General features: G+C 41.2%; 46 protein-coding genes (1 of these 46 cut by a window edge). 6 read left to right on the top strand and 40 right to left on the bottom strand.

All coding sequences use genetic code 11. The annotated features are described in order from the left end of the window. The 24 genes from VEA_RS08710 to VEA_RS08575 all read right to left on the bottom strand — a co-directional run. Positions 1 to 200 carry the 5' end (the start) of a site-specific integrase gene (locus VEA_RS08710; protein WP_006741492.1) on the bottom strand. It extends 1,006 nt beyond the left edge of the window, so only the first 200 of its 1,206 coding nucleotides appear in the window; it begins with the start codon at positions 198 to 200; its stop codon lies off the left edge, out of view. A 295-nt stretch (positions 201 to 495) separates the two neighbouring features. Further along, positions 496 to 708 carry a DUF3892 domain-containing protein gene (locus VEA_RS08705; protein WP_012841733.1) on the bottom strand — a complete coding sequence of 71 codons (213 nt, stop codon included), beginning with the start codon at positions 706 to 708 and terminating at the stop codon, positions 496 to 498. Positions 709 to 1,394: 686 nt separating this feature from the next. Next, entirely contained in the window at positions 1,395 to 1,850 is a 456-nt protein-coding gene (locus tag VEA_RS08695; protein WP_012841682.1) for a hypothetical protein, read from the bottom strand. Between the two features lie 151 nt (positions 1,851 to 2,001). After that, the gene (locus VEA_RS08685; protein ID WP_041852926.1) at positions 2,002 to 2,484 is read right to left on the bottom strand and encodes a hypothetical protein; all 483 of its coding nucleotides are present in this window, start codon (positions 2,482 to 2,484) and stop codon (positions 2,002 to 2,004) included. Next, positions 2,451 to 2,915, bottom strand: coding sequence for a hypothetical protein (locus VEA_RS08680; protein ID WP_041852925.1), 465 nt, complete (start codon positions 2,913 to 2,915; stop codon positions 2,451 to 2,453). Before VEA_RS08680 ends, VEA_RS08685 begins: the two co-directional genes overlap by 34 nt. Positions 2,916 to 3,559: 644 nt before the next feature. After that, positions 3,560 to 4,009, bottom strand: coding sequence for a hypothetical protein (locus tag VEA_RS08670; protein ID WP_012841729.1), 450 nt, complete (start codon positions 4,007 to 4,009; stop codon positions 3,560 to 3,562). A 147-nt stretch (positions 4,010 to 4,156) separates the two neighbouring features. After that, positions 4,157 to 4,693 (bottom strand): nucleotidyltransferase family protein, encoded by a 537-nt coding sequence (locus VEA_RS08665; protein WP_041852937.1) that lies wholly within the window; start codon positions 4,691 to 4,693, stop codon positions 4,157 to 4,159. 1,313 nt (positions 4,694 to 6,006) lie between these two features. Then, positions 6,007 to 6,633: a hypothetical protein gene (locus VEA_RS08660; RefSeq protein ID WP_041852936.1), complete on the bottom strand. Its 627-nt coding sequence runs from the start codon at positions 6,631 to 6,633 to the stop codon at positions 6,007 to 6,009. A 181-nt stretch (positions 6,634 to 6,814) separates the two neighbouring features. Further along, positions 6,815 to 7,048, bottom strand: a complete 234-nt coding sequence (locus VEA_RS23380) for a hypothetical protein (RefSeq protein ID WP_012841728.1) — start codon at positions 7,046 to 7,048, stop codon at positions 6,815 to 6,817. Positions 7,049 to 8,472: 1,424 nt separating this feature from the next. Continuing rightward, positions 8,473 to 8,751, bottom strand: a complete 279-nt coding sequence (locus tag VEA_RS08650) for a hypothetical protein (RefSeq protein WP_020840791.1) — start codon at positions 8,749 to 8,751, stop codon at positions 8,473 to 8,475. A gap of 517 nt (positions 8,752 to 9,268) precedes the next feature. Then, positions 9,269 to 9,904 carry a hypothetical protein gene (locus VEA_RS08640; protein ID WP_012841724.1) on the bottom strand — a complete coding sequence of 212 codons (636 nt, stop codon included), beginning with the start codon at positions 9,902 to 9,904 and terminating at the stop codon, positions 9,269 to 9,271. A gap of 820 nt (positions 9,905 to 10,724) precedes the next feature. Continuing rightward, positions 10,725 to 11,975 (bottom strand): OmpA family protein, encoded by a 1,251-nt coding sequence (locus VEA_RS08635; protein WP_012841723.1) that lies wholly within the window; start codon positions 11,973 to 11,975, stop codon positions 10,725 to 10,727. A 730-nt stretch (positions 11,976 to 12,705) separates the two neighbouring features. Continuing rightward, on the bottom strand, positions 12,706 to 13,344 hold the full coding sequence (locus VEA_RS08630; protein ID WP_006741486.1) for a class I SAM-dependent methyltransferase: 639 nt from the start codon (positions 13,342 to 13,344) through the stop codon (positions 12,706 to 12,708). A 143-nt stretch (positions 13,345 to 13,487) separates the two neighbouring features. Then, on the bottom strand, positions 13,488 to 14,849 hold the full coding sequence (locus VEA_RS08625; protein WP_006741485.1) for an MATE family Na+-driven efflux transporter: 1,362 nt from the start codon (positions 14,847 to 14,849) through the stop codon (positions 13,488 to 13,490). Between the two features lie 116 nt (positions 14,850 to 14,965). After that, complete coding sequence (locus VEA_RS08620) at positions 14,966 to 15,616, bottom strand: hypothetical protein (RefSeq protein WP_006741484.1); 651 nt, start codon at positions 15,614 to 15,616, stop codon at positions 14,966 to 14,968. Positions 15,617 to 15,766: 150 nt separating this feature from the next. After that, positions 15,767 to 16,237, bottom strand: a complete 471-nt coding sequence (locus VEA_RS08615; RefSeq protein WP_012841718.1) for a GNAT family N-acetyltransferase — start codon at positions 16,235 to 16,237, stop codon at positions 15,767 to 15,769. A gap of 178 nt (positions 16,238 to 16,415) precedes the next feature. Then, positions 16,416 to 16,718, bottom strand: a complete 303-nt coding sequence (locus VEA_RS08610; RefSeq protein WP_012841717.1) for a type II toxin-antitoxin system RelE/ParE family toxin — start codon at positions 16,716 to 16,718, stop codon at positions 16,416 to 16,418. Beyond that, on the bottom strand, positions 16,706 to 16,963 hold the full coding sequence (locus VEA_RS08605) for a type II toxin-antitoxin system Phd/YefM family antitoxin (protein WP_012841716.1): 258 nt from the start codon (positions 16,961 to 16,963) through the stop codon (positions 16,706 to 16,708). The genes VEA_RS08610 and VEA_RS08605 overlap by 13 nt, the downstream gene beginning before the upstream one ends. 478 nt (positions 16,964 to 17,441) lie before the next feature. Further along, positions 17,442 to 17,624, bottom strand: a complete 183-nt coding sequence (locus VEA_RS08600; RefSeq protein ID WP_012841715.1) for a hypothetical protein — start codon at positions 17,622 to 17,624, stop codon at positions 17,442 to 17,444. Positions 17,625 to 17,735: 111 nt separating this feature from the next. After that, a complete protein-coding gene (locus VEA_RS08595; protein WP_012841714.1) occupies positions 17,736 to 18,209 on the bottom strand; it encodes a hypothetical protein in 474 nt (157 codons plus the stop codon). A 134-nt stretch (positions 18,210 to 18,343) separates the two neighbouring features. Beyond that, the gene (locus VEA_RS08590; protein WP_006741482.1) at positions 18,344 to 19,054 is read right to left on the bottom strand and encodes an SEC-C domain-containing protein; all 711 of its coding nucleotides are present in this window, start codon (positions 19,052 to 19,054) and stop codon (positions 18,344 to 18,346) included. Between the two features lie 153 nt (positions 19,055 to 19,207). Then, the gene (locus VEA_RS08585) at positions 19,208 to 19,843 is read right to left on the bottom strand and encodes a LysE family translocator (protein WP_006741481.1); all 636 of its coding nucleotides are present in this window, start codon (positions 19,841 to 19,843) and stop codon (positions 19,208 to 19,210) included. Between the two features lie 175 nt (positions 19,844 to 20,018). After that, positions 20,019 to 20,420: an HIT family protein gene (locus VEA_RS08580; protein ID WP_005433790.1), complete on the bottom strand. Its 402-nt coding sequence runs from the start codon at positions 20,418 to 20,420 to the stop codon at positions 20,019 to 20,021. Between the two features lie 139 nt (positions 20,421 to 20,559). Continuing rightward, positions 20,560 to 20,997 (bottom strand): GNAT family N-acetyltransferase, encoded by a 438-nt coding sequence (locus VEA_RS08575; RefSeq protein ID WP_041852934.1) that lies wholly within the window; start codon positions 20,995 to 20,997, stop codon positions 20,560 to 20,562. 294 nt (positions 20,998 to 21,291) lie between these two features. Between VEA_RS08575 and VEA_RS08570 the strand changes: the two genes are divergently transcribed. The 3 genes from VEA_RS08570 (at position 21,292) to VEA_RS08560 (ending at position 24,404) form a co-directional block, all read left to right on the top strand. After that, on the top strand, positions 21,292 to 22,638 hold the full coding sequence (locus tag VEA_RS08570) for a tyrosine-type recombinase/integrase (protein WP_012841711.1): 1,347 nt from the start codon (positions 21,292 to 21,294) through the stop codon (positions 22,636 to 22,638). Between the two features lie 135 nt (positions 22,639 to 22,773). Continuing rightward, positions 22,774 to 23,616 (top strand): hypothetical protein, encoded by an 843-nt coding sequence (locus VEA_RS08565; protein WP_012841709.1) that lies wholly within the window; start codon positions 22,774 to 22,776, stop codon positions 23,614 to 23,616. Positions 23,617 to 23,630: 14 nt separating this feature from the next. Then, the gene (locus VEA_RS08560) at positions 23,631 to 24,404 is read left to right on the top strand and encodes a hypothetical protein (RefSeq protein ID WP_012841708.1); all 774 of its coding nucleotides are present in this window, start codon (positions 23,631 to 23,633) and stop codon (positions 24,402 to 24,404) included. A 186-nt stretch (positions 24,405 to 24,590) separates the two neighbouring features. Here the strand turns inward: VEA_RS08560 and VEA_RS08555 are convergent, their stop codons facing one another. The 5 genes from VEA_RS08555 to VEA_RS08535 form a co-directional block, all read right to left on the bottom strand. Then, on the bottom strand, positions 24,591 to 25,403 hold the full coding sequence (locus tag VEA_RS08555) for a hypothetical protein (protein WP_006741477.1): 813 nt from the start codon (positions 25,401 to 25,403) through the stop codon (positions 24,591 to 24,593). After that, entirely contained in the window at positions 25,387 to 27,804 is a 2,418-nt protein-coding gene (locus VEA_RS08550) for an ATPase (RefSeq protein WP_154647393.1), read from the bottom strand. The genes VEA_RS08555 and VEA_RS08550 overlap by 17 nt, the downstream gene beginning before the upstream one ends. Before the next feature lie 524 nt (positions 27,805 to 28,328). After that, positions 28,329 to 28,583, bottom strand: a complete 255-nt coding sequence (locus VEA_RS08545) for a helix-turn-helix domain-containing protein (protein WP_041852933.1) — start codon at positions 28,581 to 28,583, stop codon at positions 28,329 to 28,331. Between the two features lie 273 nt (positions 28,584 to 28,856). Further along, positions 28,857 to 29,444 carry a hypothetical protein gene (locus VEA_RS08540; RefSeq protein WP_012841705.1) on the bottom strand — a complete coding sequence of 196 codons (588 nt, stop codon included), beginning with the start codon at positions 29,442 to 29,444 and terminating at the stop codon, positions 28,857 to 28,859. Between the two features lie 154 nt (positions 29,445 to 29,598). Next, positions 29,599 to 29,889: a helix-turn-helix transcriptional regulator gene (locus tag VEA_RS08535; protein ID WP_012841704.1), complete on the bottom strand. Its 291-nt coding sequence runs from the start codon at positions 29,887 to 29,889 to the stop codon at positions 29,599 to 29,601. Positions 29,890 to 30,636: 747 nt separating this feature from the next. Between VEA_RS08535 and VEA_RS08530 the strand changes: the two genes are divergently transcribed. After that, positions 30,637 to 31,386 (top strand): hypothetical protein, encoded by a 750-nt coding sequence (locus VEA_RS08530; RefSeq protein ID WP_012841703.1) that lies wholly within the window; start codon positions 30,637 to 30,639, stop codon positions 31,384 to 31,386. Continuing rightward, positions 31,376 to 32,707, top strand: a complete 1,332-nt coding sequence (locus VEA_RS08525; RefSeq protein WP_006741474.1) for a relaxase/mobilization nuclease domain-containing protein — start codon at positions 31,376 to 31,378, stop codon at positions 32,705 to 32,707. The genes VEA_RS08530 and VEA_RS08525 overlap by 11 nt, the downstream gene beginning before the upstream one ends. 120 nt (positions 32,708 to 32,827) lie before the next feature. Here VEA_RS08525 and VEA_RS08520 read toward each other — a convergent pair whose 3' ends face one another. The 11 genes from VEA_RS08520 to VEA_RS08470 form a co-directional block, all read right to left on the bottom strand. Beyond that, entirely contained in the window at positions 32,828 to 36,277 is a 3,450-nt protein-coding gene (locus VEA_RS08520) for an SNF2-related protein (RefSeq protein WP_006741473.1), read from the bottom strand. Then, positions 36,268 to 37,719 carry an EH signature domain-containing protein gene (locus VEA_RS08515; RefSeq protein WP_006741472.1) on the bottom strand — a complete coding sequence of 484 codons (1,452 nt, stop codon included), beginning with the start codon at positions 37,717 to 37,719 and terminating at the stop codon, positions 36,268 to 36,270. The genes VEA_RS08520 and VEA_RS08515 overlap by 10 nt, the downstream gene beginning before the upstream one ends. Continuing rightward, positions 37,716 to 38,450 (bottom strand): OmpA/MotB family protein, encoded by a 735-nt coding sequence (locus tag VEA_RS08510; protein ID WP_006741471.1) that lies wholly within the window; start codon positions 38,448 to 38,450, stop codon positions 37,716 to 37,718. Before VEA_RS08510 ends, VEA_RS08515 begins: the two co-directional genes overlap by 4 nt. Continuing rightward, positions 38,443 to 40,563 (bottom strand): anti-phage ZorAB system protein ZorA, encoded by a 2,121-nt coding sequence (gene zorA, locus VEA_RS08505; protein WP_006741470.1) that lies wholly within the window; start codon positions 40,561 to 40,563, stop codon positions 38,443 to 38,445. The genes VEA_RS08510 and zorA overlap by 8 nt, the downstream gene beginning before the upstream one ends. Positions 40,564 to 40,618: 55 nt before the next feature. Beyond that, positions 40,619 to 43,690, bottom strand: coding sequence for a type I restriction endonuclease subunit R (locus VEA_RS08500; protein WP_006741469.1), 3,072 nt, complete (start codon positions 43,688 to 43,690; stop codon positions 40,619 to 40,621). 46 nt (positions 43,691 to 43,736) lie between these two features. Beyond that, complete coding sequence (locus VEA_RS08495) at positions 43,737 to 45,731, bottom strand: DUF262 domain-containing protein (RefSeq protein WP_006741468.1); 1,995 nt, start codon at positions 45,729 to 45,731, stop codon at positions 43,737 to 43,739. Continuing rightward, positions 45,721 to 47,136, bottom strand: coding sequence for a DUF262 domain-containing protein (locus VEA_RS08490; RefSeq protein WP_006741467.1), 1,416 nt, complete (start codon positions 47,134 to 47,136; stop codon positions 45,721 to 45,723). Before VEA_RS08490 ends, VEA_RS08495 begins: the two co-directional genes overlap by 11 nt. Next, positions 47,137 to 48,450, bottom strand: a complete 1,314-nt coding sequence (locus tag VEA_RS08485; protein WP_006741466.1) for a restriction endonuclease subunit S — start codon at positions 48,448 to 48,450, stop codon at positions 47,137 to 47,139. It lies immediately after the preceding gene. Continuing rightward, the gene (locus tag VEA_RS08480) at positions 48,447 to 50,831 is read right to left on the bottom strand and encodes a type I restriction-modification system subunit M (protein ID WP_006741465.1); all 2,385 of its coding nucleotides are present in this window, start codon (positions 50,829 to 50,831) and stop codon (positions 48,447 to 48,449) included. The genes VEA_RS08485 and VEA_RS08480 overlap by 4 nt, the downstream gene beginning before the upstream one ends. A 143-nt stretch (positions 50,832 to 50,974) precedes the next feature. After that, a complete protein-coding gene (locus tag VEA_RS08475) occupies positions 50,975 to 53,038 on the bottom strand; it encodes a hypothetical protein (RefSeq protein ID WP_006741464.1) in 2,064 nt (687 codons plus the stop codon). Then, positions 53,020 to 56,592, bottom strand: coding sequence for a hypothetical protein (locus VEA_RS08470; protein ID WP_006741463.1), 3,573 nt, complete (start codon positions 56,590 to 56,592; stop codon positions 53,020 to 53,022). Before VEA_RS08470 ends, VEA_RS08475 begins: the two co-directional genes overlap by 19 nt. Before the next feature lie 117 nt (positions 56,593 to 56,709). Here VEA_RS08470 and VEA_RS08465 point away from each other — a divergent pair, with 117 nt between their 5' ends. Further along, the gene (locus VEA_RS08465; RefSeq protein ID WP_006741462.1) at positions 56,710 to 57,564 is read left to right on the top strand and encodes a helix-turn-helix transcriptional regulator; all 855 of its coding nucleotides are present in this window, start codon (positions 56,710 to 56,712) and stop codon (positions 57,562 to 57,564) included. Positions 57,565 to 57,671: the final 107 nt, after the last annotated feature.

Here is a 57,671-nt window from a genome sequence, read left to right as displayed (position 1 = left end):
TGAGCAGGCGTTAAAGAAGTTGCTGCACCTAAGAGGTAGTTTCTCTGCTTCCCATTCAGGCGATAGTAAAAGTAGTATTTGATGATGCCTTTGGGGGAGATACGAGCGTGAAAACCGCTGATCTCAGTGTCGTTCAAACGCTTGTCATCGACCTTAAAACTCTTGATTGAGGTATTGGTAATCTTTTGCTTGATAGCCATCGTAATTTCATCCGTGTAGCTTTTATGTAGCAAAATGATTGTATAAGGATGGCTAAAAAAGAACAGGGATGAACAAACAAATCATACTTAAATCATTGTTTTACATGGCACTACGAGTCATATTTGTTCATTGTGGTTCACAGAGAAATACTACCAAAACACAGCATTAAGGTGTGAGCAACGCTCACACACAACTTAAACATTGCACCCTAAACGCGAAACCCAACGATGAAATGCAAAATGCCAAGCGTTGGGAACCGCTCTTAAATGCTTTGTTAGCACGCAATTTACACAACTAATCTTTGTTTACGTTGTTTGATTCCTGTTTGTCAGGATTTGAACGAACATAATCTTCACCATTTACATTCACTACGTGATGATCAGGGTGCTTTCCTGCGTTAACCTCATCAACAAGCGTTTCTCGGCTAACTACTCCTCGACCTTGAATTGTATATGAGTCATTTTCACCATGCTCGCCATCGTTATTGCCACGTATATTTTTAGCCATAAATCCCCCAGTGATTACATGTGAACCTAATTTCACAATATTAGAATTGACTAAGTAGAGAATTAATTCAAATTATTGGTGTAGAAGTTTGTGTGCTAACGCCGCGTTAAGTGGTGAACAACGCAACCACTAAACCTAAGCCATTGTACCTTAAACACTTAATTCAACTGGAAGTAAAATCGCCAAGCGTTGTGAATCCGCCTTAAACGCTTTGTTATATTGATGCCGCCAAAACCAATTTATTGATTTAACTGGGATGCGAACAACAGTAGCGAAAAAATAGCAAAGCTGTACCTGAGATCATTTCTTAGTTTTATCAACCTCTTATTATTCAGTTGATCCAGATCTTTACCGAAAAGCATCGGGACAAATAAGAACATACCAAAATGGAACACTACGAACGGTGGAGCCCCTCTAGAACGCCAATGCTCATGCTCCATTTCATTCCATTAATCATAAAAACTCTTGCTGGATTTTATGAGCGGAAACATTGAAACCAACACCGCACAAACCATCAGAGTGTTAAATAACTCACCCATTTTAATCCCTGAACTTGAAAAACAATATAACGCCGCGTTAAGTAGTGAGCAACGCTACCACTGAACCTAAAACATACCACCTTAAACACGAAACCCAACGATAGAATAAAAAATGCCAAGCGTTGGGAATCTGTCTTAAACGCTTTGTTATAGCGCATCTTCCGACGCGCGCATTACCGACAATACTTTCGATAGTACGCTTGGAATACCCGTACCTTTTAAGTAATTAATACTCGTATTTCGACTTGTGGTTTCATCAAACAATTCGTGAAACGAGCTTTGTTTTTCAATGACAACAGCAGGCAACTCATAACCATCTTCGTTGAATTGGTCTGCTGTAATATCAATGATATAGCCATTGCACACCAACCATGCATGGGACTGGTTGAAATTTTCACCTAGCCCACTGCCACAGACATATTCACTGTCTAAGTTGTGGTACTGCAATAAATACAAGCCTAATAAATCTGTGGCATCTCCACAGCAACCATTTGGAAAGCCAGAAGAGTGATAAAAGCTAGTCATGCTATGAAAGTCTGATTTCTCAAAACTAGCCAAAATATCTCTAATTTGATGAATCTCTTTCTTCACTTCTATATTCAAACTAAACTCCAATATTGCCTAGCGCTATAACGCACAATTAAGGTGTGAAGCACGCGACCACTTCACTCAACTTGACCACCGTAAACACAAAACTCAACCCAAACCAAAAATGCCAAGCGTGCTGAATCACTCTTAAATTGTTTGTTAAGCATTATTTTGAGAAGCCATCGTTGAATTGTTGGTGGATCTTTGACAGTTCAATCTCTTCTAGAGGCACATCTGCGCCGGGCATTGCATTACCCTTATAATTTATATTTCCATACGGAAAAACATATGGATTTTCTTCGGTAATTTCAGAAAGATTGATGTCAATTAACAGCTTTGATTTTGGACATCTCGTACTTCGAAAACCATTGCCATTTACATAGGGCATCTTTTTGATTGCTTGAGCCAGTATATTGTTAGAACAACGTAAAAACTCACTATTAACAAATATGTACGACTGGTTTTCTAAAGTTTCTCTGCCAACAAAAGCTATAAAACTGATGTTTTTGTACAGTTCATTGAACTCAAAGACAACAGGGCGATTAAGCCCAAGTTGCTCAATATCATTAAACTGACATTTTCCACTGGATAATAAATCGAGCAGCTCTAATGTAGTTATCGATAACTGGAAAGCTCCAAGGTTATGCATTGTATTCTTGTGATGTTCAGGAACGCGTCCCTATTACAAGCATACTTCTTGTTGATTTTTATTAATTTTCTTTTGACACCCTGAATCAACGGCTTCACTTGCTTACTTAACTCTACAGAGCGAGTTTGCCCGACTGACATTTTAGACTGTATGCGAGCTATTTCTTTATCGAGTTCAATTTCTGTCTTAGTTAACAAACCACCTTTCGGACCGCTAACGTCGACAAACAATATGTCTTCAAGAGAGTCATTTACATCGTCTGAGATTACATAATCAGGAGTATGATAGCTCTCAAGTTGTGACATTTTTCGAAGAGAAAGGTAACGGCTGTTTCCTCCATTTTTTATCTCCTCCTCATAACGTTCTATATCTGAGTCTTTTAATCTAAATTTCTTTAGCAAGTATTCACCTGCAAACTCTTCACTATTCATTGAAACCTCATGTTGAGCAAACACCATAATGCTTAACGCCGCATTAAGGGGTGAACACCACCACCACCTAACCTAAACCATTGTGCCGTAAACACTTAAGCTAATTCAAACCAAAACTGCCAAGCGTTGTGAATCCCTCTTGAATGCTTTGTTAGTTGCCAAACCTAAAGCTTTGATTTGAAGTTAGTTACCGCTTTGCCAACACTTGCTTTACGTATGTTGGGAAACTCAAATCAGGCGTAGTTTCAAAACGTTTGTCACTGAAACCACTTGGAACACGCAACGCCGTAGAAAACGAACTGACAACATCAAAAGACCTTTTGGAGAAACAATGCCACAAAGCTGACTTTCAACAAGTAAATCGGCTTCTGAAACGGCAAACCAAACTAAGAAAAGATCGAAGCTCAATTCCGCGAGCCATGAGCCCGAAGTTCAAAGTGCAGAATCGAGCAAAGCACACGAACGATTAGACCTAAACACTCTGTTTTAGCTGCGATTTTCTCGTTGGCAACTAACGCCCTGTTAAGGTGTGAGCAACGCAATACCGAAGCCTCCGCATACCACTTTAAACACTAAAACCAACGCATAGTAAAAATGCCACGCGTTGCGAATCACTCTTAAACAGTTTGTTATGAGGTGCGCTCTCACTGATGTTCAACTAGTCCCATTTTTTCCGCCGTAGCTAAAACATTAAAAGGGCCACTAATTTCACTAGACAAAACTTCAACTTGACGCAGGTCTAAATGCTGAATTTTTGAATCACTTGGCTTTTCAAAATAGATAAAGCCTTTTAAGATTCCATTTAAAGTGGTGATGTCTGCCTCATCTAATACAGTTTTGAGATTACTAGCTTCGGCTTGAGTGCACTCATAGTCCTTAAGAAAATTAATGTATAGGAAAACTTTTCTCTTATCGTCAATGCTCAAGCTTTCAAACCATTCAGATTTAGGGAAATCTAATACTGTTTGTTTACCAATTTTGTCACATTCTTGCCATTTATCATCCCATATTTTCAAGTAACTCAGCTTATCGACTTTTGCTGAGCAGCCAACTAGAAGCAGAAGTAATAGATAAATTAGTCCTTTTTTCATCATAAATCTCTAAGCTAAATAGCGACGCCTCATAACGCCGCGTTAAGTGGTGAACAACGCGACCACCTAAACTAAACTATTGTGCCGTAAACACTAAAGCCGAATCAAACTGAGAATGCCAAGCGTTGTGAATCCGTCTTAAACGCTTTGTTATGGCGCAACTCTCAACGATGGCCACCGAACTAGCCACCCTTTTGAATTTACGCGATTTTCAAAGGCTTCCCGTTGCCTTTTAGGATTATACGTGACCCAGTAACTATATAGGGATTCAAACCCAAAAGCAGCAACACATTCATATTGGTTTCGCCCAATTTGCCGAATTGCTACCGCTGTTTCTTTTTCAGGCCAGTAACTCATTGCGTCAACTGAACTTTTATAAGGATTGTCACCATTACGCTTGTGCATTATAGCTTGGTTACGTACTTGCCAGTTAAGCTGTGGCATACAGGCTTTTAGTTGTGCTTCATACTCCAAATAGGTATTGGTGTTAGATTCGCTTGGGTCAAAGTAGATTACATCCACATCATTCAAGGGAGTAGATACTTTGAAACCATGCAGTGAGTCCCAAACTAAATTTCGAACGAAACCTGCTGCTATATAGCACTGCGGCAAACCTAACTCTGAAACACAATTGAGTGCCTCAACTCTGATTGGATCTTGTTTAACTAGTTCTACGATCTTATCCATTTTCGCCCTGCGCCATAACGCCCTGTTAAGGTGTGAGCAACGCAATGCCGAAGCTTCCGCATACCACCTTAAACATTTAAACCAACGCATAGTGAAAATGCCACGCGTTGCGAATCACTCTTAAACAGTTTGTTAGTCGCGAGGCACCGAGCGACAATTTTAAGCCGAACTAAACTTTGCGAACAACAAACTTTATGTGCTTTGATGCATTTAAGTCAGGCGCAGTCTCAAAGCAGCTACTCAATGAAACCACTTGGAACATAAAACGTCGTAGAAAACGGATTGACAACACAAAAAAGCGCTTTTGGAAAACCAATCTAACAGTGCGGACTTTCAACAAAGCCACTGAAACCACGTGGAACTTACCACACCAGAGAAGACGACTTTTCAGCGAGTAGATCTGCTTTTGAACCAACAAACTCACCGGGCAGAGTTGCAACCAAGAACAGACGCTCGATCGCCCTGTTCTGTCAGCACCAAAGAACAAAAAACCGCTTGGACACTTACACAACTTTGGACTTAGAACAGCTGAAATTGAGTTTTGACCATCGACGACGCACCTGCGTATCAAACGATCATCAGCCAAATTTTAATCTTAGAAACGTGATTTTGATTGCTAGCTTTTTCCGGCGACTAACGCCGCGTTAAGTGGTGAACAACGCCAACCACCAAACCTAAACCATTGTACCTTAAACACAAAACCTGACTGGAACTGAAACCGCCAAGCGTTGTGAATCCGCCTTAAACGCCTTGTTAGGCGAAGTTTCCCACCAGTGTTTAAGTTGGTTTGAAAGCAGATTACCCGAAACCGCATAAGCAACCAAACACCCACTGATTTTTTGTGATTCAAGAATCACAAATGACACTATGTTTCAGCCAAGGTTCCAACAACCACGAAATGCGAATTTGCAGCGACTAAGTAGCTTTTTAACCTGAGAAACCAACAGCTACAAGCTAATAGCAAAAACGAAAACTACGATTGACTTGCCGTTGCCACTTTTTGAGCTAGTGAAACTCACCACCAACCTGTGCCAAAAGCCAATGAGGCAACCCACGAGCTTTGCATGTTTTACGGCAGAAGAGATTCAAGAATTTGAGCCGACAATGTTGAATTGCCGACATAGAAAACGAATGCTCAAAGAAAACTAAGAAGATGAGAACAAAGAACTTTCCTGCCCGTCGCCTAACGCCCTGTTAAGGTGTGAGCAACGCAATACCGATGCCGCCGCATACCACCTTAAACACTAAAACCAACGCATAGTAAAAATGCCACGCGTTGCGAATCACTCTTAAACAGTTTGTTATAAAGATGACTAAACGCTCTCACGCATAGGTAAATCACGTAGCTCTCTATTAATAATTTTGGTCGATATATAAGGAGCACCTTGGAACAACATGGCGAAACTGACTAATACCGTGAAACAAGAGACGATTAAACTTGGGTAATTTGGCGACGTAACTATTTGAGATATGCTGTAAGCAAACCATATTATCCCTCCAATAAAACCCGGCAAACCTAGCCCCAAATTATAATATGCATATAGTTTATCAAATTTATCGATAGCAATTTGAAAGTTCTCTTTATGAACATCTTTGAGATTGGGAAGTAATCGGCTACAACGAATTATATGCTTAAACGAAACCCGAGTGCCAATGATGTCGCTAAGATCTAACATACCGTTTAAGAGTACACGACTAACTCTCACGCCATGAGTAAGATAAAAAGTTTCTATCTCAACCTCCGAATGCAAATGACGCTTTAGCCTTTCATCTAAACTTTCAATTGATACTGAACGCTCCAATGAATCTAAGCGGCGTTTTCTATGGGTTGAATACGTAGAAAGAATCTTTTCAAAGTTAATGACGATTGATATAGCAATAAACAGAAAAACATAACCATAATCTCCTGCATCAAGGTAAGCCATTATTGTTTCTGTCACTTAACGTATTCCTCTATCTTTATAACGCCGCGTTAAGTGGTGAACAACGCAGACCACCACACTTAAACCATTGTGCCGTAAACACTAAAGCTGAATCAAACCGAAAATGCCAAGCGTTGTGAATCCGTCTTAAACGCTTTGTTAGCCTAAGCAAACTGAAATTCCCCACCATGCTCTTCCATTATAAATGAAAGGTCTGCGCGGCATTTTGAAATATTTCTTGGATGATTCCTTGTACCCCATACCACTGCTGAGACAACTGGTAATCAGAATGTATTGTGTCATCAGAAAAATCGACGCCGCCCAAGTGCGCAGCTCTGGCTAAACCAAAGAGTAAATCAAAAGTAATGGGCTCACCTAAACGATGCGCTAACTTGTTTCTGATACGATTCATTTCGATCAAAAAATCAGCCATTGATTGCCAAATTAAACCGCGATTTAGAGCTAAGCTAACCTTACTAGGAAAACTCATATTGAATGGATTTATCTTCTCACTATCGTCAAGCTTCAGCTCGATTAATTGAACTAATACTGACTCAAGAATAGATGACCTGTTAGATATGCCCCTAACTCAACGTTATTGAATAATCCTAGAATGTGCTCAAGATCTGGTGTTTCTCTATCTTCCCAAATGTTATCTGTCATATAGACTCACTTATTATTGGATTAGGCTAACGCCCTGTTAAGGTGTGAGCAACGCAATACCAAAGCCGCTGCATACCACCTTAAACACTAAACGTAACGCATAGTAAAAATGCCACGCGTTGCGAATCACTCTTAAACAGTTTGTTATGTTTTACCACAAATACATGATTTACTTGAGAAAGAACTGCTATTTCTGACTGGTTTTCTGAGCTAAACCACAAGGCAAGAACCGACTTGCCCCCCAAAGGCGACCAACCCAAAACCAGTAAGTCCACTTCCCTGCCCAATGAGGCAACCCGACCGAGTTACAACAAGCGCCCTTTCTTCCCAACCAAAGCGTAAGACAATGTTCAATTGCCGAGGCAACTGCCAAGCTGAAATGCTAATTGGCTAAGAACCTAAAAAATACTTTAAGCCAGTTAAACCAGAAGCCAACCGCCACGACCTGACAATGAAGCAACCCACGAACATTGGCATGTTTTACGGGCAGAGAGATTCAAGAACTTAGACCGATAATGCGGATTTGCTGAGTCTACTAGGGACGAATTGCCAGAGGGACAAAGAACTAGATCCTAAGACCTTTAAGCCTTTGAAATACAAGTAAACATAACGCCCTGTTAAGGGGTGAGCAACGCTAACTACCCAACCTAAACATTTGCACCGTAAACACTTTTACCAAATTTAGCATTAAACCGCCAAGCGTTGGGAATCCCTCTTGAACAGTTTGTTAGTTGCCAGACCCAAGGCTTTGATTTGAGGTTCATTACCGCTTTGCCAACACGACCTCTACGTATTTTGTAAAACTCAAATCAGGCGCAGTTTCAAAGCGCTTATTGCTGAAACCACTTGGAACATACTACGCGGCAGAAAACGGGCTAAAAACACCAAAAATCACTTTTGGACAGACAAATTCACAGAGCTAACTTGCAACAAGTAAATCGGTTTCTGAAACAGAAAACCCAAGCACGATTTTCACAAACCCAGATGGCTAGAAATTGAAATACGAAAAACCAGCCAAAAACACACGGGCATTAGCCCTAAATATTTTGTTTTAGCTGCGTTTATCTCGTTGGCAACTAACGCCCTGTTAAGGGGTGAGCAACGCAATACCGAAGCTGCCGCAAACCACCTTAATCACTAAAATCAACGCATAGTAAAAATGCCACGCGTTGCGAATCCCTCTTGAACAGTTTGTTAGGCGACATTTCTACGTTTAACTTCTTTCTCATACGAAGACTCGTTGTATAGCCAAATAGCCCAAAATGCGAAAAACATCCCGATCGTGTAAATTGAGTAATTAAGAGCATTATCCGATAAGAAAATCGTAATGCTTGCCGCATCAGAAGATGGATACAGGAAAATAACATTAAAAATCATGTACAAAATGGCTGTGACGAAAGTTGTTCTGAAAAGCCAATTTAAACATCCTTTCTTTCGCGATTTTTGCCAATTATCAAATGCTTTACCATTCATTAACCCCCTCCTTTTCCGTTAACTGAAGCTAGATGCACGCCAAGATACTATCACTACTCTATCGTTTATCTCATGTCGCCTAACGCCGCATTAAGGTGTGAGCAACGCTACCACGAAACTAAACCTTACCACCGTAAACACAAAACCCAACGATGGAATGAAAAATGCCATGCGTTGGGAATCACTCTTAAATGCTTTGTTAGCTTAATATAGACTCAGGAGTGCTTTTTACTTTCCAGGCTTTTTACTCTTGCTTTGTACGCAAAATAAAAACCAACGAAGAAGAATGCATTCGTAGCCACGAGAGCCAATCCCGCAACCTCGGGTAAATTGTAGCCTGTTATCATTGAAAGAATATAGTACTGGGCACATGCAGCCATAACACACAAAGATAATGGACGAAGAAAAGTAGTACTCGGCGATAACTTTTCTTCAGAGAACATATACTGCATCAATAGTACATGCGAGAAATGAATTGTTGCCAATGACAATATCACTATTAGTATTAAAACTAGCATTACAAATCTTCCGGTTGAAGTAGACCTCTGCGAAGAAGCTCCTTCCGCGCATCTTTTGCATTTAAGTGTGTTTGATAAGCAATTACACTGACCATTACGACCAAGATTGCCGATGCTTTGCCTGCAACTTGTTTGGTCACTCCCAGTCTATTTGCAATCTGCGCAACTGGTGAGCTTGTAACTTGCTTTTTCAACTGAGTCGCAACCTCTTTGGAAGCACTTTTTACCCCTTGTTGCGCTGATGAAAGCAAAAATGCTGATATACCTGCTACTGTGAGAGGGAGCGAGAAGTCTATGCCAAGACCTTTCAATATATTAGTCACATCCTTATTGGTATCAAAAAATTCTCTGAGCTCCCGATCAGAAAGTGACCATGAGAACCAGTATGGATTTGCAACCACTTGAGAAACTAAACCATATAGTGAAGCTTTCAACTGGCCATCGTTCAAAGCCAATATTAGCTTCAAAACTTCGGACTGTTTGTTCTTAGGTAACTCTCTATAAAGTACAATTCCTGTAATAATTGTAATTGCATTAGGCTCCTGTCTCATACGAGCTTCGTACTTTTCCATACCAATCAAATGCGTGTAGTACTTAACTGGATCTGCGGCAATTTTTGATTTGTGCACTCTCATAAAGCCTCCAATATAGATTTTGATAATGCTTAATACACTTATTGGAACTTGAGCACAAATATGCTTACTACTTTTTTGTTTAGTTTCACACAACATTGCAATTTATAAATAGCATAATTGCCTGACTACCTTGTTCATGAACTTAAATGTTAAGCTAACGCCCAATTAAGGGGTGAGTAACGCAACACCGATGCCGCCGCAAACCGCCTTAATCTCTTAAATTAACGCATAGTAAAAATGCCACGCGTTACGAATCCCTCTTGAATTGTTTGTTAGCACGCTGCCTTTAAAGCCTTTGGTGCACGCCAAGATATTGAAATATAGCACGAAACTTGTGGCTAAAAACACTGAAGTAAAACGAGCAACTATAAAATCAAAAGCTAACTTCAAGATACGAGTTGGATAGAAGAAAAATATGCAAAACTGCCCTTTTTCACCGTTTTCAAATTAACAAAGGATTCGAGCTTCAGACTTGAACAGCATCTTCAGAGAAACTAGTTTTTGCCGCAAATTTCTCATCGAAAAAGAAACCACACCAGAGAAATCGCCCGAAAGTTAGAAACCGTAAAAGGTAAAATCAAAGCGAAAACAACTCATATAGTGCCACCGGAGCGAACATGAAAGGCACATTTGATCCTGTGTAAAGCTAGGAGAAGCAACCAATAAACACCAAGACTTTTGACCTCTGATGCCAACCCTGTGCTAACGCCCTGTTAAGGTGTGAGCAGCGCAATACCGATGCTTCTGCATACCACCTTAAACACTAAAACCAACGCATGATAAAAATGCCACGCGTTGCGAATCACTCTTGAACAGTTTGTTAGTTTTTGATTGTTCTTAGTTGGAACTCTATTTCAACACGTCGGTCCACAGACAAACACTCCTTTAGCTCCATACTCTCAAGTTCCTTTCCACACTTAGACTTAGGGTTAAGTGCTCCTTTTCCGGTCACTTTAACCAATTTAATTACATGCTCATTAAATAGCGAGGATAGCGAGCCAAAAACACTTTTTGCTCGCCTGAGCGATAACGCATGATTTGTATCAACATCTGAAAGCACCGGCATTCTGTCGGTATATCCTGTAATTGAAGCCGAGGCTATCTCAAGTTTTGAACTTTTCAAATATCCTTGAATTTTATTAGTAAAAACGTCTAATTTTTTGAGCCCTTGGGCACTAGGAGTTGATTCGTATGAGTCAAATAATGTATCTGATTCAAAACTTATACATGCATTGAAGCTAGTATTACCATCTAAGGCTTTTAAGATATTAGTTCCTTGACTCTCTAACTCAAGACTAGCAACGGGCGTAAAACCCTTGTCATCAGGTTTAAGTAGGGCAATTAAACTTTTGTCACCAATTCCATGCCATAATACGCTAACATTATGAATTATTCTTGTGGTGCCTTTGTCCAACTCACAACTGAATAAAGGTACTTCTAAACCTTTTGCGACTCGACTTACAATTTTGTAATTTTTTTCACTTAGAACCAAGGACACATTGTTCTGGTTAATACCAAAAACCCTGAAGCTCGAGTCAACGATTCGTGAAACAGTAGTCGTTCCTATCAATGGAGCTATAAAAAATGCCAGTATGATTATACCCACTCGAGCTTTCTCTCTCTTTTGAATCTCAAGATCACTTAACCCATCTGGCTTAGAGTTCCAAAAAAAGGTTGTTATCAGTAGAATCGAACCACTTACTAACGGCGCTAATACAGACCTAAAATCGTCCGTGGAAAAATAGAATATTGAAAGAAACCCGAGAAAGACCAACCCAATAAAAATCATAAATAATTTTGTAGTTTTAGAGTCATTTTTCCCTAGCTTTTTAGAAAAAGGGTATGCAAAACCATAAAGGCAAAAATAGCCAAGAGCTAGCCAAAAAAGGTAAAAAACACCAAACCCAAGTGCTACAAATATAAATACTAAACTATCACCTAAAGTTAATCCCTTAGGGAAAAAATTTATATTGAATGCACAATATGAAAAAACGACTACAACACCTATGGTTATCACTAGTTTCACAAGTAACGATCCATAGCTATTCAAGCTATCAAACAAATCTTTCAACAATAAACTCCCGGAAATCCATATTACATGTTCAAAAAAACTAACGCCCAATTAAGGGGTGAGTAACGCAACTCCGATGCCACCGCAAACCACCTTAATCACTAAATTTAACGCATAGTAAAAATGCCACGCGTTACGAATCCCTCTTGAATTGTTTGTTAGTACGCTGCCATTAAAGCCTTTGTCACACACCAAGATATTGAAATATAGCACGAAAATTATGGCATAAAACGCTGACGCCAAAGGGACAACAGCCAAACTAGAACTCACTCTCAAAACACAAGTTGGCTAGAACAAAAACTTGCTTAAATGACCTATTTTCACCGTTTTCAAATTAGCAAAGAAGACGGGCTTCAGAACTAAACAACCGCGCCAAAGAAACTCGTTTTTTGACGAAAATTTCTCAACACCAAAGAAGCCGCACCAGAGAAATAGCCCGAAAGTTAGAAACCGTAAACGGTGAAATCAACGCGAACACAACTCATATAGTGCCGCCGGAAAGAACGTGAAAGGCACATTTGACTAGGTGTAAAGCTAGGAAAATAAACCGATAAACCCGAAACTTTTAACCTTTGATGCCCATCCAGTACTAACGCCTTGTTAAGGTGTGAGGCACGCAATACCGAAGCCGCCGCATAACACCTTAACCACTAAAATCAACGCATAGTAAAAATGCCACGCGTGCCGAATCACTCTTGAACAATTTGTTAGCAGTTTTTTCTACACAAAATTATGCTTTTATCGCATACACCGTTATGTGGTTTGAAGTTTCACGCTCATAGACACTGACATGAAGCACTTGGAACCCTGCTTTCTCTAGTTCAACAATTAGATCACTTTCAGAGGTAACATGACGATATGGACTGCCATCTCTATAAGTTTCATAGCTAATTCCATTTTTAGAGCACAAGCTACTGACAAAAAATACCCCGTTTTCAGACAGTGAACGATAAACATGACTCAAAAATATGACTCGATCTGCACCGATAATACAATGCAAGCAATTACCGTCAATGACAACATCATAACGTTCTGGAAGTTCAAGAGACGCTACCGTTAGGTCCGCTAAATAATAATTACCCTCGACTCCTGTTGCTCTGGCTTTTTCCTTTGCCCATTCAATTGCGGTTGGTGAAATATCTATACCTGCCACCTCAAAGCCCAACTTCTGGAAAGCTCTGCAATGATGTCCTTCACCGCAACCTAATTCGAGCAGTTTACCTTGCACGGGTCGTTTAAATAGCTCGAGAAAACGCTCCACTAAAACTGCTTTAGACATTCGCTCGTTTCCACCCCAACCTTCCCAGCCAGCTTCGCGAGCTTCAACATACATGTCTTCATGAACTTGGTAGTTTTGTTTCATATTCATCCTTGACTGCTAACGCCCTGTTAAGGTGTGAGCAACGCAATACCGAAGCTACCGCATACTACCTTAAACACTACACGCAACGCATAGCAAAAATGCCAAGCGTTGCGAATCACTCTTAAACAGATTGTTATGTTTTTCTTGCACTACACTGTGACAAGAACAAAACCGTCATTCTTTCGGTTACGATGTATGTGATATAGCAGCCATGTAATGATGGCATCAACTGTCATCCCTACACCAAACATTAAACTAATAGTTTCAAGGTTAGGGGCAAACATGCCGACTTGATAACACACAAAAGCACTACCATAGAATAAGCTGTTGACTATTAACGATTGATAGAGCATTAGATCTGTACGACCAATACCATAGAAGTAACTATCAATAACGTTATTCAGACTAAATACGATATAAAAAGCTACTAATAACCACACTAGATCAATGATACTACTAGGGTCTGCAATACCAATTACATTAGATATAAATCCACTCCACATTGGTGATGTTATTACCCAGACAAGAACAATTCCAACAGTTAGCCAAAGGTAGCTCTGAACTCTCACTTTTGATAGACCACTATTTGTAGCGGCATCTTGCGTAACCAACTTACCTAAAGCTAATACTGGAAGTAACAACCACCCCCAAATAAATTGGTTTGCTACCCAGTATGTACCTGCCTGCTGAACCTCATTCACTAGTTGTAAAATCATAACAATGAATGCAGTATTACGAACAAGCGACTCTAAACCTGACTTCCACCCTATTTTTACCCACTCTTTAATCCATGCACTCTGTCGCGCATGTTCTTTAGAAGAGCTAGAAAATAAACCAGACTTAACAAAGTATATCGTTGTAACAGCAGCTAAGATTGAATTAACAATAATATTGCTAAATGCTACACCATTGACACCAAAGTTCAGGGAAAATGGTAACTGACTGACTAATAAACTATCGCACAAAATCATTAACAGTACTTGTATAGACAACAACTTATACATCGTTTTTTTCTCATTTTTCAAAACAAGAACCAATGAAAAAAAAGCATATATACTTGAAATAAATATTGCTAATGATTCAAGCCTAATATAAGCAACTGTAGCATCAAACAACTCTTTCTGTTGTTGCATAGCAACAACTAAATTTTCTGTATAAGTGATAACAAAGAGCGTTACAAAAAAATAGCTAGACAGTATGATTTTTAAGGCTTTTTTACCCTTATAGTTAAAATTAGCACAATCCGATAAAGACTTGCCTAATATATATGACAATGGAACTAATAAAGCTTCACTAAGCACTTCATATCCAACATTTAACCATGCAACTTGTGCTGCGATACTAAATGTCCAAGTATTAGGGATGCTCCCTAAAAAGTAGATTCTTGTTGTAGAGTAAATTAATGGCATAAAGCTAGTTAAAGCCAACACAAGCCAAAGTCGGTAATTTATTGATTTTATATCATTTTTGATCACATAAACTTCCTTGTGGTAGAAATCTGCCGAAAACATAACGCCCTGTTAAGGTGTGAGCAACGCAATACCCACGCCTCCGCATACCACCCTAATAACTTAAACTAACGCATGATGAAAATGCCACGCGTTGCGAATCACTCTTAAACAGATTGTTATACAAATTTTTGAAGGGTGTATTGTTCAAAAATGTCAACCAATGAGATTACGGCATTTTTTGCATTTAACGAATGCTCCAATGCATCAATACCCCACAAAGAAGGATACGTTTCGTTACTATAACTAAAGCTTTCAAACTTTAACCCCGCTTTGTTTTCAACAAGATCCAAATTTGCGCCCAAATAAACCAAGTCTCTGTGTTTGATTGTATTCACAAATGCACTTATATACTTATATGACTCCGAACCAACAACACAATCTAGAGCTTCTTTAAGAGTTGGCTCTGTAATTAACGGTCTAACTTTATACAACATACACTCTCCGACCGAAAATCGTTCATGCAATACAACTTTATTTAATAGCTGAGCAAATATGTCGTATAACGAGCGAGCAGCATGAATCGCAGCATGAACATTTGCTTGAATTGCTAGGTTTTGCGCTTTTGATTCCGCTCGAGGAGAAAGCACTAGCATGAGGGCATCTTTATTATTCTTGGGCGTAATTTCCATGAGTAGTTCATAAGCCGTTGATTTATGATACTCGTAGATATCAGAGCCACGACTCAATGACCTCAAATTCGCAACACAACTGTCGACATCAACATCGAACTTTTCGATGTAGCTTCTAAAAGTAGACTCTTTAATCATCGGTTTACTCCATTTGTATAACGCCCAATTAAGGTGTGAGGTACGCAATACCGATGCTTCCGCATACCACCTTAATCACTAAATACAACGCATAGTAAAAGTGCCACGCGTGCCGAATCACTCTTGAACAATTTGTTATGTAGCCGACTTTCAGGTTAGTGCTTTCTGTCCAATTTGGATTTTGGGCTCAATACCAGCTTTGCGATACAAAGCTAGAGCTGATTCATTGAAAGAATATACTTCTAACCACAGCTCTTCTCCGCCGTTAGAAATAGCCCTTTCCTCAAATGCCTCTATTAGCGCCAATCCAACACCCTGACTCCTAAAGCATGAATCCACAACAATCTGTTCAACGCTTGCGATCTTTCGCTGTTTGAGCGTCCAAGACTTACGAACCCATAGCTCACCAAAAACAAAACCTACTAACTGCCCTTTGCTTTCGGCTACCAGAAAAATCGACCTTTCACTTTTGATTATCTTGTGTAGGTCTATTTTTTGTTCAATTTCTTCCGGTGATAAAAAGTCATCAGGTAAATTTGCTTGATGATACTCATTAAGCTGAAACTGTAGTTTCTTGATAACACTGATATCTTCAATGCGAGCTTGCCGAATATTTAACATATATAAATCCTTTTAATTTACCGTCCTCTCGCGGCTACATAACGCCGCGTTAAGTAGTGAGCAACGCCACCACCTTACCTAAGCCATTGTGCCGTACACACTAAAGCCGATTAAAACCAAAACTGCCAAGCGTTGCGAATCTGTCTTAAACGCTTTGTTAGCCGCTCATTCCCAAAAGTTATTGTTTGCTCAACAAGAACTTACGCAAATCTCTCTCTGCTCGCATAACAAACAGAATAAATACCTTGTCACCGTCTTGTTTATAGAAAACGCGGCACGGATTAACGACAACTTCACGATAACTTAAATGTTCTAGTTCGGGCGGAATACGACCTGATTCTGGGAAAGTTTCTAGGCGTTCAACTTTAGAGAAGATCGTTTGTACAAACTGCTTTGCAGCTACGATATTTTCAAGTGCTATGTATTCAGCGATATCATTGAGGTCAGATAGTGCCGGCTCAGTCCAGATTATTTCAGCCATTTTGACATTTTGTCCTTGGCTTCATCATGACTTACCGCTTTACCGTCAGCTAGTGCACGCTCTCCCCGTGCAATACCCTCCAGAATAACCAAACGATTTTGCATAAACTCGTAATCATCAACATCAACTAGATACGCTGATGGCTTACCATGCTCAGTAATTAATACCGGTTCTTTAGTGTCGTGGAGATCAGCGAGGATCTTAGTTGCTTGACGCTTAAGTGATGTAACTAGTTCTACTTTCATGAGGGCTGCTCCAAAGGAATACTAAAGTGATACTATTCTATCACTTTGAGTATAGCAAGCTTCATGACGGCTAACGCCGCGTTAAGTGGTGAACAACGCAAACCACCAAACCTAAACCATTGTACCTTAAACACTAAATTCAATTTAAACTGAAATCGCCAAGCGTTGTGAATCCGTCTTAAACGCTTTGTTAAGCATTTGATCTTTTTGACGATGAACTAACTCTGTATTGATAGTTTAGTATTGGATAAATATAGGGGCCTGAGCTGGTTACCACTGGAATGGTTACAAAAAACTCAATTTCGTTATCTTTAACCAACCCCAAGGTTGATACCATGCGTGAAACAAGCTCACTCCTGCACATTAACCTTATACTTGCACTATCTTCATAGAATTTAATAAAGCCAAGAGGGTATTTTCCTGACAAAGAAAGAATTTCCTCACTGCTCCTTTCCCATACATTGATGCGTAAGTCTTGTTACGGAAAATCAAAACCATCTTCCACTTCACATCTATTAACCTCATAGTAAAGGAATGAAGATAAGGGTTTATCTTCCAGAGCCCCATCTAAGGTCTCATTCATACCTGCAATATAAGGTGTTAACTGCAACCAAAAACATTCGCTATCTTTTAGTTCTTCATATGAAGGAGCTTGATTCATAGTCATTATCCTTTCGTAATGCTTAACGCCGCATTAAGGTGTGAGCAGCGCTTGGCTATACTTGAGCGAAGCGAAACTGCCAAGCGTTGCGAATCACTCTTAAATGCTTTGTTAGCCATTTGACCCAATAACAGCAAGAAGACCTGTGATTGCACCTACTAATCCTGTAATTGCTGATAACCAAACCACCCAATGAGATCTTAAATCTCGTCGTTCTTTGAGCTCTTTACGGATACTACTGCGAACTTTGGCATAACCTTGCGCACTAAGATAGCGATACCCAGTTTGGCTCCCTTCAACCCAGTTTTGCATGTTATCGTGACCATCTTCGTCAAAGTCTGCTTCAGGCACTGGTATTCTCATTTTTCGAGCTTTACTCAAGATTTTTTGGCTTAAGTGGTGTTCTAGTTCTTCTTCCGGCATCCCAACTTCCCAGCGGCATGATTGCATTAAATCGCGCACTTTTTCTGGTTTATCAGCCTTACCAATATGGCCCCGATAATCACGCTCTATGAACGTAATAACCCAATTGAGCTTTGTAGACTTGGGCAAAGGCAATAGACGCAAAATTGTGTATTTGTTCATTTCTCTCCTTTGATGGCTAACGCCCTGTTAAGGGGTGAGCGACGCAATACAGATGCCTCCGCACACCACCTTAATCACTAAAACCAACGCATAGTGAAAATGCCACGCGTTGCGAATCCCTCTTGAACAGTTTGTTATGTGAGTTTACCGCAACAGTATTTATACTTATCACCACTATCACATGGACAAAGTGTATTTCTCGAAGGTTCAATCGATGTGTTTGTATGTAAGTCACCTTTGACGTTCACATCAGATAACAGTACGTCGGAAGTAGAATGAAGCGCATTAATTTTAATCAAATATTCCTCACCCAAAACGAAAGGAATGTAGAACAAGTCTGAATTGATTTTTTCTATATCTGTAATGTACGGTTTTCCATCTATTTCCTTTGCCAAAAACTTTTCTTTTTCATTAAAAATAATTATTGACGAATCAACTAATAAATAATTATCTAGCACAAGCCAAGTATGTAATCCCATTCCTGGTGATGATGCCCCTAATTGGGAAACAATATATTTCTCTGATACGTTATACATTGGTTCGCCATGAAAAACATAGTCACCAGTAACTAATATAGACTTTATACCGTTCTTCTTTAATTCAACTTGCAATTCATAGGATAACCTTGTGCAATCTAACCTTGTAATCTCACGACTAACGCCATCTTGATCTCTTTTTTTAATAATTTTAGTGAAGATATCTTCAATTAAAGAAATTGTTCCTTGAATCTTGTCTAAAGGTACATCTTTGAACTCAAACTCTGGTCCAAACGATGGATTTAAATTTAAACCAAGAGTTCTCAAAAGTGACTCGTTCCATAGTCTCCAATATTCTTCTGTATTCATTATATTTTCCTTAACTCTGACCCCACCAACTCACATAACGCCGCGTTAAGGGGTGCAGGCACGCAATACAAAAGCTTCTGCAATGCACCTTAAACACAAAACTCAACGCATATTAAAAATGTCACGCGTGCCAAATCCCTCTTGAACGCTTTGTTAGGGCTTGAAACTCTCAGCAACAAACTTACTACCCATTGACCCCATTAATACACCTGAACCTTTGTTGATGTAGGATTTAAATCGTAAATAACTGGCTTGAGCCTTTGGACTTGATAGCAAAATAGAAACTAGGAAGTACCAAGAAAAATTTAAGACAAACACACCAACAACTAATATTGATGTTGTATGAACAGGAACTTTCACGGGTAACATGGCTGCAAACACACTGCTAAATACAATTGCAGTCTTTGGATTACTTAACTGTGTCGCCAAGCCAAGGACTACCGCCTTAAAATGAGCTGGTTTGCTAGTTAGCTCTGCGTCAGCAGAAACAACTTTGCTTTTGCTCGCACGCCACATTTTCACCCCCAGATAACATAGATATAGACCACCAAGAATTTTGAATGCTACGTAAAACTCAGGCACAGCGTCAAAAAGTGCAATGAGCCCCATTGAGGCAATAAATGCAAATGTACTTGCCCCCAAACCTAAACCTATAGAAATACACATGGCTTCAGATCTAGATTTTGATATGGCTGTTTGCGCAACCAAGATAAATGAAGGGCCTGGTGTCATCGCGCCAATGAGTAACAGCGTAGCGATTGGCAGTAGAAATAAGTATTGCTCCAACATTTATAATCATCCTTGTACTAACTTGCGTGATTGAGCCCTAACGCCTTGTTAAGGTGTGAGGCACGCAATACCGAAGCTTCTGCATACCACCTTAACCGCTAAAACCAACGCATAGTAAAAATGCCACGCGTGCCGAATCACTCTTGAACAATTTGTTAGCATACTTTTTTAACGCTCATAGATCTTTAAGTGATTCTCTAAGTTTATCCATAGTTTGAATCCCAAGTTCACTACTAATCCAACCATACTGGTCGCCATGGAACCGAGGGAAAATATGCAAATGGTAATGGTCGAGCTCGTTGAAATGAGGTGCCTCTCCGTTGTTTTGCATAAAGCCGATACCATCGGGATTGAACTTAGCTTCTATACGCTTATATAAATCTCTTGCGACGTCGGTGATCTCTAAAAACACAGACTCGGGCAAGTCGATGAAAGTGCGGTATTGAGTCTTGGGACAAATTAAAATATGTCCAAAGTTGATTGGATCATGGTCTGCAAAAGCTATAACTTGGTCAGATTCGTACACGATGACCGAGTCAATTTCACGATTAACAATTTGTTCGACTATCGTAGTCATCTAAACTCCTATCAAAGTATGCTAACGCCCTGTTAAGGTGTGAGCAACGCCATGCCGATGCCACCGCATACCACCTTAAACACTAAACGCAACGCATAGTAAAAATGCCAAGCGTTGCGAATCACTCTTAAACAGATTGTTAGGCTTGTAGCTCCAACAACTGCTCAGCCCCAGAGCTTTTCACGACTTCAAAGCCCAATTTCAAATACAGTTGCTTAGCTGGATTCGTTTCAATCACGCTTAATCCAACCTTAGATTTCGTTGTTTCCGCTTTAGCAATTAGGTCAAGAATTAGCTTACTGCCTATTTTCAAACCTTGAAACTCTGGAGAGATCTGAATTTGAACCAAATACCAATAGTTAAGTTCTTCGGTGTATGTAGCTTTGAACAACCCAATAGGCTTGCCATCCGATTCAACGATTTGCGCATGAGAAAACTCAAAGCGTATTCGCTTTTCATATTCTTCAGTACTTGTTGGCATGCCGACTTCTTCTAGATACTGCCTCATCGTTTTATCACGTAATGACAGCAAGAAAGGAATATCTGTCTCACTCGCCCGTCTAAGGGAAATATCCATGTTTCCTCCAAAAAGCCTAACGCCGCATTAAGGTGTGAGCGGCGCTTGGCTATACTTGAGCGAAGCGAAACTGCCAAGCGTTGCGAATCACTCTTAAGAATTCCCAGACACTAATCACTAGGACTCACCACTTCTCAAAAGGCAGCCTAACCGTTTGATTTAAAATAACATAACACTCTTTCACAGTCACCTTTTCTCACTACATCTCACAGCTCTAGCCCCCCCTTGCGTACCCCAAAATCGATTGATAAGTTGAAGGGGAACAAACAAATAAATAAACAGGAGGATAGCAGCATGGCTATCAATAAATTAACAAATACACAAATCAAGAATGCAGCGAAAAGTGACAAAGAATATTCACTATCAGATGGTGGAAATCTCTACCTAAGAATACGTAAAAACGGCTCTAAAAACTGGTTATTTATCTACACAGACTTTAGCACTAAAAAGCGTAAAAAAATGGGGCTTGGCTCATACCCTAATATGACGCTGGACGAAGTACGCAAGGTCGCTAAAGAGCTTCGTAAGCAAATGACGAAAGGCATTGACCCAAAGCTGTTTCGTGAAAAGCAGAAGTTAGACCGTTTGGTTGAAAGCCAACTGACCTTTAAAGCGATAGCAGAAAAGATGCTTCTGAAAGAAGAAATTCAAGAGACCACTAACCGAGAAAAGCTGATTGTCGAAGAACGTGAGAGGGCTAGAATTAAAGGCACGGTATTCGGGCAAGATGAAATCGACCGCATCACCAACAAAGTGCGCTCGTCACATCGCAAGCGTCTTTTCTTAAAACGTAACCTATACCCTAAACTAGGCAACCTCCCCCTAACCTATATCACTGCCGCTGGAGTCATTTCGGTCATCGAACCTATGCAGGCTAAAGGACAATTAGAAAATGTAAAACGTGCATGTTGTATTGCCAATCAAGTGATGAAATTCGCGGTAAACTCAAACATCATTAAATCTAATTGCTTAGCCGACATTAAAGACAACTTTGCCAAATCAAAAGTCACTCACATGCTCAAAGTACCGCCAAACGAACTTGGTGAAGTGATGGCTATCATGTCAAACAACCAAATGAAACCCGTCACCCGTTGCGCGTTCGAAATGCAAATGCACACGATGGCTCGCGCAGATGAACTCGCTGCCATGCGCTGGTGTGATATCAACGTTAAGAATAAACTTTGGACAATCCCAGCGTTCTACACCAAAGGCAAACGTGAACATTTAGTGCCGCTGAATGACTACACGTTAGGGATATTAGAGTTCATTCGACCAATATCAGGAGAGCACATCCACGTATTTCCATCTGACAAGCCTAATACCAAATTCCCGCACATAAGTCCTTACGCCGTGAATTCATCACTCAACCTCACTAGTTTGAAAGGCAGGCTCGTCAGTCATGGGTTTAGGGGCATTGCTAGCACGTATCTCAATGAACACAAACAATTCCGTGAAGATGCCATTGAAATGTGTCTTGCTCATTTAGATAAGAACACCACTCGAGCTTCATACAACAGTGCGTTGTATCTCGATGAACGATACGAAATTCTTCAATTCTGGAGCGATTATATTGTGGAATCGACAGGCAACTACTATTCGATTGCAGGACAATATCAAGCGGAGAATAAACAGAGCGCATAACCAGCGCTTCAGTATGCATTACCACTGAGCCTGAATGGCTTAACGCCACTTAACTCACCGTCACTTATGACACCCTCAACCAGTTTAGGGTGCAGCTTTCTGCATCCTAAATTCAGCCAAGAAGGAATCACGCCTATGCCAAATTCGAACTTACATCAAGCTCACTTAAGCCAATTTGAGGTAAAACCCATCAGCGAACATCCTCGCTTTGGTGAAATGCAAGCACTGCGCCGTATACGTCGAAAAGGCCGCCCAACCGTCACTCATCAAACTGAAAACATCGGAATAAAGCAACACCGTCAGCTTCGCGCCCATCATATCTCCACCAATCAGCATGGCATTTATCAAGTCAAAATCACACCGCCATTATCCTTAAGAATCTCAGGCCACACTAAGTCTCATTATTTTGTGGCACTGAAAACAGATGAACTACAACATGCAATAAGCAGAGCGAAAGCAGTGCGCTTACAAGCTAAGTGCTTTTTCAAAAACAACCCCCATGACCTTCCCGATTCTCCGTCATTGAGTCAGCAATTATTAGTGCAAATCCATTTAATGGCTAAACATTTTCCTGTGGTTCGTGCTTACAAACACAAACCGACAAAAGACGATTTCCCAACCTTGCCCCCTCTAGACTTGAGCAATGCAGAAGAGGAACTCCGTTTTCCATACTTCAACTGGTTAAGTGAATTAATGGAAGAGCGTGCTCATTCAGGAATGCCTCGATTCAGACTCAATCAGATTGCAGATTACCTTCATCAGTTTTTACGCATCGTTGACGACAAGCACTCCAGCAGCAATGAAAGGTTATACATACAGACGCGAGACATTCGTCAATATCGTGAGTCACTCCGACAATCTAACGTATGCCACAAAGAGCAAAAACAACGTATTGACGCCATTCGTTTTTACTTCCGCTGGCTGACCTATCGAGGCTACTACACTGCCCCAAGACTGACATGTACCCTTTTCTCTTAATTAGGAGTTTAACCATGATGATGACTAACCCAATACGCCTCAGCGTAATTTCTGCACTCGATGACGGCTTGGCTTACTCCCACTCAGACTACTTTGCCCCGCTTGTGATACAAGGCATCAGTGCCGTGGACATCGGTCTCATTGAACTGGTCACCACGATTCTGCGCAGTGAACCGTATCTCAATGAAGCCGACCTGCTCGAGCGTGGGGTGAGCCAAAAACAAATCCAACGGACGTTGGGTGGTTTTGACAACTTCAAGCAACTGTTGAAGATTGATGATTATTGTTTTAGCGATTTACTACGAGATAACAATTGGGATATTAGCCACGGCATTACGCTCTCGTACTTCCAATACCAGAAATTTTATCAAGATATACGCAGAGACTACATTCAAGGCCATATTGCTGACATGCATCCAAACTTATCGGTATTACTCAATGATGATTACTCAATTCACTCCGTTCCTATCACCCGAAGCCATTACGCCACCGTTCCCGCTACAGACGCCGAAGCAGCGGCGGTGAGTTTTGCTTTGCTGTTCCGAGACTACGAATTCATTGAGTATGACGAATCGAAATCACTCCTGACCTTACAAGCGCATCGCCGCGATAAAGCCTCAGTCATTGAAGTACGTTGCCTGGCTTCTCAGTTTTGCCAGAACACCGCCGCTGGGATATGCGTCGTGGATGATGCGCAAGCAATGACCAAACCCAGAAATCAGAGAAAAATTCTTGATTTTAAAACTCTGATTGAGAGAAACACACGTAACACCACAATACCAACTTAGGTGCCTTGAACGCCTCAAACATCTTATTCAAATTAGAGATACAGCTTTCTTGCAAGAAAGCTGTTTAACTCTCTTTTGGACAGAACCTTGTTAGAGTAATAACTTAAGTTAGTAAAATACGGATAAGATAAGGTATGGTAAAACTCCAGTCTAGTGGCCAAACTTAGTTGTACATCAGGTCAGCGTTTAGCGTACCCTTTCGATCCAGTTTACGCGATAGTATCGGCCATTCTTTGTCATTGAGCTTAGGTCATACTTTTTGACCCATTCAACCTTCCCATCCCAGTCATTCCACCATGTTTTACCAATGGGGCAAATGTTTTTTCCTAGACCTTTTACCGCTGTATTGACCATCAATATTTCAGGTTGGGCTTCAGTAACTTTTTTAGGCTTGGTATTGAGTATTCCAACCACATGACTTGGGTAAAATTGATAGATACCCTCATGTTCAGCAAACGTTATGCTAGTGATGAGCATAGGAGGTCGATAGGTAAACAAATCGAAGTTAACAATACATTTTGTTAAGTCGGTACTTGAGCACCCCCTCATTCCGAAGTGTCTGTCGGTGAAGTCACTAAACCTTTTCGGTGATAGGTCGTACTTGAACATGTCATAAGTAGTATGAGTACCCCTTAAACGAAAATCACCGTTAGTTATCTCCTTCACTGCCTTTTCCCATTCACGACGAGTACTATCTCTTTTACTGCCTCCTTTAATACGTTCAATGATACTTCTGATATCAGATTCTAACTGGCTCATTTCAGCAGTCACTTGTTTATCTAGTTTAGAGCTATCAAATCTAAAAGGTAGCAATTGCTTATTTCTGAACCCAGCATCTATAAGCGCAATAGCTAAAATATGTGATTGGCAAGAGCTCCTATTCATTTGGCCTTTAAAAACACCTGGTTTTCTTAAGCCAAGATTGCCAATGGTACCCTCTCCCGGCAAAACCGAGAGAGGGTACCACAACAATAAAATGGCACTAGTAACCTTGAACATACAACTTGAAATCTGCGTCAAAGGAGAAGAGGGGGTATAGTGGCTCAACCATATATTCACTCTTCTTAGATAAAGTGTTGGCTCGAGGTTGCTTTTCAGAGCGAGTGGTCTTGTTGGTATTCAAGCTCGAGTATAAATCGTATGGGGTGATAACGGCTGTCCAGTCAATGGGCTTTTTATCTAATAAAGTCATCGACCCATTAGCTGATAATTGAGTGAACAAAGAGTCAGAGATGGTCTTTAGTTCGGAATTAACTATTGTGAGGCGCAGATATTCATTCTTTTGTTCTGGAGATAGCAACTTATTATTAGACAGGAGATTTTCAATCTCTTTTAGGTCGTAGTTTTTTTTCTGTTCTTGCAGTAATGAATTCTGATTGTCTGGCTCTGAACTACCTGTTTTTGAATATGCTCCAACGGCCTCTTTGACCATTGTATCCATTGCTTCCTTGTTCTTTTTAATCTCAGCTACTGCGTTTTCAGCATAACCTTTTAGGCGATTACGTTGCGCCTCGGGGTCAAACATATAGACAAAGCGTAATCGTTCACCATCGTGAACGATGCGGTCATATATCGAGTCTAAATCTTGACATTGCTCATTATTCCATCCAAAGTAATCGCAATCTATGTTAGCTTTAATGTACTGAATTTCCTGCTCTCTAAGTTCAACATCTATTGCCCCAGTTTCCGAACGGTGTTTCATACGACTAGCAATAAAATACTCAAATCGTGCGGAAGGAATGTTCTTTTCGACGCCTTTTGTATCTAATAACGCTATTTGCCTAGCGATAGCCTTTTCTTGTTCCTTGTGTTGCTTACACGGTGCGGTACTCTCATTATCTTTACATAATTGAGTGATGTACTTGTAACCGCAAAGGTTTTTGTCTTTGTATTTTACTCCGAGAACACTACAGGTCTTTAATACTCTATAAGTACGTGAAACAATGTTGGGGTAGTCTGTTTTTAGCTCCTCTAGTTTTTGTTGTAGCGTGTTCTTCAATTCAGCGTCTTTAGGCAGGAGATAAAGCTGTGCTACTTTTGGAAGTGGCATTAAAGCTAAGTAGAAGTAGTCATTATATTTGCCATCAAATTTTGCTATGCAATTGGAATCTTTCGATCCTAGGTTGGTATTTTCACAAAGTTCAATTTCTTTATTAGTAGTAAGGATGTCTCGTTTGACGGCCTTCAGTAGCTCTTCATATCTTTCTCTTTTATTTTTACCTGCTTCGTAATAGGTTTTTAAATTCGATTGTTTTTCACAGGCAGCTGCCGCACCAGGCTTACAGCTCTTAGTTGCATCACTTTCGTCCACCAGTGTGAAACCAAGCATATGTTCGAGCATGGCAGCGATAGACTCTAATCGGTCTCTATACACGTATAGCCTCTCTGCCATTGGAGTCTTAAGTTGAAGACCGGTGGGGAAATTGGGGAGGTTGCTATATGAGGTCAACTGAACTCTAAAAGGGAAGCTCTTATTTTGCTCCGACGAGTCGCCTAGAAGTTGAATGGCCTGTGCAACGTCATCAATTCTTGAGGGTATATAAAGACCTCTGTGAGCAGAGTGATAGTATTCATACTTGGATGACTTGTTAGAGTTTAATGCACTATTTAAGGAGCTAGAGCTCGTTTCTGCTTCACCTCCGCTTCCAAGATAGCTCATACTGCCACCGATGGTTTTACTCGATTTCACTTTTTCAAATGCAGAGTGATTAAAATTGTTCGAAACCACATACATTTCTGCACCACGCTCTATCGCTGAAACATACGCATCACCACAATACTGCCAAAAGGCTTTTTTTGAGGCTTCCGTAATCGTTTTCTCTTTGCCCTGGCCCTCGTACTCTAACAAGCCTAACGCGAAAGGGGATAAGGCGACTGTATTCACTCTAGTATCAGGATTCATCAATGGCGCAACAAATTCGACACCATCTACAACCTCGGCCTTTACCAAACGAGTATCGAAGCTACTTTCGACTTTTGATTTTTTGACTAAGTTAGATTTATATGAGGCACTAGCGCCAAAACCACTATAGCTTGCCTTGGCGCTCGCACTGATAGAAGTTTCCAACTCGCGCTTAAGCTCTTCACTAGAAAATATCTTACTAGCGGTCACAGTTGCCATTTGCCCACCAACGTTCTGTTTTGTAAACTCAATACATGTGCCGAATGACTTTACACTCCGGCCTAACTCCCAGCCTTGACCTAAAGTTACTCCTTCTGCGGGGTAGTCAACGACAAACTTACTAGCTGACCTTATTTTGCCATCAAGCGATTTATATGGAGACTCTATTGCTAGCGTTCCTGAGTAGAGGTTGTGCGAAGCTGATCTAAGCTCATTTTGATTTGCTTCAACAGAGTAAAACAGGCGATCATTCTCGGCATCGCCATTTGCTTTAGCCATGAGACTGAAAAAAATTCCCAGAATGAGTGTGGAACACGCAGTTAGATAAGTAAATTTACAGAGCATAGTTTTTCCCCATGAGACTGTACGGTTCGACTTTTCCACTAGCCCAGTACTACAGTGGGACAAACTACGGTGGTAGTTATTTGAAGATTAATCGTCAGTATAGACTATGCCGATATGTATGTAGTGAATTAGCAAATTTGACCACGTAGTTAGAGCTTTAGGCATAAGGAGGGTAAAAACTGTAGTAGTATTAGAAAAGGTGGGGGAAAGAGAAAGATCCGCTACGTACTCCATTAGATTTTTAAACTCACTTTGGGGCAAAGACGTGCTAGCGAAGATCGTGCTGCCATTGTGATCACCAAGCGATTCTGTCGTATCGTAACTGAGAAGGATTTCTTCCTAGTTGCCAGTACGGAATGGGGAAAAAATAAGCTGGTCGCCCATTCATCGATTTGCTAACTCGATGATGATTGTGAGAGAACAACTTAATTATAAAGTTGCCTTTGTTGTACAGCGTTTTACCAATCATCTGGCTCACGAAGCTTTGCTTCTTGTCGGCTTAAAGCTTTATCTTGAATATGTAGCTCTAGGTCGAGAGATGACAGAAGGCGCATTAGACTTTCGATGCTAGAAGAAGCTGGATCGCGTTCAAGCTTTGATACTGTTGTCTGTTTTAACCCAACAATGTCGCCGACTTTAGTCTGGTTGCGTCCTTGAGTTCTGCGTACATCACGTAGGTATATTCCCAGTTGCTTAGGACTTGTTATAAGCATGTCTGCCCCCAATGTAAATTTATCCTCTATAGGGGATATTAGCACTTTATCCCCTTTAGGGGTTAGAGGTAATAGTAGTAGCGTTTGTTTTGATGGAGAGATTAATTGGGATGCGTCAAATATTCCTAGGTCCAAAGCGTCATTCGATTTGCTGTCAATTTGTGCTTTTAAACTCTCTCGTCGATGCGTGGACAGCGATGCCAAAAACCGCTATACGATGCACTTGTTGCTCTCAAACCTCTGCCAAACAACATCACATAGTGTACCGATGGCTTAAAACGTCGCTTCAAATGGCAATAATCCCGCTAACTGATGCGCATAGTTTTCCCAAAACTGACACTGCTCTCTCGTCATAAATTCATGGTGTGGCGCTACCTTAGACTGAATAACTCTCCCATCGCAAATTCGCATCCGACCACAGGCACAACTGAAATGCTCGTCATAAAAACGAACGTCAAACGTTAACCCTGGGTTTTGGTCTGACAAAGCAAAAACTATCTCCTTAGGATACGTATTTAGGGTGGTGAATATGATTGGCTCTAAATGCGGAGTTCCTTCATCGCATGCTTCTTGAAACCGAAGCAAATTAATGTAGTCCTCCATATCTACGGGAAAGTCATCTTTCCATGGATTAAAGCATCGATAAGGCACACCGCATTCAAATACATCGCAGGCCCCCCAATGGCGCATCATCCACGGCTCTTTTATAAAGTAATCCGTGGCGTTTCGTATCGCCGCTGGCATCGGGACAATGTTGTTGAAGTCAATTTGACCAAAGTGGTCAACAATATTAAGGTACAGTGCTTTGCACTTCTCTGAATCGCCACTTATGGTCAATTCGCTAGTAATTCGATAAGTCATATATTAATTCCTATTTTTATTATTGTTTTTAATCAGGTATAGATAAGACACCTATCATTAGAGAGGCGGAGAAACGCATGCACTCTCTTGACATGAATAGACGTACAATATACTGAATTAAGCTCTGCGCTTTAGCGCAGAACTCGATGGCCTGTTACTGAAAGTTCATATATTGCAGGAGCGGATTCGCTTGTTTGAGCGTCTGACGCTGAGCAAGCAGCTCAGCGACCACCCGTTTTTTATCTTCTCCTATTGCACAGGCAATAAGAAACGCATCGACTTCATGCGACATGAAGCCCACGGCTTTTGGACCCAGTTGTACAGCGGGCGGAAATGTGCCATCATTAATTCGGCGATGTAAGGTAGCTTGAGATAAACCAACGCGTTTTAATACGTCAGCTTTCTTTTCTATTTTCAGTTGATTAATTGGGTGTATAAGCGTCATGAGACGCCTCCGTTTATTTTTATTATTATGACTCAATGAGCCGTTAAAAACATAATATTCGAGTTTTAAAGTGAAAAGCAATCACTTTTTCGTATTTATTTAACCAAAAGCAAATATACCTACCTTATATATTTCACGGAAAACAAAATATATAAGCCTCATATATTAAATATCATATCGACATAACCTGTCACAGTAATCAAGAACAGATAAGCATTAACATAACCTCTCTATTAATTAATTTCATTCAATAATCACACCTCTCGTTTATTTTTACGCCCCATAAAACTCAGCTTAATCTATGTAATATCCGCCCCGACAACTACTTACTCAGTTCCAGTGAGACGACCTGAAAGCGACTGAAAGCACCAGAGACACAACGATAGTGCGGCGCAAATGCTTTGTCGCAAACGGCATTTGCGGTGTCGTAACGCGCACTTTCCCTGTCGCACTCGACAAATTCCTTGTCATATTACGCAGTAAATACAGGATTATTCAAACCGTCATATAATCTCCAATTAACTTAAATTAAAATAAACACTTCCAATCTCGTTAATTATATCGTTATAATAAAAATACTCAGAACAAAAACAGTAACAAGCTGATATCGTACGTTCTTATTTGTTCCAAATAAAAACACACGAAAGCATGCCTCACTGCGCGAGGTTGCGCTAACAGCCTTCGGCGTTATCGCTTGAAAACACAAAACACTCTAAATAATTAAAATAATAAATAGAGAATTAAAAAATGGACATTAATATAAATACAGTCGCAGCAACTGTCATTCGCTGCACATCTAGAAAACATAAACAAATACTGTCGGCATTCATTGAAAGTCACAGCTACTCAGCAGAGGAGTTGACTACACTACTCGCAGGACTGTTACCCTCGCCGATTGAATCTGGGGTAGCCATCGCTTCACACCAAACCTTTATTTCAGAGCTTTCTCACGCTTTATATCTCCACCAACATCCCAATGACGCCGATAAAAATGAACTGATGAATGCACGCAAGTTAATTCGTATCGTTCAGGCGAATTTTATAAAACGACGAAAAAGTGACAAAGAGCTGTATTGCAAAGCAGTGAAAACCAATCTCACTGAAAGCGAATACCAGCAGTTACTTGAGGTCATGCACAGCTATAATTATAAATCAGTGAGTCGGTTCCTGAGAGAGGTCATAACCCAAAAACTCACAGTCAAACCTCAACGCAGTGATGAAATCACAGAGTACTTTAAGCAAACAAAGCGCATCGCCACAGTGATGGAGTCACTCATTGACGAAGGTAACCCTGCGTACGACCACGAAATAGCCTGTCAACTGGGTGATGCTCTGTATGAACTAAAACAGAATTTACAACTCACCCGAAATCTAGCTATCGACGCTCATAATTCTCAAACCGCCGAGCTGTTGGCCATGCAATTTTTAGACAGCCGTACATTGCGTGAGCTTTACCGCAGCAAGCTAGAAGTGGAGAACACCAGTAATGATATTTGAGGAATTACAATGTAAGAATGATAAACAGACGGTGCATGATGCCACGCAGTTAGTTCGATATAGTGCCAAGAAAAGTGACGATGTCACACTGCTGATCGAGTATTCTTCTAGTCACTCCAAGGGTGACGAACTCGGGGGAACATCGCAGTTTATCTGCGCCAATGAAATCGCTTCAGTTCCCCTGAATGCAAGAAACCAAGATGCCCGAGACATTGATTGGAGCCGTGCGATTGCTGAACTGCAAAGCGCTCACCTAGCTAACCCTAATACGAAACAACCCTTCCGCCATTTTGTTGTCTCCCTCGCAGAGGGGGAACAGTTACCCCTAACCCAATGGCGAAACACGATCAAAAAGCTGATGAATCATTTAGGGTATGAGCATGCTCGTTATATCGCTTTTAAACACTCAGACACAGACAATGAGCATGTTCACATTATCGTTTCAACAACCAATTTGCTGACAGGTAAAGTCATTTCGAACTGGCAATCACACCTCAAAGCGCAAGAAATTATGAGGGAGCAAGAAGTTACGCTAGGGTTACAAACCGTGCAAAGCTCAGGGAAGCTGCACTCAAGTTACGACTCTGATGTACAAGGCGAAAAAGAGAAAACGGTGATTCGTATGATGAGAAGAAAAGTGGATGCGGCGATTCGTACTCTCCCTTCTGCTTGTTCGTTGGCTCAGTTTGAAATGGTATTGCTCAAACAAGGCATTGAAATTGAGCTAATTTCTGACGACACAAATACTCGATTCAAAGGCATCGCTTATCGATTCCATCAGTATCGTTTTACAGGCTCGTCTCTACGCAGTGGCAATAAATATACACTAGGTAAGCTAATCAAAAATGGTGTGGTGTATGCCGATGCCCTACTCATCGAGAATTACAATAGGCACCAAGCAAAGATTGCACAAGCTAAGGCTCATTTTAACGAAATTCGTAGCATGGCGATTAAGCACGCAGACAAACTCAAAGTGGACATTGAAGCATACGAGCATCAGCAATACCGTTCCCTCCTCTTTTCATTTGCTCGAAGCCAAGAAGCGGCAATGGAAGCTGAAGTGGAATACTGGTTTGAGTATGCAAAGCGTATTCGTTCAACTCGTGACAAAGCTATCGTTAGAGCTATTTATGAGTGTGAACGGGGGATTTACAGTGCTGCTGGGACAATGAGCACACTATTCTACCACCTTTTAATCACTATATTGGAACAAGCATTTAATCAAGACACTAATCTGACAGTTACGCCTATAATTCAGAAAATGGCGGACAGTCACGAGAAACAAAATGAGTTAAACCTTCAATCAACTTTAACCGTGTAACAACACCCAGCTAAGCAGGGCTAAACTCAATTTAAGTGTGTGATCCATAGATATCCTTTCAACCATACTGGATGTCTATGAACAGAGAAATCCGCCAAAGACGACAATGGGCAAAAATGGCTAAACTTTCAGTCTTTCTTTGCCCAGTCTCGATAATATTTCTTTCAGAGTAATTTCATATTCTTCAAGGTAAGTCAACAATTGTGTTCTGCCCAAAATTTCAACACCACATGTGGCAGCAATTTCATGAGTTCGCTTAGCTAACGAAGGTGAATTGGTAACAAAAATCAAACGCTCAAAAGAACTTCTCATTGCTGCTTCATAAATAGGTTTCGCAGAGTGAATCTCCTGAATTCCTTTATAGCCATCATATTGTCGTTGCGTAAACTTAGCTTGCACTAGAATGTTGCCACGATTACTGAGTAACACACCGTCAGCACCATGATCAGCACCACTATTCGTAAGCCACGCACTTTCACTATCCGTAATCTTTGCCAGCAATTCTACACATAACGCTTCAAATTGCTGCCAACTTAACTTATCAAGTTCTGCCGCTGTAATACGTTTATCAATCAAATCACCAGAAACTACTCCCCCAACACCTGCTGGCTGTGGAACCACATCTTCTGGTGTAACAACAGCATCCTTCAGCAACGTTTTTTGGGTAAGTAGCCTATGTAGATTTACGTCAAACGATTCAAATTCGGGATGATGTAAAAGCGGGATATAGATATGTACATCTTTTTCTTGCCCGATACGATAAACCCTATCCGTCGCTTGAGCTTCTTTAGCCGGGTTCCAGTGCCGCTCTAAATGAACCACATGATTCGCACCGACCACAGTTAAACCGACACCAGCCGCGACTGGAGACATTACAATTAAATTAAAGCCTTCTTTTGCTTCAAAGTCTGAAATCATTGATTTTCGAGTTGGGGCAGATTTACGCTTTGCTACGGCTTTCGCATCACCATTAATTACTGAAAGCGGACCTAAGTTATAGATCTGTCCCAAAGTCACGCTTAAGAAGCTTTGCAGTCGTTTGTTAACCGCAAAAATAATGCACTTTTCATGTTTACTTCGTACTCGATCTAAAGTCTCAAGTAAGGAAACTATTTTTCCTGATTCTCCGTATAAAGCCCTAGCTGATTTTGCATTTTTTGGAATATCAAGGCGACCTCCATCACTTAACCTAGGATGTAACGAACTATCTCTTAGCCTCATCAAAGTGGTAAGTGCGTGGCTCTCTTTATTCTCGAGTTGATTACTAATAGTCCCTTCGTAAACATCTCTCTGGTAGCCAACCATTATCGACTTAAGTTCTTCTAAGTACTTCCAGTTTTCAAAATCTCCGCCAGCATACATATGTTTTATAGGTAACCCTTTAAGGTTGTCCTCTTTAACGCGTCTCAACATCAATGCCCCGACCGCTATGCGAAGTTCTCTTCCAAGCCTAGCTCTTATTTCTTCAACTTCATCACCGGCAGCTTTAAGAATTGGTGAGATATACCGAGCACGAAACTCTTGATAGCTACCCAGATGGCCTGGGCAAGCTGTATCCATTAAACACCAAAAATCGGCTAAGCTGTTTTCTACAGGCGTCCCCGTAGCCACTAGTTTGAAATCAGCTTTTAGACCCTTCGCTGCACGAGTTTGAAGTGCATTTGGGTTTTTAACATTCTGGGCTTCATCGAAAACCACAATCCCCCAATCAATCAAACACATGGAGAACTGGTAATCGCGCAAGGTTTGATAAGTAGTGATAACCAATCGCTCTGGTAGATCTAAACGGCCTGGACCAAAGTGTTTCCCTACTTTCAAAGAATACTTGGGTTCTAAACAATCATCAGATGTGCTCTGGCTTCGAATCTCCACGCCACCCATGCGATAGTCATTTAACTCAGCGGCTGATTGCAAAATAACCACATCTTTGAATGGTGAGTGTTTAAAGGTTTTATCTACCTCATCCTTCCAGTTTTCCAATAAACTCAAAGGAGCGACTATCAGCGCAGGTTTCTTCGTTTCACCACTAATTTTCTGTCGTTGATAAATATGTTCGATCGCAGAGAGGGCCATAAAAGTCTTACCTAACCCCATGTCATCAGCAAGCAAAGCTCCACTAATTTTCGAGTCTGATAAGGTTTTTTGCTCAACGCCTAAAATCCAACGAACACCAATATCCTGATGTGGAAAAGGTGTCCGCTTGTGGTTTTCCCAATTTAACTCACCATCCCAGGAAATATCAGAAATCAGTTGTTCAACTTTAGGAGAATTTTCAGACAACTCTTCATCATTTAGATCAATATCGACAACATGTATTTCTGCGCTTTCTGATTCAGTCTCGGCGTCTTCTTCCTCTCCGTGGCTAGAAAGATCTGTATCAGGGTTAGATATCTTGTGACCTATTTCTTTTAGAACTTTCTCGACAGCTACAGGCTCACTGATATCGTATGATTTTCCTTCATAATCTAAAACCGTTGCTCCGGTTTGTTGAGCATCTTCAATCTTCTTAGTTACGTCCTCAAGAGTTGTTTTATCGCGAATTCTATCAGCCAGCTTAGATATTGGATTAATCACATCAGATGAAGAGGAGGCTCCGAACCAATCTATGCCTGACTCGTCCGTTTCTCCAAAATAAGCGTGTTTAAAAACTGTCGCACCATGAACTCTGATAGAAAAACCTAAATCAAGATCGACTAAGCTCGCATCAATATAGGCTGTAGGGTTTTCCAAGAACGCTTTAACTTGCTGTTGGGGAATTACCCTGTTGCTAATAACTTCTTTTACAGCCATTAGCTTTTCTTCAGAAAACAAGACTATTTCATCACCCACTTTCAGAGTAACTGCGTTGTCGCTTTGCAACTGCCCCAAAACCTTTTGAATCGACTCATGGCTCGCACTTTGCCCCATGTTTGGCGTCAATATCAGCTCGCCTTGAGAATTCAGTTCTGCTTCTACTGTAATTTTATTTGGTGTCAGAATTCTTAGCTTTTCAAAGTGCTTTAGATTCAACTTACAACCACTCTGTTGAGCCTCTTGTAAAGAGTGTAGGTAAAGTAAGTTATCGTATTCAGACCGAGCAGAATTTCCATGGGCTTTATGTGCGTTAAAGGCCATAAACTGCTCGGGCGTTAACAGGTACTGCTCATTTTGACTAAACCGAATGAAAGGTCCATCCACAGTGTAATTTAGCGTTGTTCGACCCTGTTTGGTTGTTACCGAAAGGTCAACTTTAAAGGTAGGTGTGCTAGCTTTTCCTTGAATATCTGCATCAATAGTTCCTTGCCAAACCGAAGGAAAACCAAACAAGATTCTCAAATCAGAGTCGAGCCTTACCGCTGTATCGGCAGGCATAATAAAGCCATCTGGAAATGAGCTTACATCCCCCTGTTCTTCAAGCATTCTAAGTGCAACATACTGCGCCGTTATCCACTCATCAGCTTTACCAGCTTTAATTTTCTCTAGGGTTTTCTTGGAGGTTGTGAAATCAAGACTATCATCACAGACTAACTCAAATTGAGACGTCTTATCTAGACCAGAAAAGAACTTACTGATTAAAGAGGTTAACTCCACTCTCTCACCCCATAACGTTGTTTAAAGTCAATATAATCTTCATTTGAAAGCACATCTTTAGGCGTCAATTTAACTCCCAGACCTCTAAGTGCTGTAAGTGCTTTTCGCTGCCATGAGTAGCCAATTGGTGAATGCGTTATTTTTGCTACGGCTCCCGATGATAATCGTGTCATCTGATTATTGATCCCACTGGTTAGCTGAGAATACGTTGGCCTAACAATGTCATAATTAAATACGCATACTGACGAATCTAAATGCTTGTACAGCCACAAGTAACAACTGTGGCTTCCCTCTACCATGTGCGCACCATTCATTTGCACATAAATTATGGATTTATCACCATCTTTAACAGTCGAGAAATTGGGCAAGTGCTTAGGGTCATAATTTCTCTTCAAATACCTTGCAGCATCCTGACTCAAATAAAGTCGTGTATTTGAAATAACCCCCGCATCGAACATCCCCTCTAAGAAACATTTCCTAGATGGGTACATTCTCTGTAGCTCGTAATTAGCTGAAGAGTAGGAATAATCTTCCAACGCTTCCAGAAACAACTTCAAATCCAGTTTTGATAACCATCCGCGAACAGCTTGAATCAGAATTGGTTCTAAACCCTTCCACCACTTAATGTATCTTGGATTTGAACTTGGTACTCGTGGGTCACCGCCAATCGCTAAGATCACATTCATCCAAGTCTCACTGATGTGAGAACCTATCGATCGGCCAATCAAAATTCTAAGAATTTGATGCCCTAACAAACTTTCAGAGTCATATCGAGAATCAAAAACCGCCGTTTTTTGAACCTCCTCTAGGAGAGGATGATCTTGGCCTAATGGTATAGTGTTTAACTGCTCAATATAGTAGATGCCTTTAGCCGCCGTTAAATATCTGCCATTTGCATAACGTTCCAGCTTCATCTCCGCAAGTAAATGATCAAAATCGACATTATTTTGAATCGCCCTTTCCGCAAGCCACTTGGGGCCATTGGTTGACAATATATTTTCATCAAACTGCTCATCATTGCCTCGCAGCCTTTTAGCCTCCAACAACCAGTCTGCTGTAGCTTCCAAGTCTGCCAGTCGGTCATACTCTGATAAGAAATGCTGATAAAACGACTCTATGACTAAAGAGCTTGGTTTTTTTACAATTTCTGTAATTTTATTAAGCAATCTACGCGTAAAGCTGACATTTTTCTTCGCATCCGTATGTAGCGAGAGAGCTAAGGCGCGAACGTGTACAGAGCTATCTATAACGTCCTCAACTCTTTTCTTAGAGGCAAGCGCATTACATACTTCTCCATACGCAGTTCGGAACTTATTGTTTTCAATACCGGCACTCTTAGAAAGCACCTCTAGCTGATTCGATAGATGTGCAAAGTCCTTGATGGCTTGACCAAAAGGATTGGCTGGCAAACTAACTTTGAGCTTTTTTATATTTAAACTCACTGTGCAACAATCCTCTCGAGCTCAGCAATAGATGGTTTCTTAACTGTAAATCGAATATCAATACGCCTATTCTGGCTCTTTTCTTGCTGATTCGACTCTTGTAGATTGGCACGTCTTGTCGCTGCATAACCACTAACAGAGAACAGCTTTGCATGATAAGCGTTTTCTAAGTCACCGAGTTTAGGCGTTAAGCTCAGTTCATTTTGCCAGACATTCCATACAGATATTGCTCGATCAGTAGATAACCCCCAGTTCCCTTTTCCTCTGTAATGGATACTATCGCTATCGGTATGCCCCTCAATAAAAACGGTATCGAGATATTGAAAACGGTCTTTCTTCTGAATTGCAGAATGAAGAACAACACCTATGTCCTTAACTGCTTGCTGTATGGTTGCATCGTTCGGAATTGATGATTTACCTGATGCAAACGTAAGTGTGCTTTCTGGGATCCGAATTACCGTATCGTTATCAGCAATTTCAACAATTACGTTTCTTTTAGCCAGTTCGTCTCGAACATCATAAATTATATTCTTTCTTGCTAACTCAGCTTGCTTAAGCTCTTCGATACCAGCTTCGACATCATTGGTCTTTTGAGTTAATTCAATAATCAGAGCAACAGCTGCAAGTATAAATATAACAAGCAAAGCAGACATTAGATCGGAAAATGAAACCCAGTAGGGATTTTCTTCATCTACTGAGTTTTGTGTATGCGAACGAATACCTCTACGCATGTTGGCTCACTTTATCTTGAATTTCATCGACAACACTAGAAATAGCTCTAACTGCTGTATTCATGCTCTCTGCATACTGTGTACTACTATTGGCCCAAACTTTGAGGTGCTCGGCGGTTTGTCCGTTGGCTTGCTCTGCATAATCTTCAAGCAGTTGAGCCATTTGCTCCGTCAACTCTTTTACATTACGCTTCATTTCTGAAGTGAGTTCGTTTAGATTACCTTTTTGTTCTGCAAGGAACTCATTTTGGGTAGTGCGAAGCGTGCTAAACGACTGCTCTGCACTAATCAGCATATTGTTTATCTGATCTGTAATCGCGCTAAACTTACTTGTATCTTCCAGCAACTGCTCCCTCAACGCTTGAATTTTCACTGCGCCTAGCTGGTTTTGCTCCGCTAAATCCTTCGTGCTGTTAACCGCTTCAGTAACAGCACCAGATAGTTTGTTGCCCGCCTCTTTAATGTTGGAACCGAACACATTCATACTATCAGCGGCAACTCGTAACTCACTCGCCGACTGCTGCATACTCTCAGTAGCTCGAGCAGATGCCGAAACAGATGAATCGATACTATTTTGTAATTGTTTACCTTGCTCAATAATATTATTAGATGTGATTTGTTGTGATTCAGTCGCCGCTTTCACTTGAGCAAGAAGCTCATCCGTTCCAGCTTTCATCGCCTGCGTTTGATTCACAAATATATCATTACGCTCTTTTTCCATCTGACTTGCCATCCCATCTCGTTCAGAGAACGTTTGGGTAAGTTGGCCAACTTGATTCTGAACAAAATCGGTCAACACTTGGCTTTGTGCTGAAACATTTTCTACTAAATCTTTAATCGTACTTTCCATTGAGGAAGCCAATTTCTGTTCACGTTCAGAAGCAGCTGATTCTCTTTTAGTAAGCTGCTCACCTAACTCAGAGACTTGTTTTTCTACAAACTCTGTTAGAACACGCTTCTGCTCATTACCCTGAGTAACTAGCTCAGAAACTTGAACTGAAATAGTTGAGATAAGTTCTTTCTCTCTTTCTGAAGATGCGTTTTGCTGAACTTCCAACTTATTGACGAAAGCAGCCATCGAAGTGCTCATTGATTCTAGCGTCTTATTTACGTTTTGAGACGCAGAGTCCATCGCGACACGTTGTTGCTCGCCTTGTTGACCAAAACCGTCCATGAAAGATTGAAGAACGCTTTCAAGCGCTTTTTGGTTACCATCTGACGTCTCATCAACAAGCTTATTGATAGCTGGAGCCATGATTTTTTCCAGACTACTCTCGAGACCTTGTTGAATACCCTGCGTTGCTTGAACTAATGACTCCTGCATTTTCTCGCCAATTTTCTCAGCAAGTCCCTGTAGGCTTTCTCGAGATTGCTGGCTGTTATTTGCAATAGATTGCAGTTGATATTCCGCACTTAATCGAGGGAACATCCTGTCAATACGGTTTTGCAAAGACTTAATTCTCTTTCTAATTACTTGCTCAAGAATTTTCTCAATGAAGTTGAATGCAACACTGAGTAAGACGCCCCAAACCGATGTCATAAATGCGATTTTTGCACCATTTATAACTCCAGCAACGCCGTTTTTCATCTCATTGACATCAACGTTGCCCGCAATATTTAGATCTGAAAGTCCTAGCTGTAAACCGACAAAGGTGCCAATAACACCCAGAGCCGTTAAAAAACCTGGAACCGCCGCAATCATTCGGTTTTCAGTGCTACCACCAGCTAAACTAGAACTATTAAAGAAGTAGTCGGCATCAAATGTGTTATGCAATCGAACAACGTCATCAGCACCTTTTACTTCGAGCAGTGTTTCGTCAAACTCTAGCCATAAATGCCCTACGGAATTTTTCTTTTTTTCAGCTCTAGAAATCAAATCATTTCGAATATCTGACGGGGTCGATTTCTCCGCATCATCCAAAGATTTGTTAAGCCAAACAACACGTTGTCTTGCCCGAATAAACGCCACACCTGACCAAATTAAGAAAAATAGAGCTACGCCCCATAAAATAACTACAAACAAAGCACTCAATTGCTCTGGAGTTTGAGGTGGCACGACATTTAGACTGCTTAAGTCCGGCCATAAACTAGAAAGGTTAAGGCTATTGGTCATTCAAATTATTTCCAAGATTAGTTATTTAATAATGATATGGAGTGGTCAAAAACTACTACATCCCAACCATACGCTGCATGCTTTGCGTCCACGATGCTTTAAAAGCAGGGTCTTGTGCAAACAGCTTGTAGAGTTCTAATTCGTCTTTACGGCGTTGAAGCATGATTTCTTTCAACATCTTCTCAAACGCCAGCTCTCGCGTATGAGGGTCGGCATTGTTTTGGTATTTAGCTTCGAAGTCTGGGTGATTACGGATGCTCTCAGCAATGTTCACAAACTTAACGCGTTGCTCTTCTGGTGTTGCGCTCCAACCTTGAAACCAACGTTCGTTAAAGATTTGGATGATCTCATCTAACGGGTCTTTTTCACTTTCAGGACCATGAGCTCCGCGCGGGTTCGGGTTTTGAGGATCTAACTCAGTTTCAGAGTCATCTAGCTCGATGGAATAATTAAGCTTAACCCTTTGTAATCCATAAGAACTCAAATCGACTGAGTCTAGTAACGAGTCTAATGCCTCTTTATCTGGGTCTTCGACGGAAAGTTTTGGAATCAAAAACTTCAAGAACCAGAACAGTTTTTCCCACTGAACGACCTCATAAGGCATGATAGATGCCATCTGGCCGTAGATTTTCACAAACTGCTTGGCCTTCACTTTGAAATCGACTTTAAATTCGTTTTCTAATTCTAACTCGTGGTTAAAACGCGCAGCTGCGATGTCAATGATTGGGCTTAGGTCCTGAGCATCTCTTCCTTCAAAGAAACGCTTGTTGAACTCCTCAACTTCAAACCACTCATAAACACCCGTGTCGTCCATATCATCTTTTAGCTCATGAAGAACATTGACATCAGTGGCTTCAGAAAGCGTTGTCGATGTATAGAAAGGGTCGAATGCGGTTTTGATATCATCCACTGAGTTGAAGAAATCCAACACAAACAGATCTTCCGTTTTCTTACCGTACTTTGGTGCTGAACGGTTCAAGCGAGACAGCGCTTGCACACACAGTACACTCGCCAGTTTTTTATCCACATACATGGCACAAAGCTTCGGTTGGTCAAAACCTGTCAAATACTTATTCGCCACGACCAACAAACGAAAAGCATCCTGATCTACATGCTTAGGAATTGGGGAGTCCGACTCCTTACGCTTGTAGTTCACATCAAAGTAATCTTTGGTATCACCTTCTGGGAACCCATTAAGATCTGCTTCAGTGTATTCAATACCATCAACTTCTTTGGTGCCAGAGAAGGCAATCGCGACTTTAAATGGGTTACCCATCTTATCGAGTTGCCTTGTTAACGCTCGATAGTAGCGGATAGCTGACTCAATATTTTGAGTAACCACCATGCCTTTGCCTTTACCTTTAAGCTTCTTACCGTTAATCACATGTTTGATAAAATGTTCAAGCATGATCTCGGCTTTGGTATCTATGGTTTCTTGGCTTGCCTCTACATACGCTCGCAAACGCTTCTGCGCTTTTTTACTGTCGAACTCAGGGTTATCTTGGATTGATTTTTCAATCTCGTAATAACTCTTATAAGTCGTGTAGTTGGCAATAACATCGAGAATGAAGCCTTCTTCGATCGCTTGTTTCATCGAATACAAATGGAAAGGAGCGTAAGTTCCGTCCGCTTGTCGCTGACCAAACTTTTCTAGAGTGGTGTTTTTAGGCGTTGCGGTGAACGCAAAATAAGAGGCATTTCCACGCATCTTACGAGAGCGCATTGCCTGTAGGATTTTGTCCTGAGCATCTTCCAGCTCTTCCACTTCCTTCTTACCCATTGCACGGTTCATATTGTCATGAGCGGAGCCTGACTGAGAGCTGTGAGCCTCATCAATAATGACGGCAAAGCGCTTGTCACTTAAATCTGCAATACCATCAATAATGAACGGAAACTTCTGAATGGTGGTAATGATAATTTTCTTGCCACTCTCTAATGCAGACTTTAGCTCAGACGATTTGAACGCTGGTGCAACAATGTTCTTCACTTCGGAGAACTCTTTAATATTGTCGCGTAGCTGCTTATCAAGCAATCGGCGGTCGGTAACGACGATAACCGAATCGAATAGAGGCACTTCTTTCCCTCTACTTCCTGGTAGATCATCGCTAATAGGATAAGTTTCGATGAGCTGATACGCAGCCCATGTAATTGAGTTAGACTTACCTGAACCCGCTGAGTGCTGTATCAAATACGTTTGCCCAACACCATTAACTGAGCAATGATCAACCAAGCGACGTACGACATCCATTTGGTGGTATCGAGGGAAGAACAAAGTTCGTTTATCCAACTGCTTTTTACTGCTGCCATCAAGACGAACAAAGTGCTGAATAATATTAGCGATGCTTTCTTTGCGGAACACCTCTTGCCACAAGTAAGCCGTCTTGTGGCCGTGCGGGTTAGTGGGGTTTCCTTTACCTAGGTTGAAGCCTTTATTGAACGGTAAGAAGAATGTCTTTTTACCTGCCAGTTTGGTCGTCATATAGACTTCATCGGTATCTACCGTCATATGAACCAAACAACGAGCAAAGTTCAGCAATGGTTGATTTGCATCTCTATCATTCCGATACTGATTTTGACCATGATAAGCTGCGTTCTGACCCGTCCATTTATTTTTAAGCTCAAGGGTAATCAACGGGATACCATTTATAAAAAGAACCATATCAATCTCTTCCAACGGATTCGCATTGGAATAACAAACCTGTCGTGTCACGCTAAAAATATTGGCAGAGAAGTTCTTTTTTACATTTTCTGAGCTACTAACAAGCGGAGCTGGGTACATTAGAGTGAGGAAAGCGTCATCAACCTCCAAGCCCTTTTTAAGTAGGCTCAAAACACCCTTGCGCTTAATCATACGATCAAAACGTTCAAGGATTTTTCTTTGCCAATCATGAGGGCTGGTGCGCTTTAGCTTGTCTAACTCACTCGCTTGTGTCTCTTCAAGAAACTGCCAGAAGAAACGTGTATCTAGGGCATATTGTTTGTCGAAGTCACTTGGAAAACCGACAAGATAGAGTTCATTGTTGTAGTTTAGAGGCGCGTCACCCAACGCTAACTCTTCTCTACAAATACCAGCTAAGCCTTTCTCTATTGCTGCTTCTAGCGCCTGTTCATTTGTTTTACTAACCATAGATACCACGTTGTTCTTATTTAATAACTCGAAGTTTTATTTTTTACTAATGTTGATAGTGCTGAGCAAAAACTGCCATCATCTCATCTAGATGTTGTTCAATCTGCTGTTTACCCCAAGTACCCTGTCCTTTCACATTAAATATTTTTCTTAGTTTCAGTGCATCGAAATGGGACTTCCTATCGAAATCGATGCGTTTTTTGTCTACATCTTGATTACTATAAGAAGAATTTTCACCGGGACTAAGTAGTACTAAATTACCAAATGAGTTTAAAGTTTCATATGCTAACTCACTCTTATACTCATCATTTTGAGGATGAACATGTTCTACAGAGTTTTTGGATGTAATTCGGTACTTTTTGAACTTATTCAATTCTTCAGCAGACAACGAGGATTCTGACGACTTCATCTGCTTCCAAATCAAATATTCAAGCTTTTGAAACCAGTAATGCTCAAAACTAGTACCTAGCGACTGTTCAAAATACGTCGATTGAGATTGCCAACTCTGGCAATTGGGTTGTAACCCGCTAGCTAAAGCAAAGCTCGCCTCTTTCTGTGTATCAATAGACAGTGACATTTTGTTATCGATACTTTCCAGTAGCTCTAGTGCCTCGGTATCTTGCATGACGTTCGAACGGATCAAACCAGTGATAAACGGCGTTAACCAATACTGGGCGCTGCGCTCTCCGGTAAAGTTACGAACACTTTGTAGGAGAACCAGCTCACCTATATTTTTCGGCTCACGGTTAATATACCGCTTACCCTTTGATTCGCTTAGGTACTGACGAGTTAACGCCAACTGCACATCTGTTGCATCATCACGTTCTACCCATTTTACAACCAAACGGTCGAACTGGTAGCGAACCTGCCATAGCGTTTCGATAAACAGCTTTACCGATTGCTCATCACCATTGATAAGTGGTTCAAATATCTCCAATAAGCGATCACTATGAAGGCGTGGCTCAATATCTTGACCTCCATTAAGTGCAAGGTAAACACGGTAAGCATGAATGAGTAACTGTGGGAACTTGATTATTGGGCGGCAGTAAACGGTCTCAACATCTAGGTCGTATGTTTCAAATTTGTCCTGTTCAGTGTTTTCAGGTGTTGATTCCTGTTTTAACTGCTTAGCAAGTTGAGCAATCGAAAACCCTGATGATTCCTTATTATCTTTGTCTTCATGTGCCGAACAGAAACGTTCTGGATCAAAAGACGCCAAATGTTCAGGCTCAATGCTATACCAATCGGCGTTAGGGAAAACTTTACGAACATTGCGTTCAAAATAATTTTCTAAGTGCTCACATGCCACCCACATCGCATCATACTGTGCTTTGTCAGTGTGAATCTGCTTAAACAGCTTAGCCTTTAAAATATCCGCCTGCTCTAGTTGGATACCAGCGGTGTTCATGGTGGCAAACAACCGGTTTAAATCCATTTCTGTTGGCACAATGTTGTTCACCCATTGAACTTGGCGGTAGAGGTAATCACCCAGGTCTTCGGCACTCACTTCATCGTCAGAGTTAAGTTTTTTCACTTCTTTCGTCAATACATCTAGCGCAACGCCCATCTGTTTTAGATAAGCATTATCAGTAATCGATTCCTTAGAGGGAGTTTGATAATTTTTAAGCCCTGCTAAACCACCTAAAAGCTGCTGAACTTGATCTCGAATAGCGAACTGAAGACGCGGTTTATCTTCACCCTCGCTCGAATGGTAAACAGCTAGCCCAGCTAGGTCAGATTTGATGCCTGCATACTTAAAGGCAATCGTCATCAACATTAAAGTAGTCGTTCTCTGCTGACCATCTATAAGCTCATAAATACGTTCCCCATCTTGCTCAATACGAGACGATAGAATTGTGCCAATAAAGTAATTTGGCTCCTTCAAGCGGCAAGCTTCTTTAATATCTCTGAACAGCAGTAAGACGTCATCATCTGACCAGACATAAGGACGCTGATAACTAGGGATAGAAAATTGATAGTTCTCTGTATAAATTTTTTCAAGCGTCAGCAGCTCAGTTTTGACTGATAAATTATCGCCCATGTTGCACTCCTAACGCAGAGATATGTTGGCTAAATGAAAGACCAAATTGGTTCGCATAGTCTTGCTCATCGATTTCAAGCTTAAAGTATTGAGTTACGCGTTTTACGAAGCGTTTTTTAACACTGTTTTTATCAAAGCCGCTCTTATCTACTGACAGCTTAAAGCCGTCTAACAGAGCAAAACATTGCTCTGGGGTATAGCTCATCGCAATCCAATCCAACACAGGCGTTTCTTTGACAAATGCAGGAACAGATCTCTCTTTTACTGCCGTTTGGTTTTCGACTCGGCGAGAATAAACCACGCGAAATAGCTTTTTCGCAGCCACTTCTAGGCTTTGCTGCCCATGCTGGCTGATGTAAAGCAACAGGCAAGCATCGTAGAGCTGTTTAAGATAACCGCAGCCATCAAGCTTACACACTAATTTTTTATAGAAATCGTAAAAGCCCGCTAATTCGCCTTGAGTTGTTTGATTCAGCAAATAGGTTTGGCGCAGTTGCTCGAAATATTGCAAGTAGTGAATCGTGTTCTCGCCACTATTTAGAGGCTGACGCAACTCATAGCCAACTTGAGGTTGAGATACACTCTCACCACCATTTGACATATAGGTACGCGCTATTCTGCCAAAAGCGATGTCATCGCCTTTGCCTGTCTCTTCTGCCAGCTCAGCGACAATGCTATTACGTACTTGCTGAATTTGGTTATGCAGCGGGTAATTACGAAAGTTAAGGTATTGCCAATAGCGACCACGTAACAAAATATCCACGACTGGGCTCAAATCCCCCAGCGCTTCCCAACGGGTTGCAAAGGTGTTTACTGCAGACTTGTCTTTTTCATTCACTGCACGCAGATGGTGGGCTTTGATAATATCTGGTCCCGCTAACCGTACCCCACCTGTATTCTGGGTTTCAAAAAAGCGGTAGGCTTCATCTTCGCTATTCGTCACCACCAGCGTGATGTTGATTTGAGCAAAGTCGATGTTTTCCAATCTCGAATTTTGAGCTAAAAGCCAACCAAGATTATGTTTAATCTGCTGCTGGCTCTCTGGTGATTCATAAACCAGTTTTAGGTCAGCATGTTTATCCGCTAGATAAGAGATTAAAGCCATCGTTGTCAGGCGTTGCTGACCATCAATGATGTTAAGCTTATCGCCTTGCTGGTGGAGGATGACACTACCCAGATAAAATGGGCAGTGCTCTGCTTCAGGCTTACCGACTAACTCTTGCTGGTGAACCTTGAAGTCATTCAACAAACGAGTAATTTGCTCTTCATTCCAACGATATGGACGCTGATATTCAGGGATGGTGAGCATCCCGTGAATGTCTTTTTGAACCTTACCGTCAGAGGCTAGAATTGGCACACCAGAAAAGAGCTGTTCTAAGGTGCAACTGGAAACAACTACTGCCATTTATACCAGCTCCGTGACTTTTATTTTGCCTGTAACCGCACTGTTGATCAGGGTGGTTTTGTATTCTTTAAGTTTTTCTATTTGGTTAAATTGAATATCTATAGATTGATCTAATTTTTGTGATTGTATGGCGATAAAGTGAACTATTTCTTTTTGCTCGATAATTGAAGGAAATGCAATCTTAAATGAGCTTAATATTTGACAGTTTAGTGCTTCTTGGTTTGAACCTTGGCCTTGATTTCTGACTTCATCGTAAGCTTGAATTAAATATTGATGTAAAAATTCACTTAGAATTTTTTCTGAAGGAATTATGCCTGCAACATTCTGATTTATAACAGCATCAATAGCCAACATTGCTGAAGTACCTCTAGTTTTCCCCTGACCGACAATCCCTATCAGAACTGTTCCTTTAGGAAAGATACGTAAAGAGCATTCTCTTAATGCCGCAGTAGTTATCAACTCTGACGGAGTGGAAATTATATAGTCATTTACTTTGCCGGAAGACATCCAAGGTATGGTTCCTTCGTCCCAATACCTTTTCACATCTCTACTAGGTGTTGACCCATTATAAACTCTTGCGTAGTGGCCAATCTTAGATACTGTCCAATGCTCAGGAATTTTTCCAATCCAATCCACGCCAGAATCTTTCATTGGCACATCAGGGTTCAAACCTTGCGTAACGGCTTGCTGAATGATGATTTGCTTGCGCTCTTTTAACAACTCTATTTGCTTTTGTTTGATTGCGATAGCTTCATCGATTTGCGACGTTTTTTCATCAAGATAGTTGGCAATTGCAATTTGCTCATCAAGCCCCGGAAAAAAAACTAATGCCCTTTTTAGCTGAGGCCAGTATAGATTTCGCTGAATAGTTCCCACACCTTTTGAGTTAACAAGATAGTTGGCCACCATAGACCCATCTCGGAACAAATAATTTCCGAAACGAGGATAAATTTTTGATGATAACTGTAATACCAAATATGCAGGGCTAACGATTCCTCTATGAGCAGAAATACCAACAGAGCCTCGCCATGCCTGTTGATTATTTAAGACAAAGTCACCCGGTTCGACTAACTGATACTTACTAAGGTCTAAACTTGTTACATTCGTTCGCTTCGCTTCAACCTCATCAAATCGAATTACACCTTTATCCAAGTAAACGGACAGTAATGGCTCACCCACATGGTTCGTTATCGACTTCAGCTTTGATACCGAACAAAGAGGAGCCGCCTCCCAGTGAGAAGGTATAGAACCTAACCAGCTTATACCAGTGTCCGTATATTCATTATGTTTGGGCATTGATGTTAACAAGTTCATTTAGCATCCCCTTTAACTACATCCCCCCCCAAAATGTCAGAAATCAAGCCTTCCGCTTTTTGTTCTAGCGCAATAATGTCTTTGGCGACTTCATCCATGCTGCGAAGTGGCTTGTGACGATAGAAATACTTGTTAAAGCTGATCTCATAGCCAATCTTGACTGATTCTAGGTTTACCCATGCTTCATCAACATGCGGCTTCACCTCATCAAGGAAGTATTGATAGATGCTTTGTTCAAGCGGCACGGATTCGCTGTCACGCAGGTCTGAACTTGATTCATAAGTGACGAACTCGTTGTGATTGCCCGTTGGGTAGTAACCGAAATCTGGCAAGTCTTGTAGCTCACATTCGTAGCTTTCTAACAGTTCGTCTAACTTATCTTGCTTAAGTTTCGCGACTTTCTTAATCACTTTTTCTGCGTTTTCGTTATACCAGCTTACCGCATCCAAAATGGCTTTTTTCTCAGTTGCAGCAAGCTTAAGACCGAGTGATTTTAGCTCTGCATCCACTAGTTGCTTGAACTGATTAAAGTCGTTATAAACTTCGTCACCAATCTTGCTATGTAATTGACTCGCTGCATTAACCAGTGTGCGCTGTTTAATCCAGTTTTTCGTATCCAGCAATTTGGTTTTCGCCGCTTTGTTTAGGCTAATATCATTTTCTTCACACCACTTGGTTATCTCTTTCTCAACCCCTTTAACAAACCCTGCGTCGTATACTTTCTCGCCATATTCGACGTACAAGTACTCCATCACTTCACGTAGTGATTTTTCAAAACGTAGCGGCTCAATTAGGTCAGAACGGAATTGGGCATTTCGGCGATCTGGGCGCTCAATATTCACTTTGTAGTAACCAAAATCTTGGTTCTTGAATACTTGCGCGGCAATACCCACCGAATCGCCTTTCTCATCGATTGCACGCTCAACGGATTTATTATCAAGATAGGTCGAGACAATTTTCGCAATGTGCTCTGGTGAGAACTCGCAGTTCTTGTTACCCAAGTTCTTACGCAACTTGCGGAACAATAAGCTAGCATCAATCAGTTGCACCTTACCTTGGCGGCTTTCAGGTTTGTTGTTATTAAGCAGCCAGATATAAGTGGTAATACCCGTGTTGTAGAACAGGTTGTTTGGCAACTGAACAATCGCATCCAGCATGTCATTTTCGATAATGAAGCGACGAATATTACTTTCACCACTGCCTGCATCACCCGTAAACAAGCTTGAACCGTTGTGAACAGACGCAATGCGTGAACCCAATGGGCTGACTTGTGGCGACTTCATCTTGGTGACCATTTCCATCAGGAACAATAACTGGCCATCACTTGAGCGAGGAATAGCATCTTGTTCAGACTCAACACCCCAGTAGTCTTTTAACTTCACTTTAAAGCGGCCATCAACGACGTCTTTACCGTCTTTGATGTGTTTTTGTTCACTCGCCCAGCTCTTACCATAAGGCGGGTTAGATAGCATGAAATCAAAACGTTCTGATGAGAACTCATCGGTAGAAAGAGTTGAGCCAACACGGATGTTTTGTGGGTTGTTACCTTTGATCATCATATCTGACTTACAGATGGCGTAAGTCTCATCGTTGATCTCTTTACCGTAAAGGTAGATATCACGATTTGATGCTGGGTATTTTTCTTCAACAAAGTTCTGCGTTTCTGTCAGCATACCGCCACTACCACAAGCTGGGTCATACACTGTGATTGAAAGTGGCAGCTCATCTTTGATTGGGTCGAAAACAAGATGAGTCATCAGCTCGATAACTTCACGTGGGGTAAAGTGCTCACCAGCCTCTTCATTGTTCTCTTCATTGAACTTGCGGATCAATTCTTCAAACACATAACCCATACCAAGATTGCTGAGCGCTGGCAGTTTATTGCCCTCAGGATCTTCTTTAACCGTCGGTGTTAGGTTGATGTAAGGTGAAACGAATTTCTCAACCACATCTAGCAGAACGTCTTTGCCCGCCATGTGACGAATTTGAGCTTTCAGGTTAAAACATTCAACAATCTCCTTTACGTTGTCGCTAAAACCGTTCAGGTAATCTTCGAAATTAGCCAGCAGAATCTGTTGGTTGTTGGTCGCAGTACTGAACAGCGTTTGTAGAGTCCACTTAGACGTGTTGTAGAACACATAACCTGATGCAGCACACAATGGTGCATCATCAAGCTCAGTTTCATTCATCTCTTCTTTCTGAAATCTAACTTCTTCCAGTACTGCTTCTTTTGATGGTTCTAAAAGCGTATCCAGACGGCGTAATACCACCATAGGCAAGATAACGTCGCGGTATTTACCACGAACATAAACATCGCGGAGACAGTCGTCAGCAATCGACCAAATAAATGAAATGAGTTTGTTATGTACTGAGTGGTCCATAATATTCTTCTTAAAACGATAGTTGCTTGAAATTCAAACAATAATAATAGGGATAATTGGGCAGGATTTTACTGGCTTTTGACGCTAGTAGCGAATAAAACATTGGTTTCTGCTCGCTACTAGCTCCTTGGTTTGGTCTGCTATCAAGATTTAAAATGCTGCATCTCAATATACTCGCGCAGATGCTTAAATGGATAAGGTGTTACGGTTGGTAGACGATGCCTTAAGTGATAAACATCAAACAAGTTTTCTACCTCTTCTGGTAGTGCATCAAACGAATGCTTTATCAAGTATAAATGGCTAAAAGTTTCTATTTTGCTCTGTGGGCTGCCTTTGCCACCAGCAAAGTACATCCCCAGCTCTCGGTTATAGAAGAAACCTAAAGATGCATTAAAGAATCCCTCACTTTGCCCTCTCATCGATGTTTTTAAAAAGAATCCTTGTTCGCGCAGCCAATCATAGAATTGTTTTTCATCATTGCTTTTGTATGCGATTGTCGAAAACTCATCAAACGGTAGAGGGGCCGTATCATCCCACTCTGACAATATCACTCTCAGTTTGGTTACAACTTTACTCTCGGGGTTTTCTTCAATGAACTGAGTCAACAATGCAATAGGAACATCTTGTGAACGGCCTTCTTTAAGTTCACGCAATCGCTCTGCAACCGCTTCAAATTCCGGCAGCATTTGAATGCCAGTGTCAATGAAAATGGCATAGTTCCCCGTCTCCGGCCAATAAATAAAAGGGGAACGTTGGAATCCTTGAAATACTTGCCATTTATCATTACCTAAATCGAGTTCAATATCTTCAAGCTCCTCTTGAGTCGCTTGTGTATATTGCCATCCATCGCCCACTAACTTAGACGCATACACTGGCCACGGCCCATCTCGCACCTCTGAAGACTCGCCTTGCGGTCGCTGAGGCATGTAATATACACATCCTTCAGGGCCGCTTGGGTACTCAATCAAATGCTTTCTTGTATGGACTTCTAGCTTGATAAGTAGTTCTTTTAACAGCACTTCCACCACATGGCAGTTTGGCTGGCCTTGACGGTTCCATAAGCGCTCTGGGTAACACGACTGGAAAACGGTATCTTGGTACTTTTTGCGATAAACCTGATACGGATCTTCTTCAGCTGACTTGTAGGTGTCTTTATTACCAACAATTAGGATATTCAATGCCCCACGAATCGGAACTTCAGCTATTTCTGCGTTTATATCTAGATGCTCGATACCATGAAGCAAGGTTAATGCAGCGTCAGTATCTTTGCTTTCGGTTAAATCACAGATCACCAAACGATGCTCTTTCAACGCATCAAACAGCCCGACATAGTGATTTTTGACAATCGTATCTGAAACAAATCTATGCTTTTCTCCGGGAATCCGCTGCAACTTCACCGAAACTGAATCACCATAAGCTTGCTTAAGATCTTGCATGAACTGTTCAAGAATACCGATCTTAGATAGTTGAAAACCGCTATAAGATTCTTTGGTTATATCAATCGCCTGAATTCGATTCTTCGCATTAGAGTAAAGCGGCTTCTTGATGTAGTCTCCCTTTATGGATTTGCTTACCAACATCCCCACATCATCAAGTTGATAACGTGCAGCAAACTTTGCCTTTTTCTGTATCTCTCCGTTCTCTAACGTAAACCAAGACAAAGGGGAAAACGTTTTGGCATTCATTGACAGTGTTTGTTTGAATCCAAGCGCTGCACATGGCGCTAAATCGATTTCCACGGTGGTTAATTCATAGCCTGAGTGACCTTTCGGTAACTTTTTGCTTTTGACTAGATAATATAAACCTTCACTTTCAAAGCGCTTTATCTCTGGCGTAGTGCCACTCAATACTTTTGGTATCGCTTTAATCAGTAAACGGGCCAATTGCCATGTAGGTAGCTCGGCAGCGTTAACTGGTTTGATAGCCAAAGAGGTGTCTTTGAGGCCTAATTTGGCGTCCTGTGGTAACAGCACCCAATAACAAGCTTCTTTATTGGCACCTTTGACTAAGCAATAAACACTTCCTGACTTATAGATTTCAGACGCTAATGTTACTAAACGCTTAAGTCGTTCTGAGAAGCCTATTCCTTTATAACTGACACAGTAAATCGCGAAGCTTCTATCAACCCAATCAGTGTCAATGGATATTTGTTCCACTAAGGTTGATAACGGACCGTGTGAGGAAGGTTCTAGCTGTTGTGTAACCATTTTATCAACTCCTGTACTGCGGTTAGGTTGGTGTCGGCATTGCTATCATCAATTAGTGCTGGAATTTCAATAACTTTAGCTAACTGTGGTGAAGTTTCTACGAAGCACGAGTCCAAATATCTAATCGGCTTTGAGGCATCCCCTAACGCATTCACATAAATAAACTTCGAAGGTCCAAACTCTTCTTCTACCAATGAAATTTTCGAACTGTAGCCTTCGCTGCTTTCATTACCTTCATGCTTCCAATATTTGCTGTCTAGCCAGATCGGTTGCTCAATCCCTGCAAATATGACTCTGTTGTCAAATCGCTCGTAAATAGAATGTAGAACTGCTTCAAAGGTAAAATCGAATGCTGTTAGCACTGCCTCTACCGCTTGCTCGCCCAATGCTCCCTTATAAATATTGGTAAACATAATTGGCGTCATCACATACGCTTCTTTTTGCCACGAACAGGCAAAGCCTTTGTGCTCAAACCACTGCCTCACATGTTGGTTCTGTGCTAACGTCGCTAGGCTGCATGCTTCCTCTGAAACCATATCGCCATAAGGCACCCTATAAAAGAACTCGAAGCTATTCGGATCACCATCTAGATTACCTTGATAACGGTAATACCCTTTAGTCATAGACTGTAAATACAACCGATTGAATCGCTCAGGTTGAGAGACGATCGTCGGATAGCGAAGTAACTGAGTTCTAATATCTTGCCACTCTTGAATATCATTATCAGATGCAGGTTGATTATGTAAACGACGAACTAGGGCCTTGATTGACTGCATACCGTCTTTGTTGTTTCGTTGAGCAAGATTAAACAAACGACGAATAGCTCGATCCTCAACTTTCGCCTTGTTCGCTGATTGCGCTTTATCAACCAAAGCAACATATTCGTGCGAAAACAAGCTTGGCTCTCTACTCTCTTCCGCCAGAATTTCCTTCAAACCGGAATCAGCAAACAAGAGAATTTGTTTTCGTTTCAAAGGCGTTCTCCCGGCTCTTCCTACCGCTTGCTCAATGTATTTCCTTACCGCGCTTTGGTAGTCACTTGTTTGGTAATATTGCTGTAAAGAGCGCTCTCTGCTCATGCCCATAAGTTGCTGTCGACACCAGCTTTCAGCGCTTTTCGGTGACAACTCGCCGTTCTCTTGCAAAGATAAGATTTGGTGGAACTGACAAAGCTGGTTAGCAGTGTGCGAGTAATCATCTGACAGGAGTAGCTGAGTAGGTTTTTCAAGATAAATACTGTCTATATCGCTTCGCTGCTGGGTGCTATAAGTGACATCGGCAACGGATATTAAGCTTCCACCTTCCAACGCTAAATTAACTGCGTAATCAGGGTTTTTACCTGCTCCCATTGAAGAATATGTACTAAATACAACGACTTTCCCTGGCTCAGTGTTTAGGTGATTGGAAATTTCATCGTAGCCAACCAACCTCATCCAATCAGCATTCACACCCAAAAATGTCCTGGTTTGGACATTAAATTCTTTTGCCCATTTATCGCAGCAGAACTGGATGAAATCGTTAATGTTCTGACGTGTTGTATCTAGGGTGCGGTTTAACAACGACAGCATATAACGATTATCAGGGGCTGAGATAAACGCTTTAATGCTAGCTAAGAGCTTAGACAACCAACTACGAACAAATGCCTGCTCTGATTCCGCAATACCGAGATAGTGATTTAGGATAAAGTGACTTGACCGAGCTTCCGGCTTATATTCTTCCAACAAAGCATCAAGAAATGCATCTCGGCTATTGAGATATTTGACCGTTAAAACCACGCCGTTATCTTTATAGTTGCGTCTACTATGGTAATAATCATTTACCCGCTGTTTTTGCTCTCTCGAAAAAGATAGAAGCTTTTTACCCAAACGCTCATTCAAGTATTTAAAATCAAAGTTATGTATTACGGTGTCTGCTCTCGCCGTTGCACTTATCCCGAGGATGACGGCACCTGCATCAACCATATCCGCTAAGACACCCGATGGTGAAGTGTTTAGGAATGACGCTTTACAATTTACGGTATCGCGAGTCCCCTGATTATGAGCCACCTCTACAAGTTTTAGTCCGGTATGATGGTAACTCTTGCTAGAACTTAACTTGTACGCTTTACCACCTGCAGATTGCCGTAACCCCCGCGTATCGAAAGACTCGTAAACTGCAGACTCAAATTCTTGTAAGTTGAAGTGAGTAAGCAGGGATTGAACAGCTTCTTGAAACGTTCCTTCTAGACTTCTATTTTCGCGTACTTCGATTTCTAGGCCACGAACGTTCTCCCAGTACTGAAACACGGCTTTACGCATTGTGCCAAGAAACCACTGATATATAACATCGGCTTCATTGACAAAGCGGGTTAAAAGGCCGTTTTTTTCAATGAGAGAGCCTTCTACTTTCTCATCGCTGAATATGAGATTTTTCTGTCTCAATAAATCTGATTTTAATGACAGCTTATGAGTGGCACTACTTACATGCGTGAAGCTTCTATCCGAAAACAACCTAACAGGCCGCTCATTCAAGTTAGCTCCTTCCGTATTAAACGCGAACGCTAGATTCCACTTGGTGCCAAACTCTTCAAGTCGCTCACGGAGTGGTTCAAATAAGTTTTCAATTTTGTCGTAGCGAGGCGAGCTCTCAAGTTGATGATCTCTAAAGTTTGCTCTTAATGTTCTGATCGCCCAAATTAAGTCCTGCGCTTGTTGCTTACACAACTCAGAAAGGATGACCTGATTCTGCTTGTCAATTTCATCAATGATAAGTACAGCACCACTTAGATCGCGCAATGGGCTATAACGCGAACGAGTATTGTGGAAGCCTTTCAGAAACTTGCTAGTCGTTAAGAAAACAACATGAGCACTTCCATTACGAATTTTTTCACCCGGTAATAGTGTTTCAACGGATGTTAGCAACGAACCGCTCAACAATACTCTATCGGTCCCTTTTTGTTTCTTTTGCAAGCGGTCGACTAAATTACGGTAGAAGTAACCAGCTTGCCTATTTAAAGAGACTTTAACTTCAGGATTACTCGCATGGCGTCTTAGACCTGATATGGCACTCCACTCTGATTGAACATCACGCTCAGCGTCCAAGTTAAATCCGGTTAACACTTCATTCAATACCGTATCAGAACATTGCAATAGCTGCTCTGACTGGTTGGGCAGGTGTACTATTTGCGCTTTAAGGTACTCTTGTTGTTCTAAAGTGAAGCGAGGCTCACCCTTGACTGTCTGCTTTTCAATTAACTTCAACAAGTCTGCTTTCGCGCTTACCACGTTATCTACTGAATCAGTAACGTAATACAGTAAGCGTTTGGATTTGTTGCTGGTATTTTCTTCTTTCAGCTCGCTTCGTATTTGCTCTAACATCTGCTGGAGTAAGAAATTTAGTGCCGTGTAAGTTTTACCGATTCCTGTCTGAAACGGTAATGGGAGCAAAGCACCAGATTTAACGCCATTTACTTCAATGTGACTTTTGAGCGACTCTGTAATTACCAGCTCAAGGGGCGAAGGATCGGGAACAAGCTGAAAATCAAAATGAGTAAACTCTTCTATCGACACGTTCATACACTATTACCCCCGCAGATCTTGATGTTTTATTAACCAGATCATAGTATGACGTCATTAGCGACAGGTAAATACTGAATACATAAACATGTCGAGTAACTAGGCAGGAATCTTAGAGTGAGTGCGTGGCCAATCCGTTGGGATCTACTGTTTCGATACAGAATGATTGAGATTATTGCTTTGTGGGAAGGAAGATTAAATACCAACCACTTAATACAGAGCTTTGGCATTGGTCGGCAGCAAGCCTCCAAAGACATCAATACTTACTTAGTTGATGTCGCACCTGGCAACCTCATTTACGACAAACGGCTTAAAGGCTACAAGCCGAGCGATAGCTTTGTTCCCAAGTTAACAAGCGGTCATGCGGATGAGTATCTGCACATTCTTTCTCGTAGTGAAGATATGGCCGTAACATTTGCTGATCTCAATATGGGCTTTGAAAATACAACCATGGTGCGCCCAGTCACACGCAGCATATCACCAGAAATTTTGCGTCCGTTAGTTCAAGCCATCAGAGAGAAAAAACGTGTCGATATTTGCTACACATCGTTAAAAGATGGTGAGTGCTCGGGGCGCATAATTTCCCCTCATACCTTAGTTTGTACCCCACTACGCTGGCATGTTCGCGCTTATTGTGAACATGCTGGTGGCTTCCGCGACTTTGTGTTAAGCCGTATTCATGGGATACCGGATATTAACGAGCAAGCCACTTACGACAAACACGCTGACGAGCTTTGGATCACTAAAGTGAATGTTGATATTGTGCCTGACCCGCGTTTGAACGAGAAACAGAAAAAGGTAATTGAAAAAGACTATGCCATGAGTGACGGCGTTCTTAGCATCGCTACAAATGCATCATTAATACGATATGTGCTAGATGCTTATAGCATCGATATACACACGCAGAAGTCTAATCCTCAAGGCCAGCAAATTGTATTAGGTAATTTATCTGAGCTAACAAATTACCTATGATACAGAAAATTGATCTGTATTCAGATAACACCCGAATTCAACTGTGAACTTATTGACACAATACGTGATTCAAATCTCATTTTAAAGTTTTTTTTGCAGTTCCCCTC

The sequence above is a fragment of the Vibrio antiquarius genome (genome assembly GCF_000024825.1).
GTDB lineage: Bacteria > Pseudomonadota > Gammaproteobacteria > Enterobacterales > Vibrionaceae > Vibrio > Vibrio diabolicus.
Note: the sequence above shows the minus strand (reverse complement) of the source record. Positions and strands in the feature narration are given on the sequence as shown.

What these genes read in the sequence shown, in the direction of transcription:
- VEA_RS08705 (WP_012841733.1), bottom strand. Translation starts at nt 708, where the DNA reads ATGGCTAAAAATATACGTGGCAATAACGATGGCGAGCATGGTGAAAAT.
- VEA_RS08685 (WP_041852926.1), bottom strand. Translation starts at nt 2,484, where the DNA reads ATGCATAACCTTGGAGCTTTCCAGTTATCGATAACTACATTAGAGCTG.
- VEA_RS08680 (WP_041852925.1), bottom strand. Translation starts at nt 2,915, where the DNA reads ATGAATAGTGAAGAGTTTGCAGGTGAATACTTGCTAAAGAAATTTAGA.
- VEA_RS08670 (WP_012841729.1), bottom strand. Translation starts at nt 4,009, where the DNA reads ATGATGAAAAAAGGACTAATTTATCTATTACTTCTGCTTCTAGTTGGC.
- VEA_RS08665 (WP_041852937.1), bottom strand. Translation starts at nt 4,693, where the DNA reads ATGGATAAGATCGTAGAACTAGTTAAACAAGATCCAATCAGAGTTGAG.
- VEA_RS23380 (WP_012841728.1), bottom strand. Translation starts at nt 7,048, where the DNA reads ATGGCTGATTTTTTGATCGAAATGAATCGTATCAGAAACAAGTTAGCG.
- VEA_RS08650 (WP_020840791.1), bottom strand. Translation starts at nt 8,751, where the DNA reads ATGAATGGTAAAGCATTTGATAATTGGCAAAAATCGCGAAAGAAAGGA.
- VEA_RS08640 (WP_012841724.1), bottom strand. Translation starts at nt 9,904, where the DNA reads ATGAGAGTGCACAAATCAAAAATTGCCGCAGATCCAGTTAAGTACTAC.
- VEA_RS08630 (WP_006741486.1), bottom strand. Translation starts at nt 13,344, where the DNA reads ATGAATATGAAACAAAACTACCAAGTTCATGAAGACATGTATGTTGAA.
- VEA_RS08625 (WP_006741485.1), bottom strand. Translation starts at nt 14,849, where the DNA reads ATGTTTTCGGCAGATTTCTACCACAAGGAAGTTTATGTGATCAAAAAT.
- VEA_RS08620 (WP_006741484.1), bottom strand. Translation starts at nt 15,616, where the DNA reads ATGATTAAAGAGTCTACTTTTAGAAGCTACATCGAAAAGTTCGATGTT.
- VEA_RS08615 (WP_012841718.1), bottom strand. Translation starts at nt 16,237, where the DNA reads ATGTTAAATATTCGGCAAGCTCGCATTGAAGATATCAGTGTTATCAAG.
- VEA_RS08610 (WP_012841717.1), bottom strand. Translation starts at nt 16,718, where the DNA reads ATGGCTGAAATAATCTGGACTGAGCCGGCACTATCTGACCTCAATGAT.
- VEA_RS08605 (WP_012841716.1), bottom strand. Translation starts at nt 16,963, where the DNA reads ATGAAAGTAGAACTAGTTACATCACTTAAGCGTCAAGCAACTAAGATC.
- VEA_RS08600 (WP_012841715.1), bottom strand. Translation starts at nt 17,624, where the DNA reads ATGAATCAAGCTCCTTCATATGAAGAACTAAAAGATAGCGAATGTTTT.
- VEA_RS08595 (WP_012841714.1), bottom strand. Translation starts at nt 18,209, where the DNA reads ATGAACAAATACACAATTTTGCGTCTATTGCCTTTGCCCAAGTCTACA.
- VEA_RS08590 (WP_006741482.1), bottom strand. Translation starts at nt 19,054, where the DNA reads ATGAATACAGAAGAATATTGGAGACTATGGAACGAGTCACTTTTGAGA.
- VEA_RS08585 (WP_006741481.1), bottom strand. Translation starts at nt 19,843, where the DNA reads ATGTTGGAGCAATACTTATTTCTACTGCCAATCGCTACGCTGTTACTC.
- VEA_RS08580 (WP_005433790.1), bottom strand. Translation starts at nt 20,420, where the DNA reads ATGACTACGATAGTCGAACAAATTGTTAATCGTGAAATTGACTCGGTC.
- VEA_RS08575 (WP_041852934.1), bottom strand. Translation starts at nt 20,997, where the DNA reads ATGGATATTTCCCTTAGACGGGCGAGTGAGACAGATATTCCTTTCTTG.
- VEA_RS08570 (WP_012841711.1), top strand. Translation starts at nt 21,292, where the DNA reads ATGGCTATCAATAAATTAACAAATACACAAATCAAGAATGCAGCGAAA.
- VEA_RS08565 (WP_012841709.1), top strand. Translation starts at nt 22,774, where the DNA reads ATGCCAAATTCGAACTTACATCAAGCTCACTTAAGCCAATTTGAGGTA.
- VEA_RS08560 (WP_012841708.1), top strand. Translation starts at nt 23,631, where the DNA reads ATGATGATGACTAACCCAATACGCCTCAGCGTAATTTCTGCACTCGAT.
- VEA_RS08555 (WP_006741477.1), bottom strand. Translation starts at nt 25,403, where the DNA reads ATGTTCAAGGTTACTAGTGCCATTTTATTGTTGTGGTACCCTCTCTCG.
- VEA_RS08550 (WP_154647393.1), bottom strand. Translation starts at nt 27,804, where the DNA reads ATGGCTAAAGCAAATGGCGATGCCGAGAATGATCGCCTGTTTTACTCT.
- VEA_RS08545 (WP_041852933.1), bottom strand. Translation starts at nt 28,583, where the DNA reads ATGCTTATAACAAGTCCTAAGCAACTGGGAATATACCTACGTGATGTA.
- VEA_RS08540 (WP_012841705.1), bottom strand. Translation starts at nt 29,444, where the DNA reads ATGACTTATCGAATTACTAGCGAATTGACCATAAGTGGCGATTCAGAG.
- VEA_RS08535 (WP_012841704.1), bottom strand. Translation starts at nt 29,889, where the DNA reads ATGACGCTTATACACCCAATTAATCAACTGAAAATAGAAAAGAAAGCT.
- VEA_RS08530 (WP_012841703.1), top strand. Translation starts at nt 30,637, where the DNA reads ATGGACATTAATATAAATACAGTCGCAGCAACTGTCATTCGCTGCACA.
- VEA_RS08525 (WP_006741474.1), top strand. Translation starts at nt 31,376, where the DNA reads ATGATATTTGAGGAATTACAATGTAAGAATGATAAACAGACGGTGCAT.
- VEA_RS08510 (WP_006741471.1), bottom strand. Translation starts at nt 38,450, where the DNA reads ATGCGTAGAGGTATTCGTTCGCATACACAAAACTCAGTAGATGAAGAA.
- zorA (WP_006741470.1), bottom strand. Translation starts at nt 40,563, where the DNA reads ATGACCAATAGCCTTAACCTTTCTAGTTTATGGCCGGACTTAAGCAGT.
- VEA_RS08500 (WP_006741469.1), bottom strand. Translation starts at nt 43,690, where the DNA reads ATGGTTAGTAAAACAAATGAACAGGCGCTAGAAGCAGCAATAGAGAAA.
- VEA_RS08495 (WP_006741468.1), bottom strand. Translation starts at nt 45,731, where the DNA reads ATGGGCGATAATTTATCAGTCAAAACTGAGCTGCTGACGCTTGAAAAA.
- VEA_RS08490 (WP_006741467.1), bottom strand. Translation starts at nt 47,136, where the DNA reads ATGGCAGTAGTTGTTTCCAGTTGCACCTTAGAACAGCTCTTTTCTGGT.
- VEA_RS08485 (WP_006741466.1), bottom strand. Translation starts at nt 48,450, where the DNA reads ATGAACTTGTTAACATCAATGCCCAAACATAATGAATATACGGACACT.
- VEA_RS08480 (WP_006741465.1), bottom strand. Translation starts at nt 50,831, where the DNA reads ATGGACCACTCAGTACATAACAAACTCATTTCATTTATTTGGTCGATT.
- VEA_RS08475 (WP_006741464.1), bottom strand. Translation starts at nt 53,038, where the DNA reads ATGGTTACACAACAGCTAGAACCTTCCTCACACGGTCCGTTATCAACC.
- VEA_RS08470 (WP_006741463.1), bottom strand. Translation starts at nt 56,592, where the DNA reads ATGAACGTGTCGATAGAAGAGTTTACTCATTTTGATTTTCAGCTTGTT.